The 57,671-nt window shown below is 66.1% G+C and carries 36 protein-coding genes (1 of these 36 running past the window's edge); 7 read left to right on the top strand and 29 right to left on the bottom strand.

Annotated features, from left to right (window positions below):
- Window positions 1–108 carry the 5' portion of a hypothetical protein gene (locus ABZ420_RS24140; RefSeq protein ID WP_280492718.1) on the bottom strand. 39 nt of this gene lie to the left of the window's left edge, so the window shows 108 of its 147 coding nt (coding positions 1–108); its start codon is at window positions 106–108; its stop codon lies off the left edge, out of view.
- Between the two features lie 343 nt (window positions 109–451).
- Between ABZ420_RS24140 and ABZ420_RS24135 the strand changes: the two genes are divergently transcribed.
- Complete coding sequence (locus tag ABZ420_RS24135) at window positions 452–1,675, top strand: helix-turn-helix transcriptional regulator (RefSeq protein ID WP_357126737.1); 1,224 nt, start codon at window positions 452–454, stop codon at window positions 1,673–1,675.
- Between the two features lie 669 nt (window positions 1,676–2,344).
- On the opposite strand, the gene ABZ420_RS24130 is transcribed toward ABZ420_RS24135, so the two are convergent.
- From ABZ420_RS24130 to ABZ420_RS24060, 15 genes are all read right to left on the bottom strand, one after another.
- A complete protein-coding gene (locus ABZ420_RS24130) occupies window positions 2,345–2,926 on the bottom strand; it encodes a transglycosylase SLT domain-containing protein (RefSeq protein WP_357126734.1) in 582 nt (193 codons plus the stop codon).
- Between the two features lie 645 nt (window positions 2,927–3,571).
- A complete protein-coding gene (locus ABZ420_RS24125) occupies window positions 3,572–3,991 on the bottom strand; it encodes a hypothetical protein (RefSeq protein ID WP_357126732.1) in 420 nt (139 codons plus the stop codon).
- 184 nt (window positions 3,992–4,175) lie between these two features.
- On the bottom strand, window positions 4,176–6,320 hold the full coding sequence (locus ABZ420_RS24120) for a DEAD/DEAH box helicase (protein WP_357126848.1): 2,145 nt from the start codon (window positions 6,318–6,320) through the stop codon (window positions 4,176–4,178).
- Between the two features lie 70 nt (window positions 6,321–6,390).
- The gene (gene brxD, locus ABZ420_RS24115; RefSeq protein ID WP_357126729.1) at window positions 6,391–7,725 is read right to left on the bottom strand and encodes a BREX system ATP-binding protein BrxD; all 1,335 of its coding nucleotides are present in this window, start codon (window positions 7,723–7,725) and stop codon (window positions 6,391–6,393) included.
- 103 nt (window positions 7,726–7,828) lie between these two features.
- On the bottom strand, window positions 7,829–10,666 hold the full coding sequence (gene pglZ / locus ABZ420_RS24110) for a BREX-2 system phosphatase PglZ (RefSeq protein WP_357126726.1): 2,838 nt from the start codon (window positions 10,664–10,666) through the stop codon (window positions 7,829–7,831).
- Between the two features lie 31 nt (window positions 10,667–10,697).
- Window positions 10,698–14,552 (bottom strand): phage resistance protein, encoded by a 3,855-nt coding sequence (locus tag ABZ420_RS24105; protein ID WP_357126723.1) that lies wholly within the window; start codon window positions 14,550–14,552, stop codon window positions 10,698–10,700.
- 1 nt (window position 14,553) lies between these two features.
- Window positions 14,554–18,192, bottom strand: coding sequence for a BREX-2 system adenine-specific DNA-methyltransferase PglX (gene pglX / locus ABZ420_RS24100; protein ID WP_357126720.1), 3,639 nt, complete (start codon window positions 18,190–18,192; stop codon window positions 14,554–14,556).
- Between the two features lie 157 nt (window positions 18,193–18,349).
- Entirely contained in the window at window positions 18,350–22,891 is a 4,542-nt protein-coding gene (gene pglW, locus ABZ420_RS24095) for a BREX system serine/threonine kinase PglW (RefSeq protein WP_357126717.1), read from the bottom strand.
- Between the two features lie 203 nt (window positions 22,892–23,094).
- Window positions 23,095–25,485, bottom strand: coding sequence for a hypothetical protein (locus tag ABZ420_RS24090; RefSeq protein WP_357126714.1), 2,391 nt, complete (start codon window positions 25,483–25,485; stop codon window positions 23,095–23,097).
- Window positions 25,482–26,174, bottom strand: coding sequence for a hypothetical protein (locus tag ABZ420_RS24085; RefSeq protein WP_357126711.1), 693 nt, complete (start codon window positions 26,172–26,174; stop codon window positions 25,482–25,484). The genes ABZ420_RS24090 and ABZ420_RS24085 overlap by 4 nt, the downstream gene beginning before the upstream one ends.
- A gap of 8 nt (window positions 26,175–26,182) precedes the next feature.
- Window positions 26,183–27,025 carry a VWA domain-containing protein gene (locus tag ABZ420_RS24080; RefSeq protein WP_357126709.1) on the bottom strand — a complete coding sequence of 281 codons (843 nt, stop codon included), beginning with the start codon at window positions 27,023–27,025 and terminating at the stop codon, window positions 26,183–26,185.
- 196 nt (window positions 27,026–27,221) lie between these two features.
- Complete coding sequence (locus tag ABZ420_RS24075; RefSeq protein ID WP_357126706.1) at window positions 27,222–30,935, bottom strand: AAA domain-containing protein; 3,714 nt, start codon at window positions 30,933–30,935, stop codon at window positions 27,222–27,224.
- On the bottom strand, window positions 30,932–31,309 hold the full coding sequence (locus ABZ420_RS24070) for a hypothetical protein (protein ID WP_357126703.1): 378 nt from the start codon (window positions 31,307–31,309) through the stop codon (window positions 30,932–30,934). Before ABZ420_RS24070 ends, ABZ420_RS24075 begins: the two co-directional genes overlap by 4 nt.
- 300 nt (window positions 31,310–31,609) lie before the next feature.
- On the bottom strand, window positions 31,610–32,797 hold the full coding sequence (locus ABZ420_RS24065; protein WP_357126700.1) for a Fic family protein: 1,188 nt from the start codon (window positions 32,795–32,797) through the stop codon (window positions 31,610–31,612).
- Window positions 32,798–32,881: 84 nt separating this feature from the next.
- Window positions 32,882–33,022, bottom strand: a complete 141-nt coding sequence (locus tag ABZ420_RS24060) for a hypothetical protein (protein WP_357126697.1) — start codon at window positions 33,020–33,022, stop codon at window positions 32,882–32,884.
- A 225-nt stretch (window positions 33,023–33,247) separates the two neighbouring features.
- Between ABZ420_RS24060 and ABZ420_RS24055 the strand changes: the two genes are divergently transcribed.
- Window positions 33,248–40,006 carry a DUF3320 domain-containing protein gene (locus ABZ420_RS24055; protein WP_357126694.1) on the top strand — a complete coding sequence of 2,253 codons (6,759 nt, stop codon included), beginning with the start codon at window positions 33,248–33,250 and terminating at the stop codon, window positions 40,004–40,006.
- A 57-nt stretch (window positions 40,007–40,063) separates the two neighbouring features.
- Here ABZ420_RS24055 and lipA read toward each other — a convergent pair whose 3' ends face one another.
- The 6 genes from lipA to sucB all read right to left on the bottom strand — a co-directional run bounded on the left by lipA (window position 40,064) and on the right by sucB (window position 46,075).
- Window positions 40,064–41,110: a lipoyl synthase gene (lipA, locus tag ABZ420_RS24050; RefSeq protein WP_357126845.1), complete on the bottom strand. Its 1,047-nt coding sequence runs from the start codon at window positions 41,108–41,110 to the stop codon at window positions 40,064–40,066.
- A gap of 76 nt (window positions 41,111–41,186) precedes the next feature.
- Window positions 41,187–41,939: a lipoyl(octanoyl) transferase LipB gene (gene lipB / locus ABZ420_RS24045; protein WP_357126691.1), complete on the bottom strand. Its 753-nt coding sequence runs from the start codon at window positions 41,937–41,939 to the stop codon at window positions 41,187–41,189.
- 490 nt (window positions 41,940–42,429) lie between these two features.
- On the bottom strand, window positions 42,430–42,828 hold the full coding sequence (locus ABZ420_RS24040) for a GNAT family N-acetyltransferase (RefSeq protein ID WP_357126688.1): 399 nt from the start codon (window positions 42,826–42,828) through the stop codon (window positions 42,430–42,432).
- 10 nt (window positions 42,829–42,838) lie between these two features.
- The gene (locus tag ABZ420_RS24035) at window positions 42,839–43,375 is read right to left on the bottom strand and encodes an N-acetyltransferase family protein (RefSeq protein WP_357126685.1); all 537 of its coding nucleotides are present in this window, start codon (window positions 43,373–43,375) and stop codon (window positions 42,839–42,841) included.
- Window positions 43,372–44,280 (bottom strand): TIGR01777 family oxidoreductase, encoded by a 909-nt coding sequence (locus ABZ420_RS24030; protein ID WP_357126682.1) that lies wholly within the window; start codon window positions 44,278–44,280, stop codon window positions 43,372–43,374. The genes ABZ420_RS24035 and ABZ420_RS24030 overlap by 4 nt, the downstream gene beginning before the upstream one ends.
- 19 nt (window positions 44,281–44,299) lie before the next feature.
- Entirely contained in the window at window positions 44,300–46,075 is a 1,776-nt protein-coding gene (gene sucB / locus ABZ420_RS24025; RefSeq protein ID WP_357126679.1) for a 2-oxoglutarate dehydrogenase, E2 component, dihydrolipoamide succinyltransferase, read from the bottom strand.
- 259 nt (window positions 46,076–46,334) lie between these two features.
- Here sucB and ABZ420_RS24020 point away from each other — a divergent pair, with 259 nt between their 5' ends.
- Window positions 46,335–46,697, top strand: a complete 363-nt coding sequence (locus ABZ420_RS24020; protein WP_040865862.1) for a hypothetical protein — start codon at window positions 46,335–46,337, stop codon at window positions 46,695–46,697.
- Between the two features lie 221 nt (window positions 46,698–46,918).
- Here ABZ420_RS24020 and ABZ420_RS24015 read toward each other — a convergent pair whose 3' ends face one another.
- On the bottom strand, window positions 46,919–48,430 hold the full coding sequence (locus ABZ420_RS24015; RefSeq protein WP_357126676.1) for a leucyl aminopeptidase: 1,512 nt from the start codon (window positions 48,428–48,430) through the stop codon (window positions 46,919–46,921).
- A 9-nt stretch (window positions 48,431–48,439) separates the two neighbouring features.
- Window positions 48,440–49,246, bottom strand: coding sequence for a TetR/AcrR family transcriptional regulator (locus tag ABZ420_RS24010; RefSeq protein ID WP_357126673.1), 807 nt, complete (start codon window positions 49,244–49,246; stop codon window positions 48,440–48,442).
- Between the two features lie 109 nt (window positions 49,247–49,355).
- On the opposite strand from ABZ420_RS24010, the gene ABZ420_RS24005 reads away from it, so the two are divergent.
- The 3 genes from ABZ420_RS24005 (at window position 49,356) to ABZ420_RS23995 (ending at window position 52,302) form a co-directional block, all read left to right on the top strand.
- Window positions 49,356–49,958 carry a GNAT family N-acetyltransferase gene (locus ABZ420_RS24005; RefSeq protein ID WP_357126670.1) on the top strand — a complete coding sequence of 201 codons (603 nt, stop codon included), beginning with the start codon at window positions 49,356–49,358 and terminating at the stop codon, window positions 49,956–49,958.
- A gap of 43 nt (window positions 49,959–50,001) precedes the next feature.
- On the top strand, window positions 50,002–51,102 hold the full coding sequence (gene gcvT / locus ABZ420_RS24000) for a glycine cleavage system aminomethyltransferase GcvT (RefSeq protein ID WP_357126667.1): 1,101 nt from the start codon (window positions 50,002–50,004) through the stop codon (window positions 51,100–51,102).
- Window positions 51,103–51,204: 102 nt separating this feature from the next.
- Window positions 51,205–52,302 carry a branched-chain amino acid aminotransferase gene (locus tag ABZ420_RS23995; RefSeq protein ID WP_357126664.1) on the top strand — a complete coding sequence of 366 codons (1,098 nt, stop codon included), beginning with the start codon at window positions 51,205–51,207 and terminating at the stop codon, window positions 52,300–52,302.
- 1 nt (window position 52,303) lies between these two features.
- On the opposite strand, the gene ABZ420_RS23990 is transcribed toward ABZ420_RS23995, so the two are convergent.
- The 5 genes from ABZ420_RS23990 to ABZ420_RS23970 all read right to left on the bottom strand — a co-directional run bounded on the left by ABZ420_RS23990 (window position 52,304) and on the right by ABZ420_RS23970 (window position 57,078).
- Window positions 52,304–53,017 carry an MBL fold metallo-hydrolase gene (locus ABZ420_RS23990; RefSeq protein ID WP_040865867.1) on the bottom strand — a complete coding sequence of 238 codons (714 nt, stop codon included), beginning with the start codon at window positions 53,015–53,017 and terminating at the stop codon, window positions 52,304–52,306.
- A 96-nt stretch (window positions 53,018–53,113) separates the two neighbouring features.
- Window positions 53,114–53,869, bottom strand: a complete 756-nt coding sequence (locus tag ABZ420_RS23985; protein ID WP_357126661.1) for an adenosylcobinamide-GDP ribazoletransferase — start codon at window positions 53,867–53,869, stop codon at window positions 53,114–53,116.
- Window positions 53,870–54,068: 199 nt separating this feature from the next.
- Window positions 54,069–55,148, bottom strand: coding sequence for a nicotinate-nucleotide--dimethylbenzimidazole phosphoribosyltransferase (gene cobT / locus ABZ420_RS23980; protein WP_357126658.1), 1,080 nt, complete (start codon window positions 55,146–55,148; stop codon window positions 54,069–54,071).
- 328 nt (window positions 55,149–55,476) lie between these two features.
- Window positions 55,477–56,034 (bottom strand): bifunctional adenosylcobinamide kinase/adenosylcobinamide-phosphate guanylyltransferase, encoded by a 558-nt coding sequence (locus ABZ420_RS23975; protein WP_357126655.1) that lies wholly within the window; start codon window positions 56,032–56,034, stop codon window positions 55,477–55,479.
- 75 nt (window positions 56,035–56,109) lie between these two features.
- Complete coding sequence (locus ABZ420_RS23970) at window positions 56,110–57,078, bottom strand: helix-turn-helix domain-containing protein (RefSeq protein WP_357126652.1); 969 nt, start codon at window positions 57,076–57,078, stop codon at window positions 56,110–56,112.
- An 85-nt stretch (window positions 57,079–57,163) separates the two neighbouring features.
- Here ABZ420_RS23970 and ABZ420_RS23965 point away from each other — a divergent pair, with 85 nt between their 5' ends.
- Entirely contained in the window at window positions 57,164–57,325 is a 162-nt protein-coding gene (locus ABZ420_RS23965) for a hypothetical protein (RefSeq protein ID WP_357126649.1), read from the top strand.
- Window positions 57,326–57,671 lie beyond the last annotated feature (346 nt).

The following is a 57,671-nucleotide window of genomic DNA, read 5'->3' as shown; positions in this document are numbered from 1 at the left end:
GTCGATCAGCACCTGTCGTGCCGCCGCCTTGCGTGCGCAATGTTTCGCGCGGCAGGCGACGTGGATCTGCATCACGTCATGGGCTTGGGTGATGCTGAACGGCAACATCGGTGCACGGTGGGCGGCTGCGTCACACAGGGCGATGAGTTGGTACATGGCGAGGGAATGCGGGGACACGGTAAACCTCTCTGTTTCGAGGATCGGCCGGCGCCCGGTACCGGGGCTCTCGCCACCGGTCCGCCACTCTGGCCGACCGGTGCGCCGCAGACAGTCCGGCGTCGGCCCGGTACCGGGCACCTGCGGCGAACGTAAGCGCGGCATTCGGCCAAGTGGGAGCGCGGATTTCGGTTTCCGTTCCGACTATGCGAGGAGCCGTATATCCTGCGCAGGCACCCGTTTCTGGGGTGAATGCTCAGGGGAACGACAATCGATAATCGGGGGGTGCTGGGCCATGTACATGACGACCGGTGAAGTGATCCGGCGAATCCGTAAATCGGTCGGCATGACCCAGACCGAGTTGGGCGCACTGATCAATTTCTCCCAGCCTGCCGTCTCGCACCTCGAGCGCGGCGGCCCCGCCTCCCATGATGTTCGCGTTCTTCGGCTCGTAGCCCGTGCGCTTCAGGTTCCGCTTGCCATACTGGTAGTGGAGTCGGACCAGGAGGCAGATGTGGACCGTCGAAACTTCTTCAAAGCAGGGGCATTGGGGAGCATGGGGGCCGCCACGATGTCGGCAGCCGCCCCGGCTGGAGCCGCGGCGGTCTCGAACGTGAAGGTCGGTATGAGCGATGTTGCCGCCATCGCCGAGAGCGTGAACCAGATTCACGAACTCGACTTGGTGGTCGGTGGTGACCGGTTGTGCCGGGTTGCTGCCAATCAAGTTCGCTATGTCGAGCAGCTTCTCAACCACGGCACCTACACCGACGAGGTCGGACGCGCGCTCACCAGCACGGGCGCGGAGATGATGACCGCCGCAGGGTGGGTCCACTTCGACGCGGGCCGTTTCGACGATGCTCGTCGTTATTACGCGGACGCGGCGCAGGCCGCCAACGCCGCTGGTGACGGGATCGCGGCGGCCCATGCCCTGGGGAACGCCAGCTGCCTCATGGTGCGCCTTCCTGGTGAGAACACGGCCGGGAAGGCGCTCGCCGTGCAGTACGCCCAAGCTGCTTCGAGGGCAACGCTTCGTGACGGCGGCCCGAAACTACGAGCGCTGATGGCGATCCGTGAAGCTGAAGCACACGGATCACGCGGCGACAAGACGGAAATGACGGCTGCGATCAGCAGAGCACACCGTGCTTACGAGTCCGTTCGGGGGCACGACCCGGATTGGGTCTACCTGTCCGAGGCTGAGCTGAACGGCATCACCGGCAAAGCTCAGATGTGGTTGGGGGAGCACACTGCGGCGGCCACCCACCTGCAAGCCGCAATCGACAGTTCGTCAGCGTGGCCGCGGGAGCGTGCCGCGTGGCAGCTCAACCTTGCGCGCAATCTCCTCGATGCTGGCGACGTTCCCCAGGCGTGTTCCCTGCTCGCCGACAACTTCGGGACCATCAGTACCGTGGCATCCACGCGCCTACACCAGCAAATCGATGGAATCGCCAACCTGGTTCGCACCCATGCCGCGGTTCCGGAGGTGCGGGAATTCCTCGGCAGGCGCGCCGCGCAGGTCTAGCCTGCGCGGAGTAGATGGATGCTCCGCCATCCGGATCGGCGAGCACCCGGTTCCTGCGGTACCGGGTGCGTGGCTCGCTTCGCCGTCGAGGCTCTGCGGCGACAGCACGAAACTCTTCTCCGCACCAACAAGCCCCTCGCCGAAGACAGCGGAAGGTGCCAGGCAGTCACCCCGATGCGAACGCCACGCCGAATGCCAGGCCCGGGAGCAGGCTTCGGCAACGCCGGGACTCCGATTGATCCGCATTCGTTCGTCAGCATCGACGGCTCGGGGAATCGCGAACAAGACTCGCCGCATTTCAATGTGGATTGAAGGCGGGTCTTGGCGAGCTGCGCCGTCGTCCGTCCGGACCTGCTGGCCCTAGAGTGGGCGACCGCTCTTGCCCTGCGTTCCCTTCCGTGTCCTGCGGAAGGCAGCCCCATGTGCTCGCTTTCGTTCGCCGTGCTGGGTTCGGCGAGATCGCCGCCGCCGCGTCGATCAACCGCCGCACGCATTTCACGCCCCTATGGAGACCCGGAGTCGGTGTCCTGGACCGCGATTATCAACGTGCTGCTGGCCGATGGCGGTGTCGCAGGGCAGTGGCCGAGGTGTACGGGAGTCGCACCGGGAAACGGCAGCGCCTCCGCGTCGAGAAGACGGGAGGCGCTTGCCCGGATTCGAGTTCAGGACTCAGTAGGCCCCGTTGACGTTGTCCATCGAGCCGTACCGATGGGCCGCGTAGTTGCAGGCGGCGGTGATGTTGGCGACCGGGTCCCAGATGTCGAAGGGAGTGCCGTCGACGTGGTAGGCGTTGAAGGTCGGGTCGATCACCTGGAGGAGCCCCTTGGAGGGGGTGCCTTTGGCGGCGTTGGAGTCCGACAGGTTGATGGCCTTGGGATTACCGCCCGATTCACGCATGATGTTGCGGTGGATGCCCTCGTAGCTCCCAGGGATGCCGTGTACGCGCATGACGTCGAGGGACTGGCGAATCCAGCCGTCGAGGTTGTCCTCGTACACGGGGGGCGGCGCGGGCAGGAAACCTTGCGGTGGCAGCCCGGGCAATGCAGGCAGTGCGGGCAGTCCGGGCAGCGCGAAGGCCGGGGCGTCGATCGGCGTGGCATCGGCGACCGGCTTGACAGGCGCCGGAGCGCTGTCGTCGGCCACCGCGACCCCGGTGGAGAAGCCCACGGCGATTACGCCGATGGTGGCCGCGAGGACGGCACCCTTACGTAGCGACAGGTGGCGGAAAGGGGAACGGCGTGCGTCAGTCATCGAGAAATCAGTTCCTTGATCGTGCGGCGATCCGGCTCGAGGAGGCAGCGCGGATCCACGGCGGGCACCAGATGTGGGTTTTCGCCGTCTCGGCTCGTGTGCTGTTTTCGGATTTCGTTGTGAAAGCCAGGATTCGAATTCCTGGCCGCACGACGCGGTGAACTACTCGGGGCTGTGCCCGCCGGTGCCGCTGCCGTACCCGAGGAGAAACAAGCCGTAGGCTGTGGAGCTGGTTTCTCAGGTCTCTTCCGGACCTGATCTCAGCTTGATCACAGCCGGTGAACGCTAGGCAAACGAACGATTAATGAAAGAAATTGCTGATCTTGGAAGCCCTGGTCAGCGGGCTCCGCATCGCCGTCATCCAGGCATTTTGTCCGTAAACGTGATATATGCCACAAATCTGGAATCCGTGATAACGCCGCTGTCTATGTCTCGACTCGATCACGGCATGAGAACGGCGCATCTTTGATGACACCGTTTCGAGGCGAAGGCCTCGACGAATCGCCCGGCTCTCGGGCGGAGGTTGCTCTTCGACTGTTCGGGCCGCTGACAATCAACCGAGGCTCGATCCGGTGGGGCGATCTCGTTGCCTGGCCGTACAGCCGTTCGGCCGGGTAGGAAAGCGGGCCGCAGCGTTCAGGCGTTTCAGTTGGCGAAAGCGTTTTCAGGTCGATATCTCAGCTCCTGCGCCAAAGCTTCGGTCACCTGACGGATCGCTGCTTCGGCTTCCTCCAGTGCCTCGGTGTTCAATCCGCCGCGCTGCGAATAGCGGTTCAGCGCCTCGTAGGCTTCCTCGAAGGCTGACGTGACCTTCTCCAGGTCGAACAGCTGGAGCCTCGCTCGTGCGACTTCGAGGCGGGCATGCCGTGCGGTCGCCAACTTGGCCCATTCGCTCCGCGTGCCCCGGGAGCCCTCGGTCCCCAGTTGCCGGTCGCGTTGACCGGCGGCTTTGCGCCGCCGGATGTTGAACAGTGCTTCCCGCAAGGCGGCAACCGCCTCGACGGCCGCTCCCAGCTGTTCGGCGCGTCGCTCCTTTCGGCGGTCATTGCCGATCTGTCGGGTCACGTTCCGCCACGCTATCCACGCTGCCAAGAGCGCAATAACTGCGGTAAGGATGGTGGCGACCGGTTGTGCCCACCAATGAGGATTTGCCGCAGTCGCTTGTTGGGCAAGGAACGACGACCGCGCCCCCATCGGACCCCCTCGAGTTCTGGTGCACTGATGCCATGGCGAGGACAGCTGATCCTCGTCATTCGGAGGCAGTGAACTGTACACCTTCGCCGAGCACGGCCCTGGCCCCGTCGAGATCGGCCAGGCGAGCAGAAACCGTTGCCGCTGAGAGGTTTTCAGGAAGGACATCGGAGAACTTCAGTCCCTTGACGGAACGCTTGTCGACGGCAGGAAGCCTCAAACGGGACCCGGCGTCGGATGACGCACGTACCGAGCGCCAGACATCTCGGGTGACCTCCGTGCGCAGCCGGAGCGAGAAATCGGATGGACGTTGGGCAGGGTCGACTACTTCGGCCAGTGTCGCAGCAAGGGTCGCGTTGGCTCGATAGCCTGCCCACGTCCACCAGCGGACGTTTCCGTCGTCTGTGGCGATGACCGTTGCGTTGGATGTGCCCAGTACAGCTCGTTTCGCCAGACGCTGTTCAGTGAGATTCGACGCGGCGCGCCTGGTCAACGCCACCGGGGGGTCTGTACCGAGCAATACGGCGCGGATGGCGCGAGCGAGTTCGAAGGACAGCCCGCGAAGGCCGGTACCAGACCATTTGGCGATGCCGCCACTGTCGGCGGGTTCGACGAAAACTCTTTTACGGTTCCAATCGATGTATGTGACGCGCCAACTGCGTCCGGCAAGTAACAGCAGCCGAGGACCGGGGCGATCGTCGGTGAGAACGGATGTGTCCGCATGCCCGATCTCCTGGCGTCCGGAGAGCACGGTGAACTGAGGCGGCGCGGTGAATGCCGCCGTCAGTTCGAGGAAATGGCGTCGCCCGAATCGCCTTTCGGCTTCGGGCCCGATGTGCAGGAGACCACCGTCGTCATCGAGGTAGCCGACCTCGATGAGGTGTCGCAGAATCGGTGCGGCGGAAGAATCGAAGGGCCTCAGGCCATTCCACTCCTGAGGCCACAGCCGGTCACCGAGAGTGTGGCGCTGCAAGGTGACGGCCAACAATTGCTGAGCGACAAGATGGCGGGGCTCGGGTGGGGCGACGACCGGCTCCACCCAGCCGCGGCCCCACAGCAGCAGCAAACCGGCCGCCTGCACCAGCGCATCCTCGGTGGTGGTCAGGAATAGGCAGTTGCGGGTGCTGCCGGTCCGGCGTCCGGTTCTGCCGATGCGTTGCAGGAAGGAAGCAACGGTGGGTGGTGCGTCGATTTGGATCACCCGATCGAGATCGCCTACGTCGATGCCGAGTTCGAGAGTCGACGTCGAGACGATCACGCAGTCGCGGGCTTCAGCGAATGCCAGTTCGGCACGAGCGCGTTCGTCCTGCGAGAGGGATGCGTGTGAGAGGAACACCGTGACGCCTCTGCCGCGCAGAGCCGCGCCCAGCTGCTCGACTTGGCGGCGGGAATCACAAAATACCAGCCTTTTCTCGCCCTGGTGCAGGGCCGAGATCACTTTGGCGGCATTGTCGAGTGAGCCGACATAGTCGAGTTCGACGTTACCTGGTGGCGGAGTGGTGCTGACTTCCGAGCGGCCGTTACCGGTTGGCATGTCCGGTGCAACGACCGTGCCGGAGCGTGAACCTGCGCCCGCGCCTTGTAGCCAGCTCAGCAATTGTCGAGGGTTCCCGACGGTCGCCGAAAGTCCGACGCGCTGGATGGGATTACCGGTCACCCGTTGCAGACGCTCCAGCACCGCGAGAAGATGCCACCCACGGTCGTCGCCCGCGAACGCGTGAACCTCGTCGACCACGACCGAACGGACGTTTCCGAGCAGGTCGTCATGGTCGGTCTTCACACCGATCAGCATGGCTTCCAACGATTCCGGAGTGGTGAGCAGAATGTTCGGAGGTTCCTTGCGGATACGGTTGCGCTGGGATTCGGTCGTATCGCCGTGCCACAGTGCCGCACGCAGGCCGAGCCATTGGGCGTAGGCGTCGACGCGGCTGACGAGGTTGTTCAACAGCGCTTTGAGCGGGCACAAGTACAGTACTGAGACACCTGTCCACTCCTGCTGAACCATCGCCGACAACAGTGGAAAGCATGCGGCCTCGGTCTTGCCGCCGGCCGTCGGGGCGAGCAGCACCGCATCGTCGCCGTCGAGTAGAGGTCCGATTGCCGCCTTCTGCAGTGGCCGGAGGTCGGGCCAGCCGAGGGTGTTGACAATGTGGTGCACTACTACCGGATCGAGGCGATCCAGTGGGTCGATGGCCGGCCTCATGATGACAGCCCTGATTTCTCCGACATCGCGGCGGATGCCCAACTGTGCGCGCTGCCAGGGGGTGGTGCGTTCACAGATCGAGATCGATGTCGTCGGCCGTCGCATCCGGCGTTCCGGCCGCCAGGTTGCGTTCGGTGTCGGTGAGTTCGGTGGAGTTCACGGTCAGGCGGTAGTGCTGCCGTGGGTCGAAGTCCGAGAACTGGTCGATCCGATCGAGCACATCCCCGACGAGCTTCTTCAGGAACAGCCGTGGGGCAACGCCGACTTTGCCGCCGAGCGCGCCGCCCACAGCACGTGCCAGGTCGGTGACGTAGGCGTCATCGGCCACTCTCTCGACCCGCTCCGCGGAGTCGGCACCGACCGCGTAGAGATCTCGGATGGTGATGCCGAGGGAGGTGAGCGAATCGAGCGTGAAGCCGGGCAAACGCAGTTGCACCGCCCGCGGATTGTCGAACCGCGGCTCGGTGGTGAAGTCGGTGGCAAGGCGCTGGGCGAGCGGGGCGAGCCGCTGCACGCCTTGCTGCCCGTCGTAGAACGCCGGGGTCCCCGTGATCAGCAAATACAATCCGGGGAAGCGACCCGAGTACACCTCGTCGATGAGTTGACGCAATGCGTTGAGAGCTTTGTCGCGGGCGTCGGAACGGACGCGCTGCAGGGTTTCCACCTCGTCGAGGACGACGAGCAACCCGTGGTGCCCACTGTCGCGCAGCACGGTGAGCAGACCCTGCAAGAAACCCAACGCGCCGAAGTGATCGAGTTCGCCGCGCACCCCGGCGGCGCGGCGCGCTGCCGCCGCGACATTCGGCTGGCCACCGAGCCAGGCCAGCACCGCTGCGGCGGTGGCCTCATCACCTTGCTCGAGCGCCGCTCGGTAGCCGCGTAGCGCGGTCGCGAAGGACGGTGCATGCCGAGACACCTCTGCCAGCCGCGCCGCCATCAGCGCGTCCACCGCGGACGAGAGGTTCTCCTCGTCGGCGCCGTCGGCGAGTGCGTCCTCCTCCAAGGCGTAGAACCAGGCGTCGATCACCGAACGCAGGGCGCTGGGCGGAAAGCTGGAGGTGGTGAGGCGCTCGGTGAGCCGCCGGTACACGGTCTCCAACCGGTGCAACGGGGTCTCGGTCTCCGAGATCTGCACCTCGGCGACCGCGAAGTTACGGCGCTTGGCGCGCTCGGCGAGCCAGCGAGCGAAGAAGGTCTTACCAGAGCCGTACTCGCCGCGCACCGCCTTGAAAACCGATCCACCGGCGGCGACGGTATCCAGTTCGGCGTCGATCGCGGCTTCGAAACGGTCCAGCCCGGTAGCCAGCAGGTCGAGACTGCTCTCGGGCACGGCGCCGCGGCGCAATGCGTCGATCACCGCGCGGCGGCGGCCTGCGCTCACCTGGGCCGGTCGAACTGTGCTCACCCCGTCGAGTCTCCCATCTGTACTGTGCTTACTTGTCTCGGCTCGTGTCTATTCGAAACGTGCGAGGCCGGTCCCACCACGCGTCATGGCATCGAACCGGAGATCACGTCAGCTCGAATTGCTCGCGGAGCCGCGGGATGGACAGCTTCAAGGTGCGGCCATCGGCGAGGGTTTCCAAGGCTTCTACGCCGTCGTAGTTGAGCAGCTGGCGCAAGATGGCGGCGAAGCCATCGGCACGATTCGGGCGTTCGCCGATCCGCTGAGCCAGTGCCGTGGCGGACAAGGGTGTCTCGAGCAGCGCACGGACCGCTTTCTCCAGCTTCTGTTCTTGTGGAGGACGGGCCAACAGCAGCCGTTGGGCCTGGAATGTCTCCGAGGCGAGCAGTCGTTCCGCCAGGTCGTCGCGGTCGGATGCCCCAGAGGGGCGTAGCGCCGGCGCGCTTGGATCGACCGGGAGATCGAACATAGGGGCGGTGCCATCGAGGCGCTCCTTGGCCGCGCGAGCGGCCTGTCTATTGCGGGCCTTCGATTCGACCGATGCTGTGGCGGCAGGTGGTGCCGAATCGTCCGGGTTCCACCAGGGTGGTTCCTGCAGACCCAGCTCACGCCATCCCTTGGGCGGTGCGGCACCCAACGGCAGGAACGCCAGTATCGGGATAGTGACTTCGGCGAGCGAGGCGCCGCCGTGGTAGCCGGCTTTCTGTGTGGTGTAGCGAGAATCGTTGTCCCACAGAGCGATGATGGACGCACCGGGCTCCGGCGCTACCACCCGGGGGCCGGACAGCGCGATCTCGGTTTCACCGAGGTGATCGGGTTGCGGTCCGGGGAACCGATGCCGAGCCGATTTGCCGGTCCCGTGGTCGTCGACCCGTACACCGTGCCGATCGACAACGTGGCCGTGGTCGCTGGTGAGCAACACCGCCATATCGTGGTCGGCCGCCGCGCGCAGCAGGGCACGGAGATCGCCGATCTCATAGAGCTGCCACTGCGGATCACCCAGTTTCAGTTCCTTACCAAGCCGGTCGTCGATAGTGTTCAACACGACCGCGACATGTGTATTCGGCTCTTCCAAGGCGGCGGTGAGATCAGTGCCGAACGGGTGTCCCGCCTCCGCCCGCAGGTCGCTCTTGTGGAATACGGCCGCGGTTCTGCCGCCCCAGAATCGGTGCTGTGGAAACAGCCGGCGTTCGTCGTTCTGATCGCCCTGGATGAGCCGGCCGGCGAACAGCGAGGTTCGCGATACGGTTGTCCAGCTGGGCAGGGCCGCGGCCATGGCTCGGCGCCGAGCCTCCCGCTCGTCCGGTACCGGATCGTATTCGCTCCAGCCCGTGCTCAACTGGTCGCCGATGGCGGTGGCGATGGCGGCGCTCATTCCGTCCAACACGATCAGCAGCACGCGCCGCTGACCGGCAATCGGCGCCACCACCCGGTCGAGGAAGGACTCGACAGTGAGCATCCACCCGGGGGCGGTGCCTGCCTCGGTCCAGCCGCGCAAAGTGAGTGCGAATTCGTAGTCGAACTCGCGCCGACGTCGCCGAACTCGTTCGGTCAGGGTCTTGTATGGCACCTTCAACGCCGGATCGGTGTCCCCACCCGCCTCGACGAAGTCCAGTGCGCGATCCACCCAGCCGGTTTCGGCGATGTGCCGTTGCACGGCGTCGGCGACAGTATGCGCGATTGGGTCTGGGTCGCCCGCAAGCCATCGAGTCAAACGCTGCGCCATCTCGATGCGATTGATGCGGACCGTGTACTCATCGTCGGCGGCCAGGTGATGTGCCCGCAACTCGTCGAGGGCCTTTTCGACTGCTGTCGAGTCCCCGCGACCCAGTGCGTGCCCAACTGCGGTGAACCGGGCCTCCAGACCTGCTTTCAGAATGGAGCTGGCCTGAATCGCACTGGTCGCGCCGAAATCACGAGCCAGGATCTCGGCGCGATCCAACGCCGGATAGGCCACCTTGCGAGCCTGCCGAGCCGCCATCGACCACGGCGTGTTCTCGGCGCGGGCCCGTGGATCGTTGGCTCGATCTATCAGGTTCGCGACGTAATCCGCACAGGTCCGGCCGAACACGGCCATCCGGCGGTCGAGCTCCTCCCCGGTCACCGGCGGATGGTCGCCGAGCCAGCGTTCGGCGCGACCCCGCGCCTGGTACACGCTGTGATCAGGGCTCGGGTGCAGCCACAGCGCCGCGCATACCAGTCCGTAGGCGAGCGCGTCGGCGCCGTGCCCAGCGAGGGCGAGGTCGAGTAGCACCTTGCCCGCGGACCCGGCCTGCCCGCTGCGGCCGAGGAAGTCCCGCAGTCCGGTTTGCTCCGCTTCCGGCAGTGCGCGCAGCAGCTCCGGCCCGCCGGGGGTGTGGGACCAGCGCAGGAGCACTTCCGGGTCCAGTCGGCTGGCGCCCGGCTCGACTCCGGACAGTCGCAGTCGCCGCACCACCAGCGCCGCGAGGGCTTCGTCTTGGGAGAGCATCCCACCGGCCACCCGTGGCCAGCCGTCCGCGCCGGCCGCATCGAGCAGTGGCTCGGCAGCCCAGGTTTCGCGCTTGAGCCATTCATCGATCTCGGTGGCGCCGAACGCTTGCCGCACCACTTCCCAACGATCCACCTGGTTGATGCGCTGCCGGAAGGTGCGCGCGAGGATCGCCGGGTCCAGCTCGTCGTGCTCACGATCGGTCAGCACCACCAGCACCCGGGGGTCGCCGGCATTGCTCAGGTGGGCGAGTACCTGTTCGTGTACCGCCAGCACCGACGGTGCCGCGACGACCCGCGCTCGCTGCGATCCGAGTGGCAGTTCGTCGTCGTCCTCCCATACGGGCGCACCGCGCAACAGCACGACGATACGACTGTCGCGATCAGCCGCCTTGTTGCGCATGTAGACCGAAAGGTATTGGGCTACCGCAGATTTCGACAGCTTGAGCGCACTGGCCTTGGCAGTGGACGTCATGCGTCCACCTGATGCATGACCCGCGTCCTGATCATTCGATCACCTTCCAAGTGATCTCGATGGTGGCGCCGGGGTTTCGGTCGACGATGTCCGCCAGGTCCTCGGTGAGATCGGCGACCGCCGCACGCGCCGTGGTCCGGCGGCTACCGGCACGTCGTGCGCCATTGGCTCGTGTGGGCGGGACATCTGCCACCGGGGGATGACTGGTGTCCGTGTCGAGCGGGACCTCACCTGACCGGGGCTCCGGCGATGGGGGCAAGGTGGGAGCTTTCGGCTGCCGGGCGCGGATCAAGGCGGTGACCTTGCGCGGGGTATCGGCCAGTACGGCGACCAGATCGGTGGTGAACTGATCGGTACGTGCGGCGTTGCGCAGCGATTCCAGCAGGGTTTCGCCTTCGGGGCCCAGGTCGGTGGCGACCTCGAGGTGATCCCATGGAGCGCGGGCGAGGGCGTCCGCTACCGGATGTGCCTGTTTGATGGCGGCCCCGTAGCGTTCTGGGCTCGACTCGCCGAGATCGAACCGCGCGAATTCCTCGATGGTCTGCTTCGCCGAGGCAGAACCGGAACCGGCGGAGTCCATCGCGGTCAGCAGCGCGACGGCCTGCCGGGCGATGGACAGCCGACCGGTGTCACCGTCGTCGGCGAGGCCGAGGAATTCGGCGTGCCGCTCCAGCTGCCGCACCAGGTCGGCCGCCGCCTCCTTGTGGGCGCGCGCAAAAGCGATGATCTGACGGGCGAATTGCTGCACCAGCCGGCCGCGGCGCAGTGTCGGCGGCTTTTCCCCGGCGATGGTCTCGAAACGCGAGCGCGCGGTCTCCCAATCCTGTTCCGAGGGAGCCGGTTGCGTGCGCAGGGCGTCACCCGCCTTGATCTGATGCAGTTCCGGCGCCGGATCGAGCGGCACGCCGGCCCGCACCCACACCCGGTCGTCCATCTCCGCGAACGCGGCGACGACAAGGTGCGCCAGAAAGGTATCCAATCCACTGGGTTTCGGCAGATTCGTCCACTCGGTGAGGGTGGTCACCGGGAGGTCGCCGGTGATGCCCTCGACCCTGGCAGTGCGTTTGAAATGATCGGCCCAGAAGCGGGACAGCTCGAAGTATGCCTCGCTCTGCTCGCCCAGACCCAGCGGCACCGCGAGCCGGCGCATGATCTTGTGATCCTTGGACGCATCCACCCGGCCGTCGCGCGCCTCTGCGGCCTTGCGCACATGGGTGAACACGGTCTTCGCGTCCGCGGCTTTGATCGCGATCCCGGTGTGGTCGGGATCGAAGTCCGGGTGAGCCGGGTATTGGTGGGCAAGCAGGGTGCCGGCGACTCGGCGGATCGCGTCGGCCATCGACTGCCCGAGCGGCAGGGCGAGCCCCTCGATGTCGGGCAACGGTTGCAGGTGGTCTTGGAACGACTTCTGTACGTCCGCATCCTGCTTGTCGGCGAGGCCGTATGCCTGTTTGAACGCCGCCTTCAGCTGGGCCATCAGTGTTTCGCGCTGATCGGTCAGCAGGTTGCGGGCCATGGCCCGGTGGTCGGCGTTGAGATGTGCGGCGTACTGGGTGTCGAAGCGGCCCGGATCGGCCAGCGCTTTGTCGATCTTCACCAGCCGCTGGAAGCTGTCCCAGCGCGGTTTGGACAAGTGATCCGGCAGCCAGGCCAGCGTCTGGGTGGGGTGGCCCTGCTGGCGTTGCCGCAGTTCCCGGATGCGGTTCGCGTCCTCGCGGGCGGAATGGTCGTCCTCGTCGAATGGCAGGTCGATGACGATGCGCCACCGAGTGGGATCGGAGGGCTCCAAGTCGTGGTTGGGCAGCTCGTTCTCGTCCCGGACGTTGCCGAATACCACCTCGACCGTGCGCGACGAACCGCGCCACACGAACCGCAGCTCGTCGGCCCCCAGCCGGCCGTCGGCGGGCTGAATGCCGAATTCTTCGATCAAGATTCGCCGTGCCAGAGCGGCCCGGTTGGCGCGGTTGTTGTTGACGTCGGCATTGGCCAGTACCGACTCCAGGTTCACCCCCGACAGTTCCAGCCGCACCGCGGGATCGGCACCGTCGCCGACCTTGATCTCGGCGAACCGGCCGGCCCACTCCCGCACCTTGGCGGCGATCGTGCCGTCTTCCAAACCGGGGATCGGGGCCGTCACCGATCCATAGTTGAGCGCACCCAGCCGCCGGACCGTCAGCTCGTGCAGGGCTGGAGCCCCCGGAGCGAGCGCGGACAGCAGGAGGGTGCCCACGAGCTGGTTGTCACCGACGAACTGCTTGCACCGCCCGGCCAGGCTCTTGTCCGTGATCGTGTCCGGCCGGTGCAGATATTGCTCGATATCGTCCTCGGTGACTTCGTATTGCGCCAAGAGAAATGGCCGCAAACCAGTTTTGTACAGCCGGTCGGCCGCCTCGAACATCACCTTCTTGTCCGCGACGAACGGCCGGTCGCCGCCCGCGGTGATCACCGAATACAGGTCGCCGAGCGGGATCAGTTGCCCCAGGCGCAGGTTGGCGCGGCGGTCGGCGAGCAGTTGCCCCATCAGTTTCAGGCCGGTGCGGGCGCGCTGCAGATCCGACGAGATCTGCACGAGCGTGGAAAGGAACGCGGGGGAGAACGGGTAGGAACGTTTGAACGATGCCTCGTCGGCTCCGGTGCTGTCCTGCTCCGAGCCGAGCAGTGTGTCCCACACCTGCGGGCGCAGGCGCTTGGTCTCCGCGAACGCCGCCTCGATCTGGGCCCGCGCCGCGTCGTCCTTCGGTTTCAGCAGCCGCTCGTGGGCGATCTCCGGCAGGTTGCGGTCCTCCAGTTCGATCAAGTCGAATCGGCCCGACGCCAGGTTGAGGTTGTCGTGGATGGCGGCCTCGTAGGCGCCGGAGGCTTCACCGCCCAGCAGCTCGCGCGGATCGCGCTGGCGCGCGATGAACGACACGATCGGGATCGCCCGCCGCTGGTCGCCGCCTTCCCGGAAGTTCGTCATCTTCTCGGTTTCCCTGGCGATGAACGGCAGGTCGTGCATTTTCTGGTGCAACCACAGGATCAGCTCGTCGAGAAACAGGATCAGCCCGTCATAGCCGAGGGATTTCGCGTGGTCGGCGATCACAGACAGGCCCGCGTCGAGCGAGATGAACCCGTGCTCGTTCTCGGCGGCGTCACGGGTGAAACCGGTGAGCAGCGTTTCGGCGGCGTCGTTGACGAGTTTCGCGCGGAACTCCGCCGGAGTGGACGGGTCCACCAGGTTCAGCCTCGCGCCCGGTTCGTGTGCTTCGGCTGCGGAGATGGCGGTGTCCAGCAGGTCCGAGGTCCAGAACGCCGCGTCGCCCCACTCGTCGTCCGCGTCGGAGTAGCTCGAGTTGAGGGCGCGGAGCACCGCCTCGTCGCCCATGGTCTTGCGCAGGTTCGACAGGCTGTCGAACATGGCATCGGTGCGGTACACCGGCGGCAGCGGGGCATCGGGATGCAAGGCGCGCACATGGTCGACGTATCCGCCCAGCACCCGCTGTTCCATCGCCTTTGCGCCGAGCATGTGGTACGGGACCAGCAGGAATTTTTTCCCGTCGGTCTGCAGCCATTGATGTTTGGCCAAGACCGGCTCGAACTCGGTGCGGCCCCGGGCGGCCGGGTTGCCGGACAGCAGCGCATAGAGCACCGCCATGAAGTGCGATTTACCAGAACCGAACGAGCCGTGCAGGTAGGTCGGTTTGGACGTGTGACCGTCCATTGCCGCCTTGATCAAACCCAGCGCTTGGTCGAAGTTGCCGAGCAGTCGTTCGGTGACCACATAGTCGCGCACCGCCTGTGTGGCGTCGTCCTCGGAGACCGCCTCGACCAGGCCCTGCACGAAGTCCGAAGTGGAGATCGTCTCTTTGATGTCGATCAGTTCGGCCAGGAGCGGCTTGGGTGCCATGTCAATCCTCCCCACGGGTGGTACGGGTGCGCCCGCCGCGGGTGGCGGCGAGCGGGCGCCAGGCGCGCAGATCGTCGTCGGTCAGACCGTGCTCACCCTGAAGCTGCCTGCGGTATCCGGCGAAGAAGGCGGCGGGGGAACCGCTGTAGTTCTCGTCGAACTCGTTGTGCCACTGGTCGAGCCACGGTTGCAGCTCCAGCAGGCCCGCCAGTAGCGGGGTGAGGTCCTTGGTGTCCAAGCTCTGGCCCGTGAAGTATGTGGCCAACGCCTGGGCTTGCTCTCGGTGATCCCATCCCGCCCAGCCGTACAGGGCTGGGGTGGCGGTGTTCATGTTGCCGTAGGAGATGAAACGTTCCTTCGGAACATCCAGTTTGCCGCGCGCCTGCCAGTAGGAGGTGCGCAGGAAATCCGCCGAGGTGTATTTCGGTGGCACCGGGATCGAGTCGCGGATCTTGCGTTTTGCACCCTCGTCCGGTGCGGCATCCTCTTGGCGCTGGAGGTCCCAGACATGCTCCCAGTCGGCGCGCTTCTTCAACCCGGACGGCTTGTAGCGCAGCGCTGCCAGGAACGGGACGTGTTCACTGGTGATGAGATCGGACACGACACGGGACAGCTCTACGCGCGGGGCGTAGAGGGTGGCGACCGAGGTGAAGTCTGCGTCGTCGGACAGCAGGTCGGTCAACCGGGACAGGGTACGGATCACTGGGCGGTCGTCATCGTCGAACCAGAGGCCGCGGGATTCCATGCGGTCCAGTAGCCAGGAGCGGAGAGCTTTCTCCTGCAGAACGTCCCACCCCTCGGATTTCCACCGTCGCTTGTACTCCGGTCGCTCGATCATGCCGATTGCGCGATTCGACTCGATGACGTCGATGCGCTTCTGGACGATCTGTTTGTAAGAATCGGGCCAATGCGTAGGGATTTCGGTGATGGGGATTGAGTGGTGACGGGTGAACCACTCATCGGTTGCCTCGCCCTTGGCGAGTCGGCGGGCCAGGACTATCTCGAAAGCGCGCTCACCCAAGGCTATCTCTGGGACTTCGGCCGGAGGAGCGCTCAGGCCTGGGATGAGGCTATAGAGGGAGTAGACGTGCCAATCTAGTTCTTCCTGGAGCGTGATCATTTTGCCTCGAAGCAAACGCCAACTAGCTTCAGCCTCTCGTAGAGAAGAAGCAGTGGGGGTTGAAGTCGATATCACACTGGACGGGCTGACTTGCGCAAGATGACGCGCCGCGCTATCCAGCGCGGTGCTCAGTTCACCAGGCAACTGTGTCGGAAGAGGAAACTCCTCCAGCTTTGTACCGGTGAACTCGAAGAAGTCGTCGAAGGGAACACGTGACTGTCGTGCACCTTTGGAGTCGACCGTGCTGCCCCTACTGTGGCTCGCCATCTTTAGCCAGAAGCAGGCGGTGGAGCTGTTGAGCAGCCCGAGCAGCCGAAGATGCTCCTCCTCGCTCGCACCCTCCGGCAGCTTGATCACCGGCGCGGTGCGGTTGAAAACCTTCCCGCCCCGGTCCAGCACGAAATGGTTGTGCGTCGCCACGAACGCGAATGTGATTGACAGCGGAGTACTTAGCTTGCTGGTTGTGAGTCGCCCATATTCAGTCCACCGTAGCCCAGATCCCACCTTAGTCTTACCGCCGAACATCATGCTTCTTGAGATGTTTGTGCGCGCTGGCCACATGAATCGGAAAAGTGACGGTACGGTTTCGACAACTACTGATTGAAACTTCTGATCGTACGGAAAAATCGCGTCGTCGAAACCGTCGCCCGCCCAGTCGCGAATCTGGTCGCCTGTCACCATCGGGCGTCGGTATTTGGGCGAGATACCCCGGCGGTCGGCGCTGCGAGGTGGTAATAGGTAGAGATCGTCCTCCAGCGTAAAGCTGGTAATCCCGATAGATTTGGTGGCAGAAGTCAGTTGGATGTCCCCCGCGTCTCCGATCTGCTCCACCATTTCTAAGCCACCATCAACCAGGATCCACGGTTGCTTGCGGAAATATCTGTCGCGCTCCAGGTCGTTGACCGAAACCCACGGGCTGACAGTGCCCGGTTGGTCGATCTGTTCGACGATGGCGCTCCATACGAGCCCTTTCTCGGGACGTTCCGGAGCTTTTGGTTCACCCTGCACACTTCGCACGGTGCGGACAGTCGCGGCGCGGTCCTGCCCGGCGCGTCGTGTACCGATAATAATGATGGTGGGCGTGCCGTGACCGGGGATATATGCACCGGAAGTATCGATCACTTCCGTGAGTTCGACGTTGCGCGCGAAATACTCCTCGATGAGCTTCGTGCCGAATTCGCGCTTCATGAACGAGTTGGCGGTTATCTGGCCGACCCGACCGTATCCACGCCCGTCAGCGTCGCCACGCTTAGCCAGTTCGAAGAATCGTTGAGCAAAGGGAACCGAGAGTGCGTATTTGCCGGAGCATGCGTCGTACAACTCCCGGTACAGCGCGTTAAGGATCTTGTCCTTCACCGTGATATACGGCGGGTTCCCCACCACCACGTGGTACCGCCCCGGCTCCAAGATCCGCGGATGCTCGTGCACATCCTCGGTCGCATAGGAGAACTCGGCGACCGGATCGCCGGGTTCGGCATCATCGATAGTGAGTTCCATCAGCTCCAGCTGCCGCGCTTTGATGAGCGAGTCGCCGATGGCCAGGTGGATCGGCCACTCGTAGTTAGCGGCTTGGGCCAGAGTGTGGATGCCGGCTGCCGCCATGGCCGCTACCAGCAGTCGAAAGCGGGCGATGGCGATGGCGAACGGGTTGACGTCGACCCCGTGCACGGAATCGAGTGCGGCGCGGACTCGTTCGTGCCGGTCCCGGGTGGACTCCTGTTCGGCCCAGACCCGCAGGAGCCGCCGGAACGCGCCGAGCACAAAATGGCCGGAGCCGCAGGTGGGATCGATGAGTTTCAGGTCCCGGTGCCCGAATTCGCGCAGGGCGGGGGTCAAGGTGCGGTCGAGGATGAACTCCTCCACGAATTCCGGTGTTTGCAGCAGCGCATAGGTTTTGCGGGCGTTCTCCGACAGGTCCTGGTACAGATCGCCGAGGAAGCGGGTGTCCCAGCCCGCCGTGCCGTCCTCGCACAGCGGATCGGTGAAATCGTGAACGAGCCTCCCGGATTCGTCACGCGCACGCCAGAAGTCGATGAGTTGCTGCGCACCCTCGTGGGAGAGCGGCACTTGATACAGCGGGTTGTGCGCCGAGTCGAATAGAAGCTTTCCGGCCTGCCCGGTGCCGAGTTCGGCGAAGGCGCGCTCGAGCCAGCCGCGGTAGGTGGGGTCGTCGACAGTGGCGACGTAGTCGTCGTAGCGGGCTTGGGCGAGTTCACGCCGATCGTCGGTGGGGCCGGTGAGGTAGGGCTCGTCGATGAGCCGGTTGTCCTCGCAGAATCGGACGAACACGGTGCCGAGTACCCATGCTGCGGCGACCTGGGTGATGCGTTCGTCGCGCCACGCCGCCCAAGTCGCGGCGGTCCGGCCCACCTTCCTAGCCCGGTCGTATTCGGCCCGCAATTGGGTGGCCGCGCGGCGGGCTTGGTCGGTCTCCGGCCGGTCCAGTTGCCGACCGAGATCGCGTTCGACCGCGCCGACCTGCTTTTTCAGGTCGGTGAGCAGTGCGGTGCGGTCGATCATGCGGTTACTCCTGTGTTGTCGGCCCGTTGGCGTAGGTGCGGGCGAGGCATGTCAGATTTGCGGGGCGATTCTGTGAAGCCGTGTAGTGGAGTTCGGGCGGTGGACCATCGGCCGGTTCGTGCTGCGCCTGGTCGGATCGGCTGCCAGGCGTCGCCGCTCACACCCGGTCTCCCACCGCGGTACTCGCCGGTGAGGCGCGATGTGCGTTGCGCACCCAATCGTCCGGTAGGGAAATCCATTCGTTGAAGCCAGGTTGAAAGGGCACCGCGACGGTGCCTAGCCGCGGCCCGCGGGCAGGGTCGTCTTGTGGGCACAGCAGCCAGAGACCGTGGCCGCCGTGGCGGGCGGTCTCCGCCAAGCGTTCCAGCACACCCATCGCGTCATAGCGGGCGTAGGCGAGAGTGTCGGTCATCAACACCGGAGCCGCCGCGGTGTCGAGCAGTTCCGAGATCTGAGGTTCTACCCGGCCCCATGCGGTTCGCGCGTATTCGCCGAACTTGCGGGCGTGCTGGGTGCCGGGTGCTGCGACGTCGGCTCGCAGGATCGTCTCCCAGGTAGGTTTGCGGCTCGCTGGTATCAGTTCGCGCAACGCCGCCAGGAACAGGGCGGTCACCGATACCGGCTCGGCAGAGAATCGGTCCGTCAGCTCTGCGGCAGCCAGCGTGCTCAGTGGCGCCCGCACCGTCAACACGCGGTATCCGTCCCGGCGCGAGGCGTCGACGAGCTGTTCCTCGGCAAGTGCCGCGGCAGCGAGCATCGGGTCCTCCGCGTAGCGGGTGATCGTCGTCGCCGTGGCACGGCGCCCGAGTCGCTCGGAGAGAAAGCTGGAGGCATCACCGGAGTGTGCGGGCAGAAAACGCAGCTCGTTGTCGTAGCTGCGTAGTTCCAGCTTCAACTCGAAGCCGGCCTCACGCAGCGCGGTTTCCAGCCGCGAACCGGTCGGCAGGGTATCGGCCAGCTCCGGGAACCGGGACCGTATCCGCTCGTGCACCTCTTTTTGCAAGAGGCCCGGTTGTCTATCGCGCGCGACACCGGGAGTCCAGCTCACCAATCCTGCCTGGGTCAGGCGCGCTGCCCGCACCAGCGGCAGATCCCGGGGATAGATCTCCAGCCGTGGCGTCGCCGCCGCGTGCTGCGAGGCGCCCACCGCGATCTGCACAGTTCGGCGCTCGTCCCAGTCGATGGCGCCCGCAGGGGGATCGATGGCCGCCATCCGGTCGAGAACAGTTCGCGCGGTCGGCAGAGTCTCCAAGTCGGCGAGGCGGTCGGCGACCTTGCCCAGCCGCACCGCGTAGTCGAGCAGGGCCGGTGCGGATGGGGTGGCCGATCCCGAGCCCTCATCGGCCTCGAGAGCCAGCAGGACCACCATGGCGGCGTCCTCGGACTCGCGTTTGGCGGTATGCCGGAATTCCGCTTCCACCGGCGTCATCTGCTCCACCTCGACGACGGCACGCACCGCGGCCAACGCCAGAGCGCGGCGTCGCTCCCGGCCGTCCAAGCGGGTGCCGCGCCGCAGCACCAGCGCGTCGGCCAGTTCGGTCGCGGAGGCAACGCGCCCGAGGACCTCCAGCAGTTCCAGCAGTTCGCCGCGCACCGCCTGGAATGCCGGATTCTTCTTCCACTGCTGGCGTTGCCTCTTCAGATTTTGCGAAATCGCCGCCGGGGTGACGCCGAACGTAGCGGCCACCGCCTTCTGGCTGGGCCAAGCCCCGAGGTCGGGCACGTCGGCGACACCGGGCACCTGGAGCAGCCTGGTCACGATGTCGACTTGCCTGGCGTTGGAGCCATTGTTGTTGCGCTCGGGAACCAATTCCGTGACGACGGCATCGAGGCTGAGTGTGCGCATCGCCGCTTCGCCGAGATCATCTGCCGAATCGGAGCCGACCTCGTTCAGTTCCGCGTCCGCGGCCCTGCGGTCCTCCCGCGTGAGCGGTGCGGCGGCGCCGAGCAGCTTGCCCCACTCGCGTTGACGGTCCTGGATCTCGGTGCGGGTGCGCGCGCCCAGGCCCGGTGCGTTGATGAGGCTGCGGCGACTGTAGTCCAAGAGCTGACCGACGGTCGTGATATCCAACCCGTACAGGAATTGTTCTGCCGCCGAGGTCAATCCGGCCGTCGACAGGTGCGTCTCGCGGGTCACCTGTGCTGCGATCCGGTCCCGCTCCTGCCCCGCCGCATCGTCCTCCACGGGGGCGATTCCCGGAGTCGCGTCCTCGTCCGCCTGCGTGGCGACCACCGGCCGGGCGGTGGCCGGGCGGGACGGCACCGATCGAGCGAGATCGAGGAAGATCCGGCGCCACGCATCGCGCATCGGTTTGAGGTCATCGAACCGCTCGGCAGTATTGCGATGCAGTGCTTTACGGAAGAAAGCGACGAGCCCGTCACGAACGGAGGGATCGAACGCGTCCGCGGCGATATCGGGGTACGGGTATTCCTTGGCATCGGTCTGTCGTGCCGACATCGACCCGTCACCCCACCGCGGCAATTCGGCCGAGGCCATCTCGTGCAGCGTGGCAGCCAGGGCGTACCGCTCGGCGTGCGCATCGTAGGACGACCGGACGAGGGTGCCGACGAACGGATCCAAATAGCCGTCCGTGCCCGCCCCTGGTTCCTGGCCCTGATACCAGGCCAGCGAGAAGTCGATCAACACGAGCTGCCGAGTTCGGTTGGGACGCACCCGAATCGCGATGTTGTCCGGTTTCAGGTCGCGGTGCCAGACTCCCTCGCCTTCGAGGAACTCCACCGCGCCGAACAGATATTCGCCGTACGCTTCGAGTTGATCCACAGACAGACGCCCGCTGTCGCGCAGCTGCCGGGCCACGGTATCTTCGGCCCGCCGACGCTTCGTCACTGTGCCGCCGCTGTCGGCCGGAGTGTCCAATTCTCTTTCGTCGCCGACGTATTCGATCAGTAGCGCGGTACGATCGCCGATCGTCATCAGGCCCGGCTCGACAACCTGGATGATGCGCGCGTCCTTGCGCAGCCTGCCGAGCACCTCGGCCTCGCGAGTCAAGCTTTCGACCCGATCGTCCGACAGCGCCACCTTCAACACCGCGAACTGGCGTGACTTCGCCTCGGCTCGAAGATCCCGAACGAGGAAGGCACGGCTCGTCGATCCGGTACCCAACCTGCGCCGCACTTCCCACCGGCCCGACAGCACGTCGCCGGCGACCGCTTCGAGGGCGTCCTTCTCGGGCACCGTCGGCTCGGGATCATGCGCCGTTGGCGCGGTCAGGTCGTCTTCGACGATCTCCAGCAGCTTGAGGAACTCGTCCACCGTCGCCAGCCTGCGCGTCGGCTGGTAGGCGGTCGCGGCGTCCACCAGGTCGTCGATGTCATCGGACAACCCGTCCACCACCGCACCCGGACGCAGACCCGTACCTGCCTCGAACCGGGCGAGAAGCTCCGCTTGGCTGGCCGCAGGTGGTTGGCCGACCACCAGGAGATACGTCAGCGTGCCCAAGCCGTACACGTCCATGGTGATCGGATCGGCCTTCGCCGCGGTCAACTCCGGCGCCAGATAGACGTCCGTCCCCGGGGCGAGATGCGCTGCCGACACGGCGGTCGGGGCGAAGCGGGTGAGACCCCGCACGCGGGTGGAGCTGCGCTGGGTGGCGACCTGCCAATCCGAGATCTGTAACAACGGGCTCTGCCACCGTTGTGGGCCGCTCAACTCCCGGCCCGTGCTGTCGCGCACCCGCGGCACCACATGCACCGCGTGCGCCGCCAGGCCACGGTGATAGACCCGGGCTTTGTGCGCGGCCCGGATGGTTTCGGCCAGCTGCCGCACCAGCGCGATTCGGTCGCGGATATCGAGGCTGGCCCCATACTCGGCGAGGTACTCGTCCAGGCGCAGCGTGTCCGGGCGGTAGTCGAAGATCAGCGCCGGGCCGGCCGGATGCCCACCGGAGTCGATGTCGACGAACCGCACCACGCCAGGATGGCGGAACCGGTGCAGAACCGCGGCCTCCCGCTTGGCCGCCTCGTACACCGACGTGCGGGCCGCCTGGTCGGCGCCGCGCTCGCTCAGGTATATCCGGATCCGCGCGGGAGTTCCCAGATCGGTGTGCTCGGCCCGGTAGTCGGTCCACGTGGGACCGGTGCCGATCGATTCGATCAGTTTGTAGGCGCCGACCATCCGATCCGCCTCGCTGCGCCCGATCCCGATTCGGTCCAGCGCCGCGGCGATCTTAGCTGCTCTAGCTGGGCTGATCCGGTTTCGATTCTCGGATGGCGGTTGCTGCAACACCTCCGCAAGCTCACGAATCGTGTGCGTGTGGAGGCGGTCGCCCTCGGGCACCTCGAAGCGCAGATCAGGATGCGTGAGGCAGAGCCTGCTGTCCACGAACACCTGAACCCCGGCCTCGGCCAGCAGGCTCGCGAGTTCCTTCGCCTTCTGATTGACCAGGTGCAGCGGATTGCGCTGCGACTTCCGCCGACCGTTGTCGAACGTGCGCACCCAGCTGCCGTTCTCGACCGTCAACCGGCCGCGCCAATCCTTCAGTTCGATCAGGTGCACCCCGTTGGGGGCGATCACCAGGAGATCGACCTCACGGATATGGCCGTAGCGCTCGGTGAAGGTGAAGTTGGACCAAGCGAACCAGGGATCGGTATTCGGCAGCTTCGCGCGGATCGCCTCGAGCCCGCGCCGCTCGTGGTCGAAGCTGGACTCGGTGACGGTCGTCCACCGGCCTTCGTCCATGCGCGCATCCCCGCCATTTCTCGGTCGACCCGAATCCGTCGGCTGCATCACCAGCGGCCGACAACCTGCCAGCGTTTCATGTTATCGGTGCGAGTCGGCGAATCGTCACACCTTTACGAAGGAGCTGCGACGAGCTCTCGCCGGAGAGAGCTCTCGACCAGCACCGATGCAGAAACCCTCGCAGGGGCTGGAGCAACCCTGCCTCAGTCGAGCTCATACGTGTCACGGGCGATCCTGAATCGGCGGCCATGAGGCCGCTTGTCGCGGCAGGCGATGCCGTCGGTGTGGCTGGTACAGGTGTAGGAACCGGCGGTTTTGCTGTCGCCGTAGGCGAGAACCGGTAACTGCCGGTTGATAAGTGTGTCCGAGACGCAACTGAACTGGGCGCCCGTAGGAGTGAGGGTGATTGTGCTGCCGTAGCGCGGCTCCAGGCAACCCGCTGGATCGGGAGGGGCGTAGGTGTAGTTCTCCACGTCGCAGCGAACGCCCGCTTCCGGTCCCTCAGGTGTGATTCGACAAGCCAGATTCATCGACGGTGATTGGAACAGCGTCGGCGCCGACGCATGGTATTGAGATGCGAGAAAGGCGGACGCTGCCATGACGGCTGACAGGGCGCCACCACCCACGAGCACTGCTATCACAATCGCGGTGTTGCGCCGCTGGCGTGGGGATTGCGGGTGGGTCGGTGGTGGTGCCGGTACCGTCGGTCGCGGAAGTTCCTCGCGTCGGTATCGGGGTGGCACCGGTGGCGGTGGCTGAGGCGGCGGTGATGTTGTCGGCTTCGCGCCGGCTCGGTCGGCTGGACGCGAGGTCGACTCCGTGTGAGCAGTGCGCTCGGTGGCTTCGGACGTCGATCGAGTAGCCGAGGTCGCTGGTCGCGGAAGCTGTTCGCGTCGGTATCGCGGCGGGACAGGAGGTGGGGACTGCCGCGGCACGTTCGGCTGCGTAGGCTTTGTCGGCTCCGAAGCTGTTCGGTCGGCCGGGCGCGTAGCGTTCGTCGGTCGTTGTGCGGCTTCGGCAGCCTTGGGCATCGTCGGTGGCGGGGTCGTTCGGGGTGGAAGGCGTCTGTCCTTATAGAGGTTGTGCAGGCCGACTGCGAGGTCGGCGCTACGGTCCGCAGGAGCCTTCGGTTTCGGCATGGCCGTTGTTGCGGCCGGTGTAGGTTGCGGCGTCGGCGGAGAATGTCTGGCCACGTGATCTGTCGGCGACGCGGAGCGATCGGCCGGGAGCGAAGACGGGATCGGGGTCGAGTCGCGGTGGCGGGCGGCGGTGGCGAAAGAGCGGAACTGTGTCTCGTCTATGAAGCGAAGGAGTCCAGCGTGGTCGAGCTCGATCTGTGGTGTCGGGTTCGTGGAATGAGCGCTTGAATACAGCATGATCGCACCGCTGACCGCGACACGCTTGCCCTTGATCCTGGGCAGGTACTTGCCGCCCTTACTCGTTGTCCCTCCGTACTTCTTGTAAAGCGCGTCCGCGACCGATCCGAATCCGACGATGGTGAAATCGCCCTTCTTGTAGTCGCCGAGGTTGATCACCGCCAGACGACCGTAGATGGTGTCGAAGACATTCGTCCGCACGATCGTCCCGAACACGGTGACCGGCTGACCTTCCTCGGCACGTAGCGCCTCGGCCTCGCGCGCCGCGAAGACAAGTGCCGTCGGCACGCTGTGGCTATCGTTGTTCCGCGTAGTGCTCCCGCCTGTCAGCGCAGCCGGGATCTGCGCATAGGCGGTCAGACAGGCCTGGCGGAAACGGCGGGTGCGGTTCTCGAGGCTCGGCATGCGCGACAACTCGGAGAAGATTCGAGAGTTGTCCGGGTTCGCGAAGTCGGCGGCTTCGAACAGGATGTTCTCGCCGGTACCACCGAAGTCATCCCACAGCGTAGGTTTCTGGGCCAGTGCCGCGAGCGACAACTCGATACTCTCGGCGGCAAAAATATCGAGCGTAGGGTCGTACTGTCCACTGCGGCCCGGGTGTTGGTAATTCCGGTGACCCTGCTCGATGGGGCCGAAGCCGGCCAGGTCATCGAGGTACATGCCGTCGTAGTCGATCAGCCACACCGAATGGTCGGGACGGACAAGGATATTGCCGTGCTGTAAATCACCGTGTGCGGCGCCGCGGGCCCGCAACGCGGCGGCCGCGTCTCGAATGCTCGCGCGCACAGTGTTCAGCAAGTCAGGGTCAGGTTTGGGCGCCCCGGCCCAGTCTTCGAGCCATACTCCGAGAGGCCGGCCGTCGACCCATGGCATACGCACGGTGGGATAGTGCTCGCCGTTGACGAGGATCCCGTCGGCGCGATACTTGACCGGAACGAGAAAGTCGAGGTCCCGGTTGTCGGTGATGAACTGATCGATGCGTTGGTAGCGGTCGAGCAGCCGGCGATCCCGACCTTCGTTCTTGTGGAAGCAGCGAACAGCCCAGCGGATCCCGCCACTGTTGATCTGAAAGGTTGCTGCGAAGCCACCGGACGCGACGACCGGCATCCGTTGCGGGTTCAGCTGTGCGGTGCCGGTCTTCAGCACATCGTCGTTCCGGAAGGCATGTACGGGGTTCTGAACCGCTTGCCGGTACTCGCTCAGCGATGGGAATCTCATGGTCTCACCACGCAAACAGTTGTGTCGTCGTTGTCCAGTTCCTCGTGCAGGCGCGCTTCGACCACCCAGTCGGCGAATCGTTCGTCGGACTCCACGTGACACATTGCGAAACCGATCCGGTGTTCCCGGAGGTGGCAACGTAGTAGGTACTTGGCCAGCGCGTCGGAGGCCAGGATGAAGACGTCACCCGACTGGTAAGTGCCTTCGGTCCGCCACAAAGCGGCACGGAACGAATCGTTGTCGGTCGTGTGGATCAGCCGGGGGAATCGATCGAACTGCTCCCAGTCATCGATCGGTCCGGCAACGAGCAGATCTGCACCGCGCAAATGCAAAAGGCACGAATCACCCACTGCTACGGACCGGTACCGATGGTCTGCGGTATCGAGTTCGAGGCCGACGAACGCGGCCGCACCGCCCTCTTCGAGCTTTGCTCTCGCGTACCAGGGCAGCTTGCGTTGATGGACTTCGCTGCGCCACAGGCGACGTAGCTCAGGCAGTACGTGGGGATCGAACGGGTCGAGCCCTCGGCCGACAAACGCATGCACCAAGATTTCCGCCCACACTTCGGGTCGAGCAGAGGTCGCCGCTCCATCAGCTACCGCGAACCTGAACTGTCCGGCGCCTCCGCGGTCGTCGTTCTCGCCGGGATCGCGGCCGTCTTTGGCAACCCATCCGAGTGTGGCCGGCACTCCCGACATCAGGCGTACTCGCCTCCTGGCGGCAAGCTCCGGCTCGCGCTGAGCGCTCGGCCGTCGCCGCTGGTGAGTTCCGCGAGACCGGTCGGCGTCACCGAACGCGTCCCGATGTCGATGAACTCGATCACCGCAGTTGCGTCGGCGTTGTACAGGAATCCACGTGATCCTGCCTGCACCGAATATCCGAGACCGGCCGCTGCGTCCAGCATCGATGGGGGTAGTTCGCTGGACAGTTCGTACAGCATCGCGGCGTTGGCATCCGGTAGGACCGCGGCGGAACTCGGAAAATGTACCGGTAGGGTCGACACGCCCGACAAGTGCAGATTGAACACCAGCGCTGCACCGTCGTCCGTGCCCAGCTTCCGAATCCGGTTTCCGACGTCAGTCGGGTCACCATCAGTGCTCGCGCCATCGGTCACATTGATCACGATCGGGGGGAAGCTCGTCGGGTGAGCAGTACACCAGGAGGCAACCACCGCTTCGATCGTCGTGAATGCCGCCACCATCGGAGTCGCGCCGTTGGCCGACGGATCCACCCACACCGGCATATGTTCCTGCACCGACACCAGACCGCCCGCGCCATCGGGCCTCCGCCGGGTCACGGTGTCCACTCGCAGCGGGTTGTCGGCCACCACACCGACCGGCACGATCGGGTTCTCGCTGTCGCTGCCGTACAGCACCGGTCGTACCCCGTTGCCGTAGCCGAAGACACCCACCTCGAAGTAGTTGTAGATCTCCTCGCCGCCACGGCTGCAGAGCAGCACCGCGTTGCCGAGCACGTTGTTCACCGCTGCCGCGAGTTCTTCTGCCTTGGAGCGTCCCGCTTGTGCCCACGGTTCGGACATCGAAAACGACTGATCTATCGCCAGAAGGAGTAGCGCTGGTCGCTTACGATTGATTTCTGCCGAGTACATGTCGGATCTTCTCTCCCCACTAGATCGACTTGATGCGAAGCAATAGTTGGTCACAATACAACTGGATGCCGAGATGGTCCGCGATGAGCGATGGTGGCGGGTCGCGCTCGAGCCCGCGCTCCGAGAATCACCAACCCTGCACGGAGAACTGCTCCTCCGCGGTGTCATAGAGGCGCCACGCGGGCAGTCGGATCGAGGTGGTGTGATCCGCCGTATCCTCCCGGAGTTCCCGGCGAGCAAGCATCAAGCGCAGATGACGGGCGTGATCCTGTCCGTCACTCGCCCCGGGATCCAACACCATCGCCGTCCTGGAATCGTCGTCCCGGCGTACGACTGCGTCGGTGCGGTGTCCGCAAACGATCTCTCGAAGTTCGACCTTCGATCCTGGGCGGCGGCCGGCGAAATCGTAAAGCCGGTCGTAGAGCTCATCGGATACCGAGTCGTCGGATGATTCGGTCCCACTGCCGCCGGAGTTCACTAGAGCGGCTCCGATTCGACGCCTCGACCACAGCTCACGGTTACCGACCATGACGAGGTGGGAGCGCGCGCGAGTGATGGCCACGTTCCACAGGTTGAGTTGATTGTCGATCCAATTGATCGAGCCGGAGGGCATTCCAGGTGCGGCGACCAGCGAGTAGATCATGATGTCGCACTCGCCACCCTGGAAGGTGTGCACGGTACCGACTCTGACGTGATCGAAGTTCCGGCCGAGTTGCTGTCGGATTACTTCGGCCTGCGCTTTGAAGGGAGTCACGACGCCGACCGTGGTGTCGTCGGGCATCCTCCCTGGTTCGAGCAGGAATCTCACTGCATTGACTACGGTGTTCACTTCGGCACGATTGATCCAGGACTTGCCGGAGAGCGGTTGCTCCGCAGCTCCTGCGACATGAGTCCAATGGATCGGAGCGCGGTCGGTGATGGTGGGGCGCCCGCGGACATCGGTCATCACGGTGAGCCGACCCTCGTAGAACAATCCATTGACCAGCTCGGCGATACTCGGGTGGCACCGGAAATGCTCGTCGAGCAGAAGATGACCGCCCGCCGCGCGCTCACCGGCGCGGAAGCCGGAGTGCCTGCGGTAAGACATCCGGTAGCTCTCCAGCCATGCCGAACTCACACCGGAGCTTCGAGCTGCTCGGGCTTCCTCGTCGGCGTCCAGTTCGGCGATGTGTGGCAACTGCATCGGGTCGCCGATGATCAACGCCCGACGAGCCCGGAAAAGCAGCGGCAATATTTGTGGTATCGAGCATTGGCTGGCTTCATCTATGACCACCAGGTCGAACAAGGCAGGTGCCGGGGTGAAGTACCTGGCCGAGAGTGTGCTCACCGCCCATGCTCGGACCACTGGAAGAGCCGTCTTGATAGCTCGCCAAGTCCGTCCGTCCGCGTTGGCGTCGACGAGGTCGGCGATCGCGCGATGTCCAAGCATGGCATTCGAGCGCACTGTGTTGTCGAGGGAAGCCGTTGATGCTTCGCGTATGGCGTACTCGGCCGCTCGCAGGCCGTTGAGGAGTTCCGTGTCGTTAGGGATGTGGTCGATTCGCTCACGCAGGGCTCGCCAACCGTGTTCCGCGGTGGCGAACTCGGCGAGGGCCGCGCAGCGCTCGGCAGCCGGTTCGGTCGATTCGGGGATTCGCCATCGGCGAAGCAACCGGGACTGCCGTGCCGTAGGAAACAAGCGTGCCCTACTTACGCGCTTCGCCTGGCGGGCGATCGAGTCAGCGCGAGTTCCCTCGAGCTGCGAAACCAGGTCGGCAACCGATACACGCAACCGCGTGGCCTGAGCTTCGCGTGCTCGGCCGAGATCGAGTAATTCGCGTTCCAGTTGGGCAACATTCCGCAGCAGGTCGCGCTGGGTGCCGAGGATCTGCTCGGCATGACGCAGCGCCGCGGCCATCGTCGTGGGAGTGCTCCCGGGTGCGGGAACCTTCAGCAGAGCGCGCAGAGATTCGTCTGTGGCCTTCCGGTATTCGACATTGCCGGTGCGGATGATGCTTCCCGATGACAGCTTTTCGCACCGCTCCCAGACCTCATCGACTGCCTGGTTGTTGGTCGACGCCACCAGGACGGTCTGGTTGTTGGTCACGGCTGTGGCAACAAGGTTCGTAACCAGCTGGCTCTTGCCGGTGCCCGGCGGTCCGGTGGCTATGGTCAAGCGCCGCGACATTGCTGATCGGAGGACCTCTTCTTGAGCTTCGTTGCACGACAGAGGCGTAGCCAGTTGGAACGGCCTTGTCTCGGTTTCGTGCCGGGTGCGATCGCTGAGATCGGGCGACAGAGCTGCGAGCGCGGTGTCTTTGATCTTGCCGACCTGCTTCTCGATATCGTCGAAGTCGTCCAGCAACTTCGATGTGGGATTGCTGCTGCGGCGCACACGGAACAGCACCGCGGCGTTCCTGGCCCCGTCCTGCGGGATGTCGGCATCGATATGGTCAGCCAATTGATCGGGCCGGAGTTTCTGTACGCACTCGATCTCGAGTTCCTGGGTCAGTACCTTTCCGATGTCGTTCGCCATCAGGGCGTGCTGACCGGTATGCCAGGCCGGCCGGTACTGCTCGTTGAATGCGGCCGCCGTGCCTTCACCCAGGCGTTCCTCCACGAGGCCGGGATGCGCAAGCACCGGCCCGGTCGGCTCGAGCCGAATTCCTTGCTCGGTGGAAACGGCCTCGATCCGCCGAACAAGCAGCGGGGCGAACCTGCGCCGGACACGGTTGCGGCCCTTCGGCTGGTTCTGAAGAACCACCGCAGGATAGCCCGCCCACAGTTCGTCGTCTGCCGCGGTCGCTTGATCGACAAGATCTACGGCCTCGGACGGCACTGCGATGCGGTGGTCGGTATCCAAAGTTCCGGAGAGAAACCTTTCGGACCCGGCCAAGCACACGTGGGATACGCCATGGTCATCGACCGACAACGTCGGCATCGCGCTCTGGCCGGTACTCAGACAGCTTCGGTAGTACGCCAACAGTTGGGGCCAGGTCGGCAGCGATGCCGACTTGGCCGAATCGGGTTGAGAACTCGGATCGCGTTCGCCATCCGTGCGGCGGGAGACCGCCGTCAAAGTTGGTGGCCCTTGCGGGCGTGATGCGATGACGATGCGATCGTCGACGAGCACGGCGGACTTGACCGGAACCTGTGCGGCCCGGACTCGCATGCGCTGGTTGACGTAGTCGAACAGGTCGTCGACCGTCACTTCGCCCGTTTCGGGCTTGGCCGCATCACCGTTGCGTAGTGCCTCGACGATCTCCCCCGTGAAGACCGAGGGGGTGATCAGCTCGGCATCGGGAGAGCCGGCGAACGAGTCTTCGCTCGCCCGTGATGACGACAAAACGAAGACGCCGCGCCCTTCCACCGGTGGCCGTTCACGAGGCTCGTTGATTCCCTTTGCAGTTCGGTCATCCGTCCGCAGCCCGAGCGCAAACCCGCCGCTACGGCAGCAGTCGATCATCAACAGCTTCTGCGGTGCCACACATTGCTCGAGCTGGGTGTTGACGAACCCTGCGCCCACAGCGGTTGCGGCGACATTGTCGAAGTCGCTGTCCGTGGCGATGAACTGGAATTCACCGGTCGACTGCGCCAGCCGGGTTCCATGGCCGGATATGTACACCAGTGCCAGTTCGTCCTCATCGCATCCTTCGAGAAAGTCACCGATCTCATTGCACATCCGTTCGGCGGTACAGTCGGCGACTGGGCGTACGTCGGCGAAAGCGCCGATCTGCCGGTTCAACAGCACCTGTCCCAATAGCGAGATGTCGGCGCGCACGGATGGCAGCGGCGCGAATCGATGATCGGTGTAGTGCTCGTTGCCGATCAGAAGTGCTCGGCGTCGGAGGGTGCCGGTCACGGTGCGTCTGCTTCGTGGCCGGTGGGCCGATCCGAGGAATCGCCCGCGCTGTCGACCCTGCCGGAGCCGAACAGCTCGATGATCTGCCGGAGCTGATCGCCGGACTGGCCGACGATAGTTGCCGAATTACCGTTGTAAGTGAGTTCGACTTTTCGATGCCGATCGCGCGCACACCATTCCTTGATCAACGTGATCAGGATGCGCGCCCCGGCAGCTGCGGCCGGTGTGGCGATCGACGCCCACAAGACCAGGTCACTGCCGGTAGCGCCTTTGCTGCCCTCGATGGCCGCATCCGGGCCGACCTGGATAATCCCTGCGGCGATGTCCTCGACCGCATCGAGTTCGTCGCGTAGCTCACGTGTCAGTTGTTCCACTCGTAGAGCGTCCCCGCCACGCTGAACTCGGATCAGCCAGCGGTCGTCGACGAATGCCATGTTCCCCCTCGATCTTCATCTGCGTGCGTTCGATCCCGAAGACGGGTCCGTGTCGGACTGCACTATACAACTGCGAATCCGTTGTAGCGATCGAAAGATGTTGTGACACTGTAAAATTCCATTGACTGTGCAAGCTGCGGGTCGCTCTTGTCAGGCGATGCTTCCTGGTTGTCCCGGCCGCCGACAGCGGCCGAATCGGGCGGTGCATGGGCGGGCCGGAGGTCGATATCGTGGCGGTGACTACATCCGCGTGGTTCGTTTGCCGATGGCGGCGGAGAGTGCGTCGAGTTCGGCCAGGACGTCGGACGCCGCCCAGATGCGATTGCGCTTGTTCTCCGACAGCACCTCGAGGACTCCAGCCTCCGTCAGCCTGCCGAGGGCCCGATACACGCTGGCTTCGGTAGTGCCGGTCATCTTCTGCGCGGTGTCGGCGTTGAATATCGGTGTGTCGAGCAAGGCGGCCAGTACTGATTCGTCGGCGGAATTCGCTCGTGGTCTGGCGATTGCGCGCCACCGAGCTGGCAGATCGGCGAGCGCACGGGCCGATTCTTGGGCGGCCTCACAGGAATGAATCGTCGCCGTGGAGACGTACTCGACGAACTCGTCGACGTGCCCTTCGCGATAACCGTTCAGTTGCGCGAAGTAGCGGCCGGTGTCGGCGAGCATCGCTGAGGCCAACGGAACCGTGACCCGCTGAGTCAGCCCGCGACGGCGGAGGATCGCGCTGATGAGGGCACGTCCGATCCGGCCGTTGCCATCGGTGAACGGATGGATGGATTCGAACTGGGCGTGCGCGACAGCGGCCTGCGCAAGGATCGGCAGATCGCTACGGCCGACAAAAGTGAGCAAATCGTCCATCAGTTCCGTGACGAGCTCCGGCGGGGGCGGAACGAACAGCGCGTCGATCGGTGTGTAGTCGCTGCCTCCGATCCAGTTCTGCACCGTCCGCAGCCTGCCCGAGTCCTGCGCGGTGTAGTAATCGGGAGCCATCAGCAGACGGTGTGCCTCGAGCAAGGAGGCAAGTGTGATCGGACCATCGCCGGCCGCGGTGACCAGTGCGGCCAACGTTCGTACCGCAGCCAGCTGTGACTTCGCCTCCTCGCTCGCTTTTCCGCCGGCGACGGCTCGGCCGAATGCTCGCCAGCCCGCGTCGATGTGCTCGATCTTCGATGACGCCACGGATTCGCTACGGAGCAAGAAGTCGGCCAACGGCGCCAGATGTTGACCGTAGCCCGCCTCGAGCCGAACGACCGCGATCACGGCGTCCTCGTGCGCTCGTGCGACGGTGCCCCCGACCGAGTACGTTAGATCGGCGATCCGGGGTGGTATCGAGACTTCGATCTCGGTGAGAGTTCGGTCGGCGCGCGACCCCTGGCGGTGGCGAGGGTGCCAGGCGCGGCTCTCGGTGCGGTGCGGCGGCCAGCCCATGGCGTCTCCTCTGGACGAAAGCGCAACCAAATCTAACTTTACTATATCTAATACTGCAAAAAGTATAATAGCAGAAGCATTGCTTTAGATTAAGTGGCTTACAAGGAGCTGCGCGGCGCTCAGGAAGGCGTCGCGGGCGGGTTGGTAGTCCTCCTGCGCGACGGTGTTCGAGCCCGCAGGGATCTGGATGGCGGCGATCGCCTCGATGCCTGTTGACTTGCGCATCGAACTGGGCCTGGCCATGTACTTCAACGTTCGGTCTAGCGGAGCGCTTTGCGGACATTGGTCGATCAGGCGTCGGAGCATTGTCGGCGTCCGTGACTGATCGGAGGTAACGAAATGCCTTCGGGCAGAAGGCGTGCACTGGTACAACACTGACACGCTCGCGGCTGTCTGTCAGAATGGTTTCTTCGCAAATCTGTTGTGGCGGGCCGAGAAGCAAGGATCGGTGTGACAACTTCACAACCTCAGGGTGGGGGTCGGGAGCTCGAGCTGTTCGAGCAAGTCCTGGCCGGATGGCGGAAATCGCTGGTCGATCTGAGCGGGAGGAATCGGCTGCTCAACTTCCGGCATACGAAGACAGCGACACTCGAGATCTCGGCGCCATCGGTCGAGGCCCTGCTCCGTGGACTCGAACGCGGTATGGGCTTCGCGCCACTTCCGGATCTCGAGCCGGAGACCGGCGCCGACAACAGCGATCCCTCGCGTCCGCGTGGTGCTACTAGCAGTTCTGTCCACGAGATCGTGACGCAGAAGACGACCGGCCCTGCGCTGGAACGAGCGCTTCGCAACCTGCGAAGCAAGTCGACTCAGATATTCAACGACTATGGTTTGTGGACACTCCAATTGGGTGTCGGCATGCTGCACTGGCGTGAGGAGGGCGCGGAAACCGGCAGTGACGCACCGCTTGTCCTGGTGCCGGTCCGTATCGAGCGCACCTCGACTGGACCTCTTCGAGTGAGGATCAACGAAGAGGACGAGCCGCGACACAACCCAGCCCTCAGGGTGAAGCTGGAGCAGTTGCAGCTCGACTGGACGTCGGTGAGCGACCAAGACCCGATGGACTTCCGGACCGTGCAGTCGGCGGCCGCTGCGGCGATCGTGAATAAGCGTGGCTGGAAACTGTCGGAGCGAGTGGTTCTGGCGCTGTTCGCCTCACACAAGGAGTCCATGTATCAGGACCTGCTCGAGAACCAGCGCCATATCCTGCGTAGTGATCTCGTGCGGGCCGTTGCGCTCGGGCCGCGCGCAACCCTGGCTTCCGATCGGTTCGATTTCGAGGAGATCGACGTCGAGCGGATCGACGAGATCATCCCGCCTGAGACGTCGCCGATGATCTTGGACGCGGATGCCTCGCAACGACAGGCAGTAGCCGCTGCGGTGGCCGGTCACTCCTTTGTTCTCGATGGTCCGCCAGGTACCGGCAAGAGCCAGACGATCACCAATATCATCGGAGGATTGCTGCACGCCGGCCGCAGTGTGTTGTTCGTGTCGGAGAAGGCGGCTGCGCTGGATGTCGTGCTCAATCGGTTGCGATCGGTCGGGCTGGATTCGTACGCCTTGGCCCTACATAGTCACAACACGAGCCGAAAGGCGATCGCACAGGAACTGGGCAGGGCACTGACACAGAAGCCGGTTGCTCTGCCGTTGTCATCAAAGGAGTTGCTCTATGCACGCGCGACCCGGCTGGCACTGAGCGGGTACGCCGAGGCGATGAACGAGCTGCGCGCGCCGCTCGGAGAGACGCTGCACGACGTTATCGGCCGGATCGGCAAATTGGCCGGAGCGCCGGTCGCCGACCATTTGCTTCCGTCCGACGACTCGTCGAGAGATCGCAATGCATTCCGAGTGCAACAGCTCAGCGGACAGGATCTGTCGGCGATTCGTGATGCTGCCCGTGTAGTTGCGGAGGTATGGGCCGCCGTTACCGATCTCGACTACCCATGGCGGAGTCTGCACGCGGACACGGCGACCTCGTTGCGAACGTTGCGTCAAGCCGATGCCGCGCTCGAACGGCTCGAGGCAGCTGTTACCCGATACCGAGACCTAGCCGATGAGGATGTGATCAATACCGATGCAGACCTCAACCGCCTGGCCGAATTGATCGAACTGCTCGACTCACGCCACCCCGTTCCCGAATGGTGGCTGACAAGCGCAGAATTCGCCGATGCGGTGGAGGCCGCGGTCGACACCTTCGTTGCCGACTTGCGGTTGGTGCGACGCGCCCAGGCTGCGGCGGAAGAGGCCGCAGGCAAGCATTGGTACGAGATGTCGACACGGCTTACTGCGGAGATCAGCGATGCGGAACAGTCGCTGGCCGAGCTGTCGCCGCCCGGACTCGATCCTGGGAATTGGACTGAGTCTGCCGCGAGGCGGATCAGCCGGGACTTCAAGGCTGCAGCAAATCAGCTGGAGTCCACCTATCGAGCAGCTATCGAGATCGCAGATGAACTCGGTCTCGATAGACCGCGGACACTAGCCGCTGCGCGCGATGTCTGCCGAGTGATTGCATTGGCCGATGTTTCACATAGGCCGCTGGAACAGTGGCTGACGCAGTCGGGTGCGGTCGAAGCGGACGGCGCGGCGGTCCGGGTCGTGGCGGATCTGCTGCGGGAGTTCTTCGCCAGACGTGACAGGGTGCGCGAAGCGCAGCGATGCGCTATATCCAACGCCGGACCGGCATGGGACCGGTTGCCTGCCGATCTCAGCGCAGATCCTCCGGACGGCGAAGTGTCGCTCGGAGAGCTGGCGCCGGTTGGACTGGCGATCACACCGCTGACCAAGCACCAGATAGGCGAGCTCGATCACTGGTTCACCTCCCTGTCGGACATCCTGGAGTCGGCGGATCGCCGCGCCGCAACTATCGCGGTTCAGTTGGGCTGTCCGGAACCCGCGACGATGGAACAGGCAGAGGGTCTGGTTGCACTGCTAGAGCTGAGCACAGCGATTGATCGCCCCTTGGACGCTTGGTTCGATCCACAGGTGCTGCCCCTGGTTCGGCAAGTTTGCGACGAGATAGTCACTGCCGCCGCGCAACTGGACTCCGCCCGGCAGCAGGCTCAGGAATGGTTCCGACCAGAGATCGTGGAGAAGCAAGGGATTGCAGAGGCCATTGCTCGCCTGACCGAGGGGCCACGTGGCCTCGGTGGCCTGATGTCGCGGACGATTCGTGCCGATCGCAAGCTGATCGCATCGATGACAGTGGCAGGAGCCTGGCACAGCCAGCTCTACGAGCTGCTTCCACTGGCCAGTGCCTGGTGCACTGCGTATCAGCACTTGCGCGGTCTTGCTCGTGGATACGTTGATCTCCTGGGGCGTTATGCAGGAACCGATCTTCCTGAGGTCGAGCGACTGCAAGCCGCGTGCTCCTGTGCCGAGGAGGTACATCGCCTCGCTACGACGACGCTCGAAGACCCGCAACGACGACGGCTGCTGTTGGCTCATCTTGCGGACGGACGCGAGTCAGACCCCGAGTTGACCGAACGGGGTGTCGAGCTCGGGCGCGACTTGGCCAGATGGCGGGTGGACGCAAACCGTTTGCCGCTGTCCGCCTACGCAACGGAACTTTCCAAAAGACGGCCCGGCGAGATAGCACGTTGGTTGTCGGCACATCTGGACCCATTGCAGCGCGCAGCCGCGCTCGTGGACGTTGTTACAGCCACTTGCGGTGAAGGCGGCGAAACAGCTGCGAATTATTCGCTCGCCGCAGCCCGCGCCGCTGTCACACATGCACACTCGGCCCAACAAAAGACAGCCGATTTCCTCAGGCGGGAACGGAAGGATCGGCAGCTGCTCGGCTCTTGGTACAAGGGTCTCGACACGAATCCGTCCGCTCTCGCCGCTCCCATATCCGGCGGTTCTACGAAACTCGACCCCGTTGATGACCTGCTGCGCCGCAGCATCGAAGAGATGTCTACCGGGCAGGGGCGGACAGCTACCACTGAGGACTACGAGCTGCTCGGTCGATATTGCACAGATCGGCAGGTCGATTCCGATCTCTTGGGCTGTGCGTTGGAAGCGGTGAAGATTGTCGACCGAGTCGCTTCCGCAAGTCTTGTGGATCCAACCCGTCGTGCACGGCTGTGTAAAGCGATATCCGATTCCCGGCCGAGCCGGCCAGGCCTAGTGCGCCGAGCCGAACGCATCGCGGACGGACTCGATTCCTGGGAGGTGTGGACGAAGCAGCCGGAGATTGCAGACAGAGCAGCTGCACTGCAGGCTGCCTCATTCGAGGCCTCGATACATTGGCTTTGTGCGCACATCGATCCCGCCGATGATGCAGCGGACTTAATCCGATCCGTGTCGCGAGTCGATGACAACGGCGGCGAGATGTCCCTCCTGCGAGCCAGGGCCGCGGTGGCGGCGGTTACCAAAGCGCATACTGCCGCGGACGAGTTCGAAGCGGGTGACGAGCGATGGCCGGTGCTACTCGGGGAGATGTACTGCGGAGTAGAGACCGACCACAGTGCTGTGCTCGATGCGGTGAACTGGGCTCAGCGTGTGCGCCGGGCGGCTGGTGGAGTCCAGCTTCGCCACTCGGAGCACGGCTCGAGATCGCGCCGCACGATAAACGCTTCACGCGCGTTACCACTGTCTTCGGCGGCAGCGCGGACGATGCTGACCGCGCCTGTGGACAGTTCGTTCGACCAGATTCGGGCCGAGTGGCGTGGCCTTCGCAAAGAGCTGGCAGGACTGTTCGAAACCGAGCGGTCCGGCGAGATCGGCACGGCTCTCTCGCGCAGTCTGTCGTCGGCGAGGGCGGTCGTGTCTCGGCTGTCGGCTGATCAACGTGGCCCGGAAGTCTGGTCGCGTTACCGCGCAGCGCTGGCCGAGTTCATCGAACATGGCCTGGGAGCATTGCCGTCACAACTCGCCCGCCAGGGCATCGCCGCTGCAGATGTAGCCGCTACGGTCGAACGTGCGATCCTGACGGCCTGGGTCGAAGATCTGCTGGCGACCGACGTTCGGCTCGCGTCCATTCGCGCCGAGGACCGCAATCGGCTGGTGGAACAGTTCCGCGCCGCCGACCGCGAGTTGATCCGGGGCGCTCCTGCTGCAGTGATCAATTCGTGCGATGCGAGACGGCCACGCCGTACCAATGTCGGTTCAGCGGCGGTAATCACCAGCGAGGCAGAGAAGCAGCGGCGCCACATGCCGGTCCGCCGGCTCTTGAGGGAGACACGCGACGTAGTCCAACGGATCAAGCCATGTTTCATGATGAGTCCCTTGACGGTTAGTCAGTTTCTTCCGCCCGACTTCCGTTTCGACGTGGTTATTTTCGACGAAGCATCGCAAGTCCGTCCCGAGGACGCGATCAATTCGATCTATCGTGCAGACGCGTTGATCGTGGCAGGCGATCAGAAACAGTTGCCCCCGACGTCGTTCTTCGGCGCTTCCGGAGATACCGAGGACGATGAATGGGACGAGGACGACAGCGACGCATTTCAGTCCGTCCTGGACGCCTGCAAGGCAAGTGGTGTTCTGCGCAGCCTGCCCCTGCGCTGGCACTACCGCAGCCGACATGAGAACCTGATCGCGTTCAGCAACCACGAGTTCTATCGCAACACGATGGTCACCTTCCCCGGAGCGTCGCAGGACGGCCCGGACATCGGCGTCGAGTTCTTCAAATCGAGCGGCGTATACGACCGCAGTGGCCGCCGCGATAATTCGGGCGAGGCGGCTTTGGTAGCGGAACGCGTCATCCACCACTACGCCACGCGGCCCAGTCTGACACTTGGCGTCGTGGCCCTGTCGAAATCACAGGCCGACGCTATCGAGGCGGCGGTCGAAAAGGCCCGAGCGGCCCGGCCGGATCTAGGTGAGTTCTTCACCGATGATCGCCTCGACGGCTTTTTCGTGAAGAACCTGGAAAACGTCCAAGGTGATGAGCGCGATGTCATAATTTTGTCGATCGGCTACGGCCGCGACCAGCAGGGGAAGTTGCGTTCCGAGTTCGGCCCCATCAACCGGGGCGAAGGCTGGCGGCGACTGAACGTCGCGGTGACACGGGCGCGGCGGCGAGTCGAGCTGGTTGCGTCGTTCCGCGGCGGGGAACTGCCGGACAGCACCAACAAGAGTGTGCAGCACCTGAAGCGCTATTTGCTCTACGCCGAGAGTGGTCCGCGCATCCTTGCCACGGCGGCGGCCGACGCGGATGCCGGACCGGAAAGCCCGTTCGAGGAGCAAGTGATCGATGTCCTCCGCGACTGGGGTTACGATGTGCAACCGCAAGTCGGGGTGGCCGGCTACCGGATCGACATGGCCATCAAGCACCCTGAAGCGCAGGGCATTTATGCACTTGGAATCGAATGCGACGGTGCGATGTACCACTCGTCGCGAGCAGCACGCGACCGCGACCGGTTGCGCGAGTCGGTACTGCGTGATCTGGGCTGGCGGCTGCACCGCATTTGGGGTACCGATTGGTACCGCAACCGCGCTGATGCAATGGAACGTTTACGGTCAGAAGTAGCAGCCGCATGCGCGATGGATCCATATTCCATGGGCCGACCCGAACCGAAGAAAGTTCGGCCGGAGCCTTCGCGGACAAGATCGGATGAGGTCGAAGAACCTTCGATGTCGACGGCAGTTCGGGTTGCACCGGTCGAGCACGAGCCGACTGCCTGGACCCGCCCATACCAGCACGTTGGAATCGATGAACTCATCGAGCTTCGCCGTAAGTCCGCCGACAGACGAGGGTTGGATCTCGTCGCGCTGCAGGATCCGGAGGCCTTCGAGGTGGTTGCCGATATTGTGTTGCGTGTAGTCGAAGTCGAAGGTCCGGTCGAGGAAGATCTGTTATTCACTCGCGTGCGAACGGCTTGGGGGGTAGGTAGATCAGGTTCGGTCATCCAAGTCCGGATCCGGGAAGTCCTGCATTGGCTCGATAGGGAGAAGGCAGTTGTTCGGCTCGGCACCGCATACGACCTACCAGCCCGTGAGCTGCGGTTTGTGCGCACAGCGACCTCCATCGGAGGCCGCTTGGTCCGCCAGATTCCGGCAATCGAGCGACAACTCGCTATACGGAATGTCATCGCCGACTGCTTGAGCGTTCGGCGGGAAGAACTACTGTCCGAGGTCGCCGGTGTCTTCGGCTGGACACGCGTCCGGTCGGACATCCGGGCGACGTTGACCGCAGATCTCGATAGTTTGATCGGGCAAGGGATCGTCGAGGAGACCGCACTAGGTATGACACTCGCAGGCGGGGTGTAATCGTACAAGGGCACACTCGGAGGTCGAATCCACCACGAATTCGACCTCCCAGTGGAATCAGCTGCCGAAGCGGGCCAGCACGGCGCCGGCTTCCTGGGAGGCGGTGCCTTCCTCGGCGAGGTGGGCCATTTCCGGGGCGATCTCGCGACCGTGGTGGGCCATCGCCTGGGCGTACAGCCGACCGGCTCGGTAGGAGGAGCGGACCAGCGGACCGGCCATCACGCCTGCGAAGCCGATTTCCTCCGCCGTCTTGGAGTGCTCGACGAACTCCTCTGGCTTCACCCAGCGGTCGACCGGGTGGTGGCGGGGGGACGGGCGCAGGTACTGGGTGATGGTGAGGATGTCGCAGCCCGCCTCGTGCAGGTCGTGCATGGCCTGGGTGACTTCCTCGGGCGTTTCGCCCATGCCGAGGATGAGGTTGGACTTGGTGACCAGGCCTGCTTCGCGGGCGGCGGTCAGCACCGCGAGGGAGCGCTCGTAGCGGAAAGCCGGGCGGATGCGCTTGAAGATGCGGGGGACCGTTTCGAGGTTGTGCGCCAGCACTTCCGGGCGGGCCGAGAAGACCTCGGCGAGCTGGTCGGGGTCGGCGTTGAAGTCGGGGATCAGCAGTTCCACGCCCGTGTGCGGGTTCGAACGCTTGATGGCGCGGACGGTTTCGGCGTAGAGCCAGGCGCCGCCGTCGTCCAGATCGTCGCGGGCGACGCCGGTGATGGTGGAGTAGCGCAGGCCCATGGCCTGGACGCTTTCGGCGACGCGGCGGGGCTCGTCCCGGTCGAGGGCGGCCGGCTTGCCGGTGTCGATCTGGCAGAAATCGCAGCGGCGGGTGCACTGTTCGCCGCCGATCAGGAAGGTGGCCTCGCGGTCTTCCCAGCACTCGAAGATGTTGGGGCAGCCAGCTTCCTCGCACACGGTGTGCAAGCCTTCGCGCTTCACCAAGCCTTTGAGTTCGGAGTACTCGGGGCCCATGGTCGCGCGGGTGCGGATCCACTTCGGTTTGCGCTCGATGGGGGTTTCCGCGTTGCGGGCTTCGATGCGCAAGAGCTTGCGGCCGTTCGCGGCACGAGCGTCCGGCCCGGAGGTGGCCTGCGCCGCCGCGGAGGGCACCGGGAGTGCCGCAGCAGGTTCGGCTGCGGCAGCGTTGTGTGGTGTCGGGGTGTCGACTGAGGTCACTCGATCGACCTTACGCCGTCGGGCTCGGGGACCGCGGGGTGGTGTCGCCAGGAGTGACACGCGGAATATTGTGCTCGGCGACCGGCAGGTCGCCGTCCAGCGCGCGGATGAGGGCGTCGGCCACCAGCGGCTTGATCTCGGCGACGGTCACTTCGCGACCGAGTTCGCGGGTCAGCGTGGTGACGCCCGCGTCGCGGATGCCGCACGGAACGATGGCCTGGAAACCGTCCATGGCGGCGTTGCAGTTGAGCGAGAGGCCGTGCAGAGCCACGCCGCGCTGCACACGCACACCGATCGCGGCGATCTTGCGTTCGGCGTACAGCTCGGTGGCGGGCAGCCAGACGCCGGAACGGCCCTCGACGCGGCCGCAGACGAGGCCGAGCCCGGTGCAGACGGTGATCAACGCCTCCTCGAGGCGGCGCACGTAGTCGACGACGTCGACCGGCTCGGCAAGCCGCACGATGGGGTAGCCGACCAGTTGGCCGGGACCATGCCAGGTGATCTTGCCGCCGCGGTCGACCTGCACCACCGGGCTGCCGTCGATGGGCAGATCGTCGGCCTCGGTGCGGCGGCCCGCGGTGTACACCGACGGGTGCTCGAGCAGCAGCAGATGATCGGATCCGTTGCCCTCGGCGCGCTGCTCGGCGATGCTGCGCTGCAGCTCCCAGGCGGCGTGGTAGTCGATGAGTCCGAGATCCTCGACCACGATCGGGGTCGTATCGAATCGGGCGGACAGGGTGGTGCGCGTGTCTGTCACAGGCATGACGGTACGCCCACCGGGGCAGCCGATTCCAGCACCTCGATGTGGGAACCCCCACAGCCGGGGTGATAGCCAGAAGTAGAGCTGAAAGGTTGCGCGGACACAAGCCGCTGGCCCGGCCCTGCGTCCGGGTCCGGCTCCCGGATGTGCGGTACGGCGCGAGCGTGCGGGTTCCGTCGGAAGAACGCAGGCCCTCGATGACCTCGATTGCCGGATTGCTGTAGGCGCCGCCGCTTCGAGTCGATGTCCACGAGTGCTCGCCCCGGGCGGTGTCTCTCGGGCTTGCCTGGCGTCACGTGCTGAAATGCGCATCGCATCCGGATGACCCGTCCAGTAAGACAAACGAGCAACCGTTTCCGAGACCGCGCGGATTCTGGCGGCGCGCCCGGCATTGCGGTGCCTCCGGACCAGCGGCTGGGCGAGATCAGCTTCGGGGGTGTCCCTATGGTGTTGGTCAAGCTGGATCGGTCGTGGTTGGTCGTGGCGTTCGGTGTCAGTTCAGTCGTAGTAGGCCGGCGTCGGTGGTTCGGAATCCGCAGGTGTCGCGATAGAAGCTGTCGAGGTGTGGTTCGTAGTCGACGTGGAGCCACTCGATACCGAGTTCGCGAAGGTCGCTGATAAGAGCCGCGACCAGGCTGGTTCCGATGCGCTGATACTGGAAGTCGGGCGCGACCATGGTGTCGAGGAGGAACGCATGCCGACCTCCGTCCCAGACCGCGTGCACGAACCCGACGAGCTGATCGCCGACGAACGCACCGACCCACGATCTGCTGTGCCGTTCCAGGCGTGCCTTCCAAGGGCTCGGCGCGTGGTCACCGCCGAACGCGTCGGTGTGCAGCCGCGAGAGCACCTCATCGTCGACAGCGAAACGGATGCGGAGATCCGCGATCATGCGGCGTTCTCTAGTCGACGTCGATGGGAAGGGTGAGTTGCATGAGCGTCAAATCCATCCAGCGGCCGAATTTGTGGCCCACCTCCGGCAGGACGCCGACGGTGCGGAAGCCGAAGCGTTCGTGCAGGAGGATCGAACCGGCATTGCGGGATTCGACGGCGGCGATCATGGCGTGCACCGTGCCCGCGCGACGAGCACGTTCGATCAGCTCGGTGAGCAGGGCGGTGGCGATGCCGCGACGCTGGAAGCGGTCGTCGACGTACACGGAGTTCTCGACCGTGTAGCGGTAGCCGGATTTGGTACGCCACGGGCCGTAACTCGCGTAACCCGCCAGTGCGCCGTCGATCTCGGCGACCAGCACGGGCAGCCCCGCCCCGGTGCGGGCCTGGAACCAGCCGAGGCGCTCGTCCAGGCCGACCCGCTCGGTGTCCCAGATCGCGGTGGAGGTGGCGATATTCGCGTTGTGGATGTCGAGGATCGCCGGAAGGTCATCGGTGGTCGCGTCGCGGATGGCCGTGGCGGACCTGGTGTCGAGTCGGTCGGTCATCGAGCATCTCCGGGTCGTCCCACCGCGGCGGTCAGCGCGGCGCCGATGGTGGGATGGTGGAACTGGTAACCCGCTTCCTCGAGGGCGGTGGGGATGGCCCTCGGCCCGCGCAGGATCGCCTCCTGCGCCATCTCGCCGACCAGCGCATTCAGCGCGAATGCCGGGACGACGAGGGGAGTGGGGCGGTGCAGCGCCCGGCCGAGCGCGCGGCTGAACTCGGCGTTGGTGACCGGTGCGGGGCCGACCAGATTGATCGGGCCGGAGACCGTGTCGTGGGTGAGCGCGAAGACGATCGCGCCGATCTCGTCGGCCATCGAAATCCACGGCGTGTACTGGCGGCCGTTGCCCAGCCGTCCGCCCAAACCGAGCGCGTACAACGGATGCAGCACCCCGAGCACGCCTCCGGTCCGGGACAACACCGCGGCGCTGCGCAATAGCACCGTGCGCACACCGGCCGTGGCGGCGGGTTCGGTTGCCTTCTCCCAGTCCCGGCACAGGGCGGCCAGGAAACCCGAACCGGCGGGGGAGGTCTCGTCCACCACACGGTCGCCGGTGTCGCCGCCGTAGTAATGCACGCCGCTGGCATTGAGCAGCGTGGGCACGCCCGCGGCGACCACAGCACCGGTCAAGACGTCGGTCGGTGTGATGCGGCTGTCGCGCAGCTCCTGTTTGAAGCTCCCGGTCCAGCGGCGCCGCCCGACGCTCGCACCACAGAGGTTGACCACGGCGTCGGCGCCGCGAAGCGCCCGCTCGTCCAAGTGGGCACGAGCCGGGTTCCAGGCGAATTCGTCCGCGCCCGCCACTTTTCTGCGCACCAACCGGGCGACCTCGTGCCCGTCGCGGCGCAGTGCCGCGACGAGCGCTGTCCCGATCAACCCGGACGAGCCGGCGATCACGACCTTCATAGGTGCCGCGGGACCTTCCTCACAGACCGAGATCGGCCTCGAACGCCGCTTCCTCGAGCCGGTGGCGGATCGTGGTCAGGAAGCGTCCGGCGTCGGCGCCGTCGATCAGGCGGTGGTCGTAGGTGAGCGGCAGGTAGCACATCGAGCGGACGCCGATGGACTCGTTGCCGGTCTCGTCGGTCACCACGACCGGGCGCTTGACGATCGCGCCCGTACCCAGCATGCCCGCCTGCGGCGGAAGCAGGATCGGGGTGTCGAACAGCGCGCCCTGGCTGCCGATGTTGGTGATGGTGAAGGTGCCACCGGCCAGCTCGTCGGGCTTCAGTCCACCGGTGCGGGCGCGGTTGGCGATGTCGGCGATGGCGCGCGCCAGCCCGGCCAGCGACAGGTCGCTGGCGTTGTGGATCACCGGGGACAGCAGGCCCTGCTCGGTGTCGACGGCGATGCCCAGGTGCACCGAGGCGTGGTAGGTGATCTCCTTGCTGGACTCGTCGTAGCTGGCGTTGACGTTCGGGTGCACGCCGAGCGCCTCGACCACGGCCTTGGCGAAGAAGGGCAGGAACGTCAGGTTGACGCCCTCGCGGTCCTTGAACGCCGCCTTGGCCTGCTTGCGCAGCGTCGCGATCTTGGTGACGTCCGCCTCGTGCACCTGGGTCAGCTGCGCGGTGGTCTGCAGCGACTCGCGGGTCTTGGTCGCGGTGATCTGGCGGATGCGGTTGGCCTTCTGCACGGTGCCGCGCAGGTGGGCCAGTTCCGGGCTCGCCACCGCGGGCGCCTTCGCCGCGGCCGGAGCGGACGCGGCAGGAGCGGCCGCCGGAGCAGGGGCCTTCTTGGCCTCGGCGGCGGCGAGCACGTCCTGCTTGCGAATGCGGCCTCCGACACCGGAACCGGTGATCGCGGCGAGGTCGACCTTGTTCTCCTCGGCCAGCTTGCGGACCAGCGGAGTGACGTAAGGGGTTGCGCCGTTGGAGGATTCGGCGGCCGGAGCGGCGGCGGGTGCGGGAGCCGGTGCGGGCTTGGGAGCAGGCGCGGGGGCAGCTGCCGGAGCAGGCGCGGCGGCGGCCGGGGCCGGTTCCGGCTTCGGGGCCGGTGCGGGCTTGGGAGCAGGCGCGGGTTCGGGAGCCGGGGCGGGCGCGGGAGCCGGGGCGGCGGCCGCGGGGGAACCGCTGCCGATGACGCCGAGCTGTCCACCGACCGCGACGACGTCGTCTTCCTGGGCGGTGATCTCCAGCAGGGTGCCCGCGACGGGCGAGGGGATCTCGGTGTCGACCTTGTCGGTGGAGACCTCGAGCAGCGGCTCGTCGACGGCGACCTCGTCGCCGACCGACTTCAGCCAGCGGGTGACGGTGCCCTCGGTGACCGACTCGCCGAGTTCCGGCATCTTCACCGGCGTGCCGTCGCCGGACGACGCGGGTGCGGCCTGGGCGGCGGGCGCGGACTCCTCGGCCGGAGCGGCCTCGGGCTCAGCCGCGGGCGCCTCCTCCGCGGGGACGGCAGTCTCCTGCGCGGGCGCGGCGGCTTCCGGAGCGGGCGCGGGAGCGGACGATTCCGCCTCACCGGCCTCGCTGATGACGCCGAGTTCGCCGCCGACCTCGACCACGTCGTCTTCGTTCGCGACGATCTTCGACAGCACACCCGCCGCGGGGGACGGGATTTCGGTGTCGACCTTGTCGGTGGAGACTTCGAGCAACGGCTCGTCGACCTCGACCGTGTCTCCTTCCTGCTTCAGCCACCTGGTCACCGTTCCCTCGGTGACGCTCTCACCAAGAGCGGGCATCTGGACGGAGAAGGCCATGTCCGTTGACTCCTCTGACTGCTCGACGGGGTTCTACAACAGTTGATCTCGCTGCGGACGCCCGCCGCGGGTCGCGCCGGGAGTCCGTAAGCCACCGATCATTGTGGTGGCGCCGGAGATCCGTGTGGTTCTTGTACCGCGGTCCATCCTTGCACTCGCGCGCAAGCCATGTAGCACAGGGCGGCGTACTGCGCGGAGCTGGCAGTATGGGAAGACCGGCGGTGAACATTCTCCGGTGCAGGAAAGGAGGTCGGCGTCGTTGGGTTTGCTGGATCGTTTCCGCGGCGGCGCGACCCGGGGTGGCGGCACTCTACGTGGGCGTTCGGTGGACGGGCGGGATGCTCGCTACCTGGCCGACTGGGTGCGCACGCACGTGGGCGTCGAGGGCTACATCGAACCGAAGACCACGGTGACAGATGTCACAGTTGTCCTTATTGCCGCGGATGGTGAATGGACGCGGCGGATCGTCGGCGAGCGCGGGGCACAGCGGCTTGCCAAGGATTTGCACATCCCCGTCTACGACGTCCGCAAGACCGGATATCCGCAGCGGATGCGCGACTACGACGCCCGCAAGCGGGTGGAGCGGCAACGCGAGCTGGAGCGGGATCTGTACGACCTGTGAGCCGTCGGATTGTCTGATCCGTCCGGTTTCGGACGGGCTTGCGCGGTGCCGCGACGACGGCGATCCGGCTCTCGCACCGCGCGTAGGGGTGGGCCGAGACCGGGTCGGGACGCACACTGGAATTTCGTCGTGCGCGTCCGGCCCGGCGGACGCGTGACGTTCCCGGTCCTGGGTGGAAGCGAGCGCGTCGTCCGGGAGTCGCCGGACGACGCGCTCGGCACTCACTCCGCGGCGATGTCCTGCAACACGGCGATCAGGGTGCGCACCGGCACGCCGGTGCCGCCCTTGCCGATGTAGCCGAACGGGCCGCCGGTGTTGTAGGCCGGACCGGCCACGTCGAGGTGGGCCCACTGCACGTCCTCCGGGACGAACTCCTTGAGGAACAGTCCGGCCGAGAGCATGCCGCCCCAGCGGTGCGGCGCGACATTGGCCAGGTCGGCGATCTTGGAGTTCAGGTCACCGCGCAATTCGGCGGGAAGCGGCATCGCCCAGCCGTTCTCCCCGACCTCGCGGGAGATGCGGGCCACCCGGTCGCGGAACTCGTCGGTGCCCATCACGCCGGGCGTGCGGGTGCCGAGCGCGACCATCTGCGCGCCGGTCAGGGTGGCCACGTCGATCAGGTACTCCGGCTCGTCCTCGCTCGCGCGCACGATCGCGTCGGCCAGGATCAACCGGCCCTCGGCGTCGGTGTTGAGCACTTCGACGGTGGTGCCGCCGTACTGGGTGAGCACGTCGCCGGGGCGCTGCGCTGTGGCCGATGGCATGTTCTCCGCCATCGGCACCGTGGCCGTTACCGTGATCGGCAGGCTCAATCGCGCGGCCAGCAGCGTCGCGGCGATCACGGCGGCGGCGCCGGCCATGTCGGAGGTCATGTTCTCCATGTTCTGCGCGGGCTTGATGGAGATGCCGCCGGTGTCGAACGTGATGCCCTTACCGACCAGCGCCACCTTCTTCGGGCCGCCCGCGTAGGTGATCCGGATCAGGCGCGGCGGGCGCGAGGAACCCTTGCCCACCCCGAGGACGCCGCCGTAACCACCGGCTTCCAGCGCCTTCTCGTCGAGCACCTCCACGGTGAGGCCCGCTGCCTCGGCGAGTTCCTCCGCCCGCGCGGCGAACTCGGCCGGGAACAGGTGGCTGGGCGGGGTGTTCACGAAATCCCGTGCCGTGGCGACGGCCTCGGCGGTGAGTTGCGCGCGGAACAGGGCCTCTTCGCCGAATCCGGGCTCGGGCACCAGCAACTCGACGCGGGCCACGGGGTGCTCGTCCGGCTTGGGCGCGGACTTGTCCGAACGGAACGGCGTGAACGAGTAGGCGCCCAGGTAGAAGCCTTCCGCGGCGGCACCGATGTCCAGTCCCGAAAGCGTGGTCGCCACCAGTTCGGTGCCGGACAGCGAGCGGGCGGCCACACCGGCCGAGCGGCGGATCTGCTCGGCGTCGAGCTTGTCGGCTGAGCCGAGGCCGACGGCGAGCACGCTGGTCACCCCGTCCAGTCCGGGCGGCGCCGGTATCCGGGTCAGTTCCTCGGCCTTGCCCTTCGCGCCGACCGCGCCCAGCTGATCGAGCAGTTCCGCGCGCACGTCGGCGGTGAGCACGTCGCCGAACAGGTCCTCGGGCACGATGGCGGGGCCGTCCTCCGAGGAGGTCAACCCGATGACGAGCACATCGGTGTCCGCGCCGATGGTCTCGGTGCGTGCCAGTTCCGGTCCGAGCGAGCGATCTGCAACAGCGGTCATGGGCACAGGCTATTCGGTCCGTTCCGGATATCGCACCGCGACGCCGTCGAGCAGGAGTTCCACCGCGGCGTGCAGCAGGTCGTCGAAGTCCATCTCGAAGCCGGAGTCCAGGTCCGTCAGGAAGCGGTGCAGGACGGGACGGGTCCGTGGGTCGAGCAACTCGGCGAATTCATGGCGCAGCGCGGTCGCCTCGGCGGCGTCGCGTGGAGCGCCGAAGCCGTCGGCGCGCTCGGAACTCCACAGCAACGCCAGCCCCTGGACCAGGCCCGAAAGTGCGAGATAGATCGCGAATCCCGTCTGCCGGGACACGCCGGGCCGATCGAGCGCGGCGAAATTCCGCTCCAGCACGTCCAGCAGCGCGGGGCCGAGTGGAGGGCGGGTACGCGCCAGCAGCGGCAGCATCCACGGATGCCTGCGGTAGAGGCGCCACTCCTCGTGCGCTTCGTGCCGAAGCCGGGGCCGCCAGCCGGTGCACAAGGTGCCCGGTGGCGGAATCTCGTCGAGGACCAGTTCCGCCATGCTCGCCAGGAGCGCTTCCCGGTCGGGGAAGTGGCGGTAGAGGGTGGCGGTCGCGACACCGAGCGCACTGGCCAGGCGACGCATGGTGAGCCCGTGGATCCCGTCCCGGTCGGCCAGTTCCACCGCTGCCCGGGCGATGCCGACCGCGGTGAGCCTGGTCGGGCGGCCCGTGTGCCGCACCGGAATCGCCGTGCGGCGGGCACGGTAGGCGCGGGCCTGGCAGGAGCGCGAGCAGTACTTGCGCCGTCGGCCCCGGGAGGGCTGGGCGAGTTCGTTCCGGCAGATCGCGCACGTCATGCGAGGTTCCGTTTCGACACACGAACAGGTGTGACGAAATAGTAGTGAAGACTCGCTGACCTGCATAGATTTGCAAACAAACACAGTGTTCACATGACAAGGGAGCGCAATGGAGATCACTGCTCGCCGAGCGACCGGGCGCGACCGTGACCCGCTGATCGAGGCGTTCGTCGCGGCCAGCGCGGACGAGGTGGTGACGGCGTGGATCCTCGAAGATCAACCCGACACCGGGTTCCGCACCGCGTTCGTGCCGGGGTTGGTCGATCGCGCCTTGCGGGACGACGAGATCTGGGTCGCGGGCGCGGGCGGGGAGATCTGGTCTATCTCGATCTGGCAGCAGGTCACCTCGATCGAGCGATTCGCCGCGGAAGCCGCCGAGGCGCGGGCCATGGTCGAACAGGCGCCCGGTGTGCGGGCGCTGCGACGCGCCTCGATCGTCACCGACCTGCTCGCCCGCGAACATCCCCGCGAGTTCCCGCATCGGTACCTGCAAGTGATCGTGACCAGGCCCGAGCATCGCGGCAAAGGAGCCGGTGCGGCGATCCTCGCCGACCGGCTGAACGAATCGGTCGTCCCGGTGTTTCTCGAAGCGAGCACCGAACGATCCGCTCGGCTCTACGGCCGGTGCGGGTTCGCCCCCACCGGAACGACGCACACGCTGCCGGAGAACGGCCCGACCCTGATCCCGATGTGGTTCGGTCTCGGGGCGTGAGCGGTGCGAGGACCTGGGCATCGGTCCCGGATAAGCTCGGCCGGTGACCGAGACGAGCTTCCTGCAAGGACCCATCCACGCCGTGCACGTCGAGCTGGGCGCCACCTTCGCGCCGTTCGGGGGCTGGGAGATGCCGGTGTCGTACGCGGGCACGGTGACCGAGCACCAGGCGGTTCGCACGACGGTGGGGCTGTTCGACGTCAGTCATCTCGGCAAGGCGACGGTGCGCGGTCCGGGCGCCGCGGCGTTCGTGAACTCGGCGCTGACCAACGATCTCGGCCGGATCCGGGCGGGTAAGGCGCAGTACACGCTGTGCTGCGCCCCGGACGGGGGAGTGATCGACGACCTGATCGCCTACTACGTCGGCGACGACGAGATCTTCCTGGTGCCGAACGCCGCCAACACCGCGGCGGTGGTCGCCGAACTGCGCAAGGTGGCGCCCGAAGGCGTCACGGTCACCGACGAGCACCGCGACTTCGCCGTGTTCGCCGTGCAGGGGCCGCGTTCCACCGAGGTGCTGAGCGCGCTCGGTCTGCCCACCGACCTCGAGTACATGGCCTACGCCGACGCCGACTGGGACGGCCGCCCCGTCCGCGTCTGCCGCACCGGCTACACCGGCGAGCACGGCTACGAGTTGCTGCCACGCTGGGACGACGCCGAGCCGCTGTTCCGCGCCTTGACCGAGCGGGTGCGCGCGGCCGAGGGCCAGGTGGCCGGGCTCGGCGCCCGCGACACCCTGCGCACCGAGATGGGCTACCCCTTGCACGGGCACGAACTCTCGCCGGACATCTCGCCGGTGCAGGCGCGCTGCGGCTGGGCGGTCGGCTGGACGAAACCGGAGTTCTGGGGGAAGGCCGCTCTGGAACAGGAGAAGTCGGACGGTCCGCGCCGAATCCTGCTCGGCCTGCGGGCGCTCGACCGCGGTGTGCTCCGGCAAGGGCAAACCGTTCTGCGCGACGGCGAACCGGTCGGCGAAACCACGTCCGGCACCTTCTCGCCGACCCTCAAGGCCGGCATCGCGCTGGCCCTGCTGGACACCTCGGCCGACGTCGAACCAGGCACCGAGGTCGAGGTCGACGTGCGCGGCCGCCGCCTGCGCTGCGAGACCGTCCGGCCGCCGTTCGTCCGGACCAACACCAAGTGACCGCCCTGCGCCCGGACGCGGGCATCGGCTGAGATCGGCGCGGCGCGGGAGGGCGCGGACCATGGCGAAATGGCGCGGATCGGGCCGGATAGGATCGTCGGCATGACCGCTGCCGCACAGTTCACCCGTGTTCCGCATCCCGCGCCACTCGCAGCGCAGCGGCGACAAGAGGTACTGGCGCAGCCGGGGTTCGGGCGCCACTTCACCGATCACATGGTCTCGATCGATTACGCGGGCGGCACGTGGACGAACGCGCGGGTGGAGCCGTACGGACCGCTGGCGCTGGATCCCGCGACCATGGTGTTCCACTACGGCCAGGCCATCTTCGAGGGACTCAAGGCCTACCGGCAGAGCGACGGCAGCGTCTCGTGTTTCCGCATCGATGCCAACGCCGCGCGTTTCCGCCGGTCGGCTCGCCGGATGGCGATGGCCGAGCTGCCGGACGAGCTGTTCATCGAGTCGGTCCGGCAACTGCTGGAGGTGGACCGGGACTGGGTGCCCGCGGCGGGCGGCGAGGACTCGCTGTACCTGCGGCCGTTCATGTTCGCCACCGAGGCCGGGCTCGGGGTGAAGCCCGCCGCGGCGTACAAGTACCTGCTGCTCGGCTCCCCGGCGGGGGCGTACTTCCCCCGTGGCGTGAAGCCGGTGCGGGTCTGGCTGTCCACCGAATACGTGCGTGCCGCGCCGGGCGGCACCGGCGAGGCGAAGGTCGCGGGCAACTACGCGGCGTCGCTGCTCGCGCAGGCCGAGGCGTCGGCCAAGGGATGCGACCAGGTGGTGTGGCTGGACGCGTGTGAGCGCCGCTATGTCGAGGAGATGGGCACCAACAACCTGTTCTTCGTCTTCGGTTCCGGCTCCGAGGCGCGGCTGGTCACGCCGGAACTGTCCGGCTCCTTGTTGCCGGGCATCACCCGTGACTCGCTGCTCACCCTCGCCGCCGATTCCGGCTTCCCGGTCGAGGAGCGCAAGATCTCGGTCGAGGAATGGCGCAAGGGCGCCGAATCCGGTGAGATCACCGAGGTTTTCGCGTGCGGCACCGCCGCGGTGATCACCCCGGTCGGCTGGGTCCGTTCCGGTGACGGCGAATTCACCATCGGCGGCGGAGAGCCTGGCGTGGTCACCATGGCCCTGCGCGACACCCTCACCGGCATCCAGCGCGGCACCTTCGCCGACAAGCACGGGTGGATGCGGCCGATGTGACTCAGCCCGGCATCAGCATGTGCCACTGCTCCAGCGTCTGCGGACGCATGACGTAATTCTTGTCCCGGACAGTGGACAGTGCGGCGTTGGGTTCCTGCGAATACCAGTGTCCCGGGTAGACGACCGGGTCGCCGGCGAGGCCGGCCAGGTAGCGCAGGCTGCGGAACATTTCGTCCGAATCGCCGCCCGGGAAATCGGTGCGGCCGCAGCCGTCGACGAACAAGGTGTCGCCGGCGATCAGGCGATTGTCGAACAGGAAGCATTGGCTGCCCGGTGTGTGGCCGGGTGTGTGTAGTAACTCGATCTCGAAGGCACCGACGCCGACCTTGTCACCGTGCTCGTGGCCGGTCAGCTCGCTCTCGGCGATCCCGGTGACGTTGGCCACCCACGGCAGCTCTTTGGCGTTGACATGCACTGGGACGCTTGTCTTTTCGAGGAGCTCACGCACTCCGCGCAGGGTGAAGCCGAGCATCGTGCCGCCCACGTGATCAGGGTGATGATGGGTGGCGAGCACGCCACTCAGGCGCAGGCCGTCTCCCTCGGCGATATCCACCAGATCACCCGCCGCGTAGGCCGGATCGATCACCACGCACTCGCCCGTTTCCCGATCGCCGATCAAATACGCGAAGTTGCGCATCTGCGTCGCGATCGGATCGCCCACGGCGTAGTCGCGTCCCGACAACAGCTGGCGAAAATACAGGCGCTCAGAAGACATACCGCCCACCTTATTGCCCGACCCAGACGATCCGCGCGGCACGGCCGGAAAAATTCCAGTGACCCAGACTCTCGCGGGCCTGCCGCCGCGGGTGGGTCAGCCGGTGTGGACGGCGAGCGACAGCACGGCCGCCGTGAGCGCGACGGTGGTCTCGACCGCGGCGCCGAGGACGTCACCGGAGAGTCCGCCGAAGCGACGGGCGCAGTGCCGGACCAGAACCGCCGAGGCGGCCAGACCGAGCACCACCGCGAGGGGGCCGAGCCACGCACAGCCCGGGACGGCGAGCGCAGCGAGGCCGATAGCGATCGCGGACCAGGCGGCCACGGCGAGGGCCGACTGCGTGTCGGCCACCAGAATGCCGAATCCGGTGCCGGGCGCGGCGGGGATGCCTCGGCAGGCGAGGATTACCGCGACACGGCCGGTCGCCACGGCGAGGGCGACCGCGAGCCATCTGCCCGAATCGGCGAGGGCCGCGAACGAGAACGCTTGGACCCCGACGGTGAAGACGAGTCCCGCCACACCGAACGGGCCGGCCCCGCCGCTCTTCATGATCTCCCTGGCCCGCTCCGGCGGCCCGTAGCTGCCGAGCCCGTCCAAGGTGTCGGCCAGCCCGTCGAGGTGCATGCCTCTGGTGATCAACGCCAGCGCGCCCACCACCAGTAGCCCGGCAAGCGCGGTGCTCGCTCCGGCTCGGGACAGTGCCCCGAGCAGACCCGCCGCCCCGGCGCCGAGCAGCCCCCCGACCAGTGGCGCCAACGCGATCGCGCGCCCCGCCGCCGGTCGATCCACGGCATCCGGTCCACGGACCGGCAGCACGGTGAGCCAGGAAATCGCCAACCGGACACCGTTCATGCCGGACCTCGGGCGGCGACCGGTGCTTCGCGCGGGTCGACGATGTGGGAGATGACCGGCTGCGGCGTCGAGTTGCACCTGCGCACCGTTGACGGCTGATGATTACAACCCGCAGGTGGATGGCCGTGATGATGGAGATCCGCCCGCGCCTGCTCGGGAACGCGGGCGATCCGCCGTCGGCCTGTCGCGCGGGAGGGCGTCACTTGCGCAGGTTCGGCGCGGGGCTCGCCGGTTCCAGGTCGGCGGTGCTGACGCCCGCTTCGCCGAAAGTGGACATCTCCGCGAGGGTGGCCACCGCCGAGCGGAGGATCGGTAGGGCGGTCAGGGCTCCTGAGCCTTCGCCGAGGCGCATGGTCAGATCGAGCAGAGGGTCCAGGCGCAGATGACGCAGCGCGAGATCGTGGGCCGGTTCGGTGGAGCGGTGACCGGCCAGCCACCAGGCGCTCGCGCCCGCGGCGAGATCCTCGGCGACCATCGCCGCCGCCGTGACGACGACGCCGTCGAGGACCACGGGCGTGCGCCGGGTGGCGGCTTGGGCGAGGAAAGCGGCCATCGCGGCGAAGTCGGCGCCCCCCGCTACGCGAAGGAGTTCGACCGGATCCTTCACCACCGGACGGGCGCGGCGCATCGCGTCCCGGATCGCGGCGACCTTGCGGATCCATCCGGCGTCGTCCACGCCGGTGCCGCGGCCGACGGCGGCGACCGGCTCGGTGTTGGTGAGACTCGCGACGAGCACGGTGGCCGGGGTGGTGTTGCCGATGCCCATGTCGCCCGCGATCAACAGATCGGCGCCCGCATCGATCTCCTCGTCGGCGATGGCGCGGCCCGCCTCGAGCGCCGCGCGGACCTCTTCCGCGGTGAGTGCGTCCTCGCGATCGATCGCGCCGCTGGAACGACGCACCTTGTGCTTGGACACCTGCGGGTCGGTGTCGGCGTCCACGGAGATGTCCGCGACCCGGACCGTCGCGCCCGCAACGGCCGCGAGCGCGTTCACCGCGGCGCCGCCACCGAGGAAGTTCGCGACCATCTGCGCGGTGACCTCGCTCGGGTACGCCGACACGCCGTGCCGTGCGATGCCGTGATCCCCGGCGAAGACCACGACTCTGGCGCGCTCGAACTGCTTCGGCGGGCATGTGCCCTGGCACGCCGCCACCCAGTTGCCGAGTTGCTCCAATCGGCCCAGCGCCCCGGCGGGTTTGGTCAGCTGCGCCTGCCGCTGCTCGGCAGCCGCACGAAACTGTGTGTCCGGAGGCGCTACCGGTCCGAATCCGTGCGTCACTATCGAGCCTTTCGGTCATGGCGGTTACGCCGACTACGCCGCCCAATCTTGCCATTGCCCCCTTCGCGCCGTCCGCCCGTGACCTGTCTCGCGGCAGTGGCCCGCCCGCGCTCACCCACTCGTTGCGCCTCCGAGCGCATCCCCGGTTCACGGCATATACCGTCCTCCGGATGAGCGGCCGCGTACGCGCCGCCTGCGAGCAACCTGTCAGCTGCACCACTCGTCGCACAGGCGGCAGTAGGGGTCTACGGCCCACCTGCGCAGCGGGTCGCATTCCGTAGAGCGGGCCTCGCGCACCCGCGCGGGGGCGGCAGGGCAGCGCGCGGCGCTATTTGAGGCGCAGCGGGAGCCCCGCGACGACGAGGAAGGCTTCGTCGCAGACCTGGGCGAGGCGCTGATTGAGGATGCCGATCTCGTCGCGGAAGAGGCGGCCGGAGCGCGTGGCGGGGATGACGCCCATGCCGACCTCCGGGCTGACGATCACCAGATCGCCGGTGTAGGCGGCGACCGCTGCCACCAGTGCGTCGGTGTCGGGGCAGACCGTGCCGCGCGGGGCGTCCCACGCGTCGCGTGCGTCGATGCGGGCGGTCAGCCAGGTGCCGATGTCGTCGATCAGGGTGAGGGCGGGTGGCGGTGCGGGTTGAGCGAGAATTATTGCCGGATCGGCGCTTTCGACGGTCGACCAGCCTGCGGGGCGTCGGCCGCGGTGCGTGGCGATGCGTTCGGCGAAGTCGTGGTCGGCGGGGTCGGGCACCGCGGTGGCGAGATAACGCACCGGACCGCCCGCCCGGACCGCGATGTCCTCGGCGAACGCCGACTTCCCTGACCGCGCGCCACCGAGAACAAGGGTGCTGCGTGGCGCTGCCGACGAGGGGGTTTGTGACACGGTTGCACGGTATCAATCGAAGAGGGGACCGCCACGTATGTCTGCGGATCCGTGCTCAGGGGCCGCCGAGGCAGTTCAGAGCGAGGCTTCCGGGCTGCGGCCGAAGCGGCGGCGGTATTCGGTGGGGGCGATGCCGACGAGGCGTTGGAAGTGGTGGCGCAGGAGAGCGCCGGAGCCGAAGCCGGAGCGGGCGGCGATGTGCTCCAGCCCGAGGTCGGTGTCCTCGAGCAGATGCTTGGCCAGTAGCACGCGCTGGTTGGTGAGCCATTTCACCGGCGTGGTTCCGGTCTCGGCGACGAATCGGCGCGCGAAGGTGCGGGTGGACATGTTGGCGCGCGTGGCGAGGTCTTCCACCGTGTGTGGCAGGTCGAGGTGCTCGTTCATCCACTCCAGAGTGGGGATGAGGCTGTCGGAGGTGCAGGCGGCGACGGGGCGTTCGATGAACTGCCGCTGCCCGCCGTCGCGCTGCGGCGGGACCACCATGCGCCGCGCGATCGCGTTGGCCACGCCGCTGCCGAGTTCGCGCCGCACCAGGTGCAGGCAGGCGTCGATGCCCGCGGCGGTGCCCGCGCTGGTGATCAGATCGCCTTCGTCGACGAACAGCACGTCCGGATCGACGGTCGCCGCCGGGTACGCGGCGGCGAGTTGCTCCACATGACGCCAGTGCGTGGTGCACTTGCGGCCGTCGAGCAGCCCGGCCGCGCCGGCCAGGAAGGCGCCGGAACACACGGTGAGCACGGTCGCCCCGGCTGCCGCCGCCTCGCGGACGGCCGTGACGACCCGTGGATCGAATCCCTGGTCGGTCGCGGCGGCGGGGATGGCCACCAGATCGGCCACCGCCAGCTCCGCGAGCCCGTATTCCGGTGTGACCGTGATCCCGGGGCTCGTCGAGTGCAGCGGGACGCCCGGCTCGGCCCCGCACACCCGGAAATCGAAGCCCGGCAGCCCGTCGGCCGTGCGGTCCAGGCCGAAAACCTCGCAGATGACCCCGAATTCGAACATGGCCATGCGCTCGGACAGCACCACGGCGACCTTCGACAGCATGCCGTCAGTCTAGTGGCCGTATTTTTACGAACAATGTCAGCACCGCCACTTTCGGCCGTAAATAACTGAACGAAAAATTACTGCCATGGTTACTTTCCTCGTCTCCCTGGCAGTCATCGTGGCTTTCGCCACACTCGTCGCCCGCGGAACGGCTCGCGCGGGTTCCTCGAACGTGATCGACCGCGACGCGCAGCGACTGCACTCCGAACTGACGGCGATGCTCGGCCGCAACACCCATCACCGCTGACGCAATGTCGTGCTTCCCTCCGGCATCGCGCAGCGGTCCAGGCAAGTCGGGCGAGGGGCGACTGTGAACCGCACGGGCTCAACCACAGCTGTTCGGGCGAAGCAAGATCGAGCATGACCCGGCGCGCGTCGGAGCCGCTGCCGCGCAGGTGACAGGGATGCAAGCGGCTGTCAGCTCGAGTCGGCAGCCCCGTCTATCGACCGTATGACGCGAGAGTGAGCTTCGACACCGACGCGCCCAGCGCACCTCGACTCCCGGTTTCGAGCGAAGCGAGACCGAGCATGTTCCGTTCGCGGCCCGGCTCGCGTCCGAGTGGCCGCCGCGTCCGCGACGAAGTCGCCAGCGG

Origin of the sequence: Nocardia sp. NPDC005745 (genome assembly GCF_040630775.1) — a bacterium.
Lineage (GTDB): Bacteria > Actinomycetota > Actinomycetes > Mycobacteriales > Mycobacteriaceae > Nocardia.
The sequence above is the reverse complement of the archived record's forward strand: the minus strand, read 5'-3'. Positions and strand labels throughout refer to the sequence as shown.

Coding starts and splice junctions, on each gene's coding strand:
- ABZ420_RS24135 (WP_357126737.1), top strand. CDS start 452: ATGTACATGACGACCGGTGAAGTGATCCGGCGAATCCGTAAATCGGTC.
- ABZ420_RS24130 (WP_357126734.1), bottom strand. CDS start 2,926: ATGACTGACGCACGCCGTTCCCCTTTCCGCCACCTGTCGCTACGTAAG.
- ABZ420_RS24120 (WP_357126848.1), bottom strand. CDS start 6,320: ATGAGGCCGGCCATCGACCCACTGGATCGCCTCGATCCGGTAGTAGTG.
- pglZ (WP_357126726.1), bottom strand. CDS start 10,666: ATGACGTCCACTGCCAAGGCCAGTGCGCTCAAGCTGTCGAAATCTGCG.
- ABZ420_RS24105 (WP_357126723.1), bottom strand. CDS start 14,552: ATGGCACCCAAGCCGCTCCTGGCCGAACTGATCGACATCAAAGAGACG.
- pglX (WP_357126720.1), bottom strand. CDS start 18,192: ATGATCGACCGCACCGCACTGCTCACCGACCTGAAAAAGCAGGTCGGC.
- pglW (WP_357126717.1), bottom strand. CDS start 22,891: ATGGACGAAGGCCGGTGGACGACCGTCACCGAGTCCAGCTTCGACCAC.
- ABZ420_RS24090 (WP_357126714.1), bottom strand. CDS start 25,485: ATGAGATTCCCATCGCTGAGCGAGTACCGGCAAGCGGTTCAGAACCCC.
- ABZ420_RS24080 (WP_357126709.1), bottom strand. CDS start 27,025: ATGTCCGAACCGTGGGCACAAGCGGGACGCTCCAAGGCAGAAGAACTC.
- ABZ420_RS24065 (WP_357126700.1), bottom strand. CDS start 32,797: ATGGGCTGGCCGCCGCACCGCACCGAGAGCCGCGCCTGGCACCCTCGC.
- ABZ420_RS24060 (WP_357126697.1), bottom strand. CDS start 33,022: ATGCGCAAGTCAACAGGCATCGAGGCGATCGCCGCCATCCAGATCCCT.
- lipB (WP_357126691.1), bottom strand. CDS start 41,939: ATGCCTGTGACAGACACGCGCACCACCCTGTCCGCCCGATTCGATACG.
- ABZ420_RS24040 (WP_357126688.1), bottom strand. CDS start 42,828: ATGATCGCGGATCTCCGCATCCGTTTCGCTGTCGACGATGAGGTGCTC.
- ABZ420_RS24035 (WP_357126685.1), bottom strand. CDS start 43,375: ATGACCGACCGACTCGACACCAGGTCCGCCACGGCCATCCGCGACGCG.
- ABZ420_RS24030 (WP_357126682.1), bottom strand. CDS start 44,280: ATGAAGGTCGTGATCGCCGGCTCGTCCGGGTTGATCGGGACAGCGCTC.
- sucB (WP_357126679.1), bottom strand. CDS start 46,075: ATGGCCTTCTCCGTCCAGATGCCCGCTCTTGGTGAGAGCGTCACCGAG.
- ABZ420_RS24015 (WP_357126676.1), bottom strand. CDS start 48,430: ATGACCGCTGTTGCAGATCGCTCGCTCGGACCGGAACTGGCACGCACC.
- ABZ420_RS24010 (WP_357126673.1), bottom strand. CDS start 49,246: ATGACGTGCGCGATCTGCCGGAACGAACTCGCCCAGCCCTCCCGGGGC.
- ABZ420_RS24005 (WP_357126670.1), top strand. CDS start 49,356: ATGGAGATCACTGCTCGCCGAGCGACCGGGCGCGACCGTGACCCGCTG.
- ABZ420_RS23995 (WP_357126664.1), top strand. CDS start 51,205: ATGACCGCTGCCGCACAGTTCACCCGTGTTCCGCATCCCGCGCCACTC.
- ABZ420_RS23990 (WP_040865867.1), bottom strand. CDS start 53,017: ATGTCTTCTGAGCGCCTGTATTTTCGCCAGCTGTTGTCGGGACGCGAC.
- ABZ420_RS23985 (WP_357126661.1), bottom strand. CDS start 53,869: ATGAACGGTGTCCGGTTGGCGATTTCCTGGCTCACCGTGCTGCCGGTC.
- ABZ420_RS23970 (WP_357126652.1), bottom strand. CDS start 57,078: ATGCTGTCGAAGGTCGCCGTGGTGCTGTCCGAGCGCATGGCCATGTTC.
- ABZ420_RS23965 (WP_357126649.1), top strand. CDS start 57,164: ATGGTTACTTTCCTCGTCTCCCTGGCAGTCATCGTGGCTTTCGCCACA.